The organism is Rothia sp. LK2492 (assembly GCF_040946345.1).
In the GTDB taxonomy this organism is placed as follows: Bacteria; Actinomycetota; Actinomycetes; order Actinomycetales; family Micrococcaceae; genus Rothia; species Rothia endophytica.
In genome coordinates, this window is record NZ_JAYWLX010000001.1 from 342,687 (window position 1) to 400,357 (window position 57,671).

Consider the following 57,671-nt stretch of genomic DNA (forward strand, 5'->3'; position numbering starts at 1 on the left):
GAGGCGCATACGCTCTTGCTCAGCGATATCAGTGACTCGGGCATCTCGGCATTGCTGACTGGGCTCAAGGCACATCAGCGTCTGGTTTTTGTGCAACACGGTATTTTGCGGCGCGATCACTGGCGCTGGCTTAACCCCCGGCGTATCGACCTGATGATTACCACCCTGCCGGAGGAAACAGAGGCTCTGATTGGCGACGGCTCCCAGTACACGTTGACCGGTGTGGAGGTGGTGCAGACCGGTCTGCCGCGGCATGATGCGCTCTTAGAGCTGGCGTCTACAGAGAAAAGGCGGGATAGGGTTTTGCTGGCGCCCACCTGGCAGCCGCACCTGCTGGCCGCCAGCCGGCAGGAATTTGCTCAGTGGATTGATACTTGGCTGGGCTCGTTTGCGCAGGTTTCAGGTCAGGGGAGCCTGAGGGGGTTACAGCCGGTCTTTTTTGTGCACCCTAATATGGAATCTCGCCTGGGTGAATTGGGGATTGAGCTACCCTGCGAGACGGTTTTTGGCGCTGACCTTCCAGCCGCGCTGGTGCGCTCGGTGGCGGTAGTGAGTGATGTGTCCTCAATAGCTGATGAGGCCCTCGCGGTGGGTGTGCCGGTGATTTTGCGTCTTGACGCTGATGCACCGGCAGCCCGGCGCCTTACCTCTCTGTTGGAGCACCCAGGCGTGGACGTGGTGGCCCCTGGCGATGAGGTTGCACTACTGGACGCTCTCACCCGTGCCCATGAAGCAGGGCGCCGCGCCCCGGCGATGGAACCGGGAGCGCGGCAGAGGTTGCTAAAAGCACTGACAAATACTCAAGAGACACGAAAAGCTTTAGAATGATTTATCATCACCGAATGTTATGAGGAGTTCGCTAACTATGGAAGCATCCCGTGGCGCTTCTCGAAGCATCAGACTGAAAGAATTTAGCCCCGGTCTCGTGCGGCCCACCCGCCCAGAAGACGCTTACTTAGCAGGAACGGATGGTTCTCTAGATCAGTACGATACGGTTCTGCGAGCCGATAATAATGGGTTTCTAATCACCGGCAATTTTCTTAGTGGGCAAAGAAAAAAAATTATAATTTTGGGTGACAGTTTTGTAGAGTCTTACTGGGCGCCTGGCGAGCAGGACCGGTGGGTCTCCGTTGTTGAGCGCTACCTTGATACCAACTGCGAAAACAAGTTTGAAGTTCTTAATGGTGGCTATTCAGGTGCAACAAGCCTACACCTAGCGCTGAGCATCCCCTCCAAGCACAGAGCCTTTTTTGCTGAAACCGCCGGAGTAATTCTATTTGTACCTAATAATGACTCCGTTGTTTCCGGCTTAGAACATACTTACTGGACCAAAGATGAATATTGGAGTCCCCTGACACCATTTGATCACTCTGGGAACCTTCCTTCATCATCTTTTCCGGCAGACCTGGATGCGCGAGCTAATTGGTCTTTAATGCTGAACTATCTCAAAACTTACGGAATTCCAACTCTGGTTGTTTCTACTCCTTACCGAACCGGTCATTGGGGAGAAGATAAGTTTATTAGTGATTCATTTCCAGATGAAGAATCATTTGAAGGTTGGAAGACAAGTCGGAGTAAAGCTCAGCATATAGCCTTTGAAGTGGCAAAAGAATACGGTGTTCGGACCATGCATACAGCTCTCTTTGACTGGCCTGAGCGGGGAACATCGCCCTATTTCTACGACCAGCTCCACCTTAATACGCAAGGACAGCATTTCTTTGGAGAGAGATTTGCACGAGCCCTGCTGGATATGCGCTTTTGGGAGGAAGAACCGACTCCACTCACCTCTCCACTCAAATAATTATCGACCCTTAAATATAAAATAAGTAATTAAAATTAAGGCGCAGGTTTTTAAGCCTGCGCCTTAGTTTTGATACCTTCTATTTATTTAGAGTCATCAAGTTTGAGAATTTCAGCCAGTAGTCTCTGAGAACTATTTTTATCCTGGTGTCCGAAGAACTCATCAACTCGTTGAGCATATTTGGTTTCAAGAGCGCAATCTTCTGCGATGCTCTCAATGAGTGAGTCAACGAGAGAGTCCAGAGTCTGAACTACAGGGCCAAACCCATCCCTCTCAAATGAGAAATAGCCCTTGCCCCACAGGTGCCACTGGTAAAATGACTCTTTATCAAACTGTGCATAGATGACGGGCTTTCGCAGGTAGGCAAAGTCGAATGCTACAGAAGAATAATCAGTAACCATCAGCGCAGCCTCTGCGAAGGCCTTGTTGTAATTATGAGGTGGAGTAGAAATAGTGAAGTTTTCAGTCCCTTCGAAGTCTTCAATCTGGCGGCTAAACCCTGGGTGAATTAGGAATTCAGCGGTATAACCATACTGCTTCAATGCACGATTCAGTCTAGGGTCAGCAATTAGAGACTGATAGAACTGGAAGAACTCGCTACTCATGAATTCTTCGTTGTAGGGAACTGTAAGAGTCTTGGGGTCGACTTCATCCACAAGACCATGCCGCCAGGTAGGGGCCACGATAATTTTTTTACTTTTGCGGTCAATCAGCTTGTCATGTCGGGGGAAGCCGGTAAGAACGACCGTTTTTTCATCGTAGCCATATTTACCATGAATGATTGATTCCTGTTCGCGGAATGCACTAGTTACGAAAAGCCGGATGTCCTTGGAGAAGCTGTGCAGCCAACTAGAGATATCGTGTAAAGTAACACCATGCTGGAGGAAAACAAAGTCAAAGCGGTATAGATCTCGGAAAATATTTTGATCAGTGCTGAAAGCATTAATGACGTAATCGTTAGCTTGTGAAGAAATAATTTTATCAGCTCTCAAGAAGAGACCCTTAAATTTACGGCTTCCCGGTTCTACTACCTTTCCTATGCTGGATAAACGTTGATAGTCTTTTGATTTTTTAGAAAGCACGAAATAGGGGACTACATTTTCGGGCTGATTATTTAGGAGGTACTGGAAAAATGCCTCACCATTATCACCCGCGGAATTGGGTCTATCAGAAATAAGCCAAATTCTGCGATTGCCCTGTAAAGCGCGCCGTATTCTGGCGTTTGTGCGAAGCCAAACTGCCCCCAGCCTTGTCATGGTTGAAGGTTTGCGAGTTTCGCTAAAAATAGTATGTCTAATAAACGATAGCTCTCGTCGCTGCCGCTCCTTGAAAGTATTTTCCTTGACCGCGAGATAAGTATTTCGGACGTTTTGCAGAATGATGTCGCCTGTTTCCACATATGACGATGTGCCCTCGGGTATTCGTGACGTATCTTTTAAGAGGAATACGCCCTTGATGAATGACCCGTTGGGGCGGAGCACAGCTGGGCGGATTCTATCCCCTGGCCCAACCTCTAACTCCACCTTGTAAACGTTCCGGTCAAAAACAGTGTCACCCAAAAAACGAATCTGAGCGCGGGGAACATCATGCAAAGTTACTTCAACAAATTTACTATTAACAAAATACCCATATTTGATGCCCTTGAACCTGAGACCGAAGAAATAGCCTTCAAGGGTTAATTTCCCATCGTTGTACTTCGCGAGATTGATGGTAGAAATTCTTGAGCCATTGTAGTATCTAGCAATCCTGATTCCTCGGTACTCGAATCCGCCCTTTGAGTACAGTGAGTTCTGTAGCGGATCTTCACCATGCTTCATCTTGAGCAGGTAGGTCTTATGTTCGCTGAATACGTTACGCAGGTCCATAATGACCTGGTCATCGATGTTTTTCAGCAAATCAACAAACAGATTTATATACTCTTTTTGTTCTTCAGGAGTAAAGAGGTGCTGCTCTTCCTGCTTAACGCGCCATTGCAGGTCATAGGCTACAACGTACTGCACGTACCGCGGCACAACACCATCAACAGCGAGCGTTTGCATCAAATGGGAGTCAACGTTGAGCAGGGTATCGAAATACCAATCCGGGTCTAGGATTGACCGCTGAATAGCAGACGATTTATTGCCGCGTTTTCTATATAGTAAGTTTGTTTCAGTGACGACACCATACTTTCTTTTGCGCATGATGAGGTCAGTAAGAAACAGCTTGTCCTCGGCATATTTACGTCCTGCGGCAAAACGAAGACCGGTATCAATCAAGGTCTGCCGAACCATAAAGGCACCGGTGACGTGTAAGAGGATAGCAGTATATTCCTCGGTAACATCAAGTACTCGGGTCCCTTCCTCGTACTTAAAGTTCAGTGGGTGATTACCGGTAGCGCTATCGAAAAATTGAAGCGGAGCAGCCATGACATCCACTTCGTTTTCATGCTCCAACCAAAAATTATAGATTTCACGCAAGAAGTTGGGTTCATATACGTCATCAGAGTCAATAAATCCGACAAGGGTACCGCGCGCCTCTTCAATCCCTCGGTTTCTCGCAACTGAAACACCTTGGTTTTCTTGCAAAATATATCGAATTAAATTGGGATATTTGTTGGCATATTCTAGACAGACGACTTCGGAATTATCAGGGCTGCCATCATTGACGATAATAACTTCTGTTTGACGCAAAAGGTCAGCGTCTTGCCCCAGGATGCTGTCGAGCGTTTCAGCTAGGTACTCTTCAGTCTTATAGACCGGCATAACAATCGAGAAGAATACCCCACTAGGGGCTCCTTGTGTCGCCTCGGTATCGCCGAGCAATGCATCCGTCATTTCAATTTCTCCATCCCAGAGGCACTGTGTAATGTGTGTGTTTTTCGGCGTAAAACTTGCCGTCGGTGTCGTGTAATGGGCACATTACTGTCATATAAATACTACCAGCGCCATACCTAGCCCCTAGGGCTATTTCTGTGTGATGTAGCAAGCGTTAGACATACCGTTATTTCTCAGTATTTCCAGATTTCAAGACGATTTCATCAACTTTTATCTAGGCCAGTCAGATAAAAAGTAGCCACTCTCAACGTGCAATAATTATGCTTAAGTTTGAGCATTTACCAATCAGTTAGGACCCTATGCCCTCCCCCACCATAGCTTTTGTCGGTCTTGGCTATATTGGCCTGCCTACCGCCGTCGTCTTGGCTAATCATGGCCTCAAAGTAACTGGTATCGATATCAATGCAGTTAATGTTGAGCGTATTAACCGCGGTGAGGTTACCATTGTGGAACCCGGGCTCGAAGAGCAACTGCAAAAAGCCATTCATTCGGGCAACCTAAAGGCAACCACAGAGATGGTACATGCTGACGTGTACATTCTCGCTGTGCCGACTCCCTTCAAAGATAACTATGAAGGCGATTTGTCCTACATCATGGCAGCGGCTGAGAGTATTGCCCCGCAACTATTAGGCGGTGAGTTGGTTATTCTCGAATCCACTTCGCCGCCCAAGACCACTGAGAAGATGGCAGCGCACATTCTTGCTTTACGCCCTGATCTTGTTGCTGATGGTGCTGAGAATCCTGAGAGCAAGCCAGTTCTGTATTTCGCTCACTGCCCTGAGCGCATTTTGCCAGGCTATGCGATGGAAGAACTAATTACCAACGACCGTATTATTGGTGGCCAGACTCCTCGGGCAACTGAAATCGCAACTGAGGTTTATGGTAGCTTCTGCACCGGTGAGCTGCTACCTACCGATGATGTTACAGCTGAGATGGCTAAACTGACCGAGAATTCCTTCCGCGATGTGAACATCGCCTTCGCCAATGAGCTTTCCCTCATCGCCGCTAACCTGGGAGTGGATGTCTGGGAGCTCATCGAGTTAGCTAACCACCACCCACGCGTCAATATTCTGCAACCCGGCCCCGGCGTGGGCGGGCACTGCATCGCCGTAGACCCCTGGTTTATCGTGGCAGCAGACCGTCAGAACTCGCAGCTCATCCGCACAGCCCGCGAGGTTAACGACCGTAAACCTAACTGGGTTATCCAGCAGGTGAAGGACGCCCTCGCGCAGCAGCCAGGGGCAAATATTGCCGCTCTTGGCTTAGCTTTTAAACCCAACATTGATGATTTACGTGAGTCCCCCGCCCTGGATATCACCGCCCAATTAGCAACCGACCTACCCCAGACCAGAGTGCTGGCAGTGGAACCGCATATTAGTGCCCTGCCCCCGCGTCTAGCAGACCTGCCCAATGTCCAGCTCACCGACCGGGACGCCGCCCTAGACCAAGCTGATATTGTGCTTCTGCTGGTTGACCACGATGCTTTCAAAGACGTAGCCGCCACCGCGCTGACCGGTAAACAGGTCATCGACACCAAGGGACTGTGGCGCTAAGAGTTAGTAGCGTTAAAAGTAAACGCAACTAAACCGAGAAATCTGGCAGACGCTTACCCAACCCAAAGAAGGCTTCAAGGGCCGCAATGGTGCGTCCACTGGCTACACCGTCCCCATAGGGGTTAACCGCGTTAGACATAGACCGGTAGAGTTCGGGAATATCCAGCAATCCAGAAACCTCTGCCACAACGCGCTCAGTATCGGTGCCCACCAGCCGAACCGTACCCGCATCTACGGCCTCCGGGCGCTCGGTATTCTTGCGCAATACCAGGACCGGCTTACCCAAACTCGGAGCCTCTTCCTGCAAGCCTCCCGAATCGGTGAGCACCAAGTAGGACGCCGCTAAAAGTTGGGTGAACTCCACATAGGGTAACGGCTCGGTCACCACCACGTTCTCTAAGCCCTCAAGGTGAGGCAGAACCGCTTCACGCATGGCCGGGTTCTTGTGTGCGGGGAAGATAAAAATGCAGTCGCTATACTTCTTGGCGAGGGCACCAAGAGCGCGGCCAATATTCTGCATAGCATCGCCCAGGTTCTCGCGGCGGTGAGTGGTCACCAGCACCAGACGCTGCCCAGAAGCAATAGCCTGCTCAACGCGTTCATCGGGCAAATCAGTCTGCCAGCCCACCACTGAGAGCAGAGCATCAATGACTGAATTGCCGGTTACTGCTATATCTTTTTCAGAGAATCCCTCCCGCAGAAGGTTCTTCTTGGAACCCTCGGTGGGTGCCAGGTGCAGTGAAGCAACCTGACTAATCAGACGACGGTTACCCTCTTCAGGGAAGGGAGAGTGAATATTGCCAGACCTCAAGCCCGCTTCAAGGTGCACCACGGGAATTTGCAGGTTGAAAGCAGCCAAAGCCGCATAGAGAGCCGACGATGTATCGCCCTGCACTAGCACTGCTGCAGGCTGCTCTGCGGCGAGGATGTCACCCAGGCCCGCAAAAATTTTGACGGCAATATCATTGAGGCTCTGCCCCTGCGCCATAATGCCCAAATCGTGGCGGGGGCTGATGCCAAAGATATTGTTCACCTGATCCAACATTTCTCTGTGCTGGCCGGTCGAGACAGTGACGCTCTCAAAATGAGGGGACCGTTCAAGAGCATTGATAATGGGAGCCACCTTGATAGCCTCCGGGCGGGTGCCGTAGACGGTCATAATTTTCATGCTCATGGGCCTACTCCTCACTGTCCTGCACGTAGCCCTGCGCTCCCAACGCTTTCGCGTCAGCCAGCAGCTGGGCAGCTTTAGCCTCATCGCCCTGGGCTAGGTTGTGGGCAAACCAACGGTACTTGCGGGCTACTTCGCGGGCGTCCCCGTCCATGACAAACTCACCAAAGTCCAGCCAGATAGCTCGGTTGCAGAGATCCTCAATGGTCTGCGCAGCGTGGCTCACCAGGAACACCGTGCCAGCATCATCCAGCACCTCCTGCATCGCCTGGGCAGAACGCTCAGCATAGGCAGCATCGCCGGTTGAAAGCGCCTCATCAATCAGCATGATGCGGGGCTTAGCGGCCAGTGAGATAGCGAACCGCAGGCGGGCTCCCATACCGGAGGAATAGGTACGCATGGGGCGATCAATCGCCTCACCAATACCCGCAAGTTCAATGACCTTACGTTCAGCCTCCGCCAACTGGTGCTTTTTCAGCCCCATAGCCAGGCAACCCAGAGCAATATTCTGGCGGCCAGTCAGCTCCTGGTTAAGAGCTGCGCCCACGCCCACCAGCGAAGGCCGCGCAGACGCGTAAACAGTACCGGTGGTGGAGGATTCCAGACCGGCAATCACGCGCAACAGGGAGCTCTTACCCGAACCGTTGCGCCCCACCAGACCAATAAATTCGCCCTCATGGGCAGTGAAAGAAAGGGGCTGAACCGCATGAACTACCTTGCGCACGCGGCGCCCCCTCAAACCACGCTGAGTGTAAACGGGGTAGTCCACCGACACCTGGTTAACCAAAATGTTAGGTTGTTGGCTAAGCGGGTCAATACCGGGGTTACCTGGTGCCACCCGCGGAATAACCGTTCTCTTAGTTGAGCTCACGGCCAAAGACCTCCTCAGCACGCCAGAAAATGAAGAAACCTACTACAGCCGCGCCCACAGCCCAAGCGGCAGCAGTCAGCCAAGTTTCAAGGTTGCCAAAACTGCCCCTCATGAGCACTTCACGATAGAGGTCAATAAAAATGTAGAAAGGGTTAGCCTGAATAATCTGGGTGACCAGTGGGTGCTCAACAAAACGCTCAATAGGAAAGATAACCCCAGAAGCATAGAGCAGAACGCGGGTCACAAAGCTCAGGAGCTGCTGAATATCAGGCACCACATACGCATACCGAGCAATCACTAGTGCCAAGCCCGTTAAGAACAGAGCATTCAAAGCGAAAACCGGCACAAAAGCCAGCCAGGAGACTGTGGGGAACACGTGCGGCGGTAACACAGCTATACCCACTAGCATGACGGCCACAATGGCGCCCATCTGCATAGTCTGCCGCGCCATCATCGAAATCGGCAGCGCCATACGCGGGAAAGAGAAGGCTCGCATCATGGGCTTACCCTGAATCATGACCGACGCCGCGCCGTTGAGAACCCCAGACATATACTGGAACATCAAAATACCGATGATCAGATAGGCAAGGAAGTTATCCATGCCCCGAGATACTTGCAGCACCAGCCCAAACAAAACTCCGTAGAAAGCAATGTCAAGAACCGGCTTAGCCAAGAGCCAGAGAGAGCCTAGTCGGTGGTTACTGTTCTGGGTGCGCACCTTGGTATGTGAATCAAACCAGATGTATTGGCGGCGGTCCCACACGTTTTTGAGGTAACGCCAGGCACCCACGCGCACCCCCACCGGTGCAAGGCGTCCCGAATGCACGTGGGGCACCACGTCAGTGAGTTCGCCGCTGACCCCTTCACGGGCATAATAAATTTTTTCAGCCATAGTTGCTCAGGGTCTTTCGGTACAGGGCTAAGAGAGTTTCGGCGTTGTGTGACCACAGGCGGGTGCGGGCAAAACGGCGGCCCTGCGCCACCGCCTCAGCACAAGCCTCTGGGTCAGCCAGAAATTCAGTGAGAGCCCGCGCCATATCTTCAGGGTTTCCAGTTTCAAACAGTTTACCTGCCCCCGGTGCCACAGCGTTATGTACTAACTCAGCTAGGGGTGGGATATCGCTCATCACCACAGGGCGCCCCACTGCCATTGCCTCGATAGGCTTAAGAGGGGTGACCGAACGGCACACCCGGTCATTCGTGCGTGGAACGGCAAAAACATCCAAGCTCTGATGGGCAAGGAGGGCATCTTCTGGTGACAACCTGCCGGTAAAGACCGTTGCTTTACCCAAGTTGAGCTCCGCAGCCAGACGCTCTAGGGAGGCTCTAGCCGTGCCATCCCCCGCAATCAGCACTCGGATGTCCGCCCCCGCTGCCCGCAACAGAGCAACTGCACGCAGCAGGGTATCAAGCCCCTCATAGTGCACCACAGATGTGACGCTACCTACCCACTGCCCCTTGGCGTCCAGCCCTAGCTGCTGCCGTGCCTGCTGAGAAGCAAGGTTCTGCTCAAAGAGCTGTTCAGATACCGCGTTAGGAGCCAGCGCAATCTTTTCTGCCGGCACACCGCGTTCAACCAAAAGATCTTTCATAGTCTGAGACAGGGTCACCACGGCATCGGCTTCCATGCAAAACTGTGTTTCTCTGGCTCTTAGGAGCGAGAAGCGCTCACTGGCTTCTGCCTGCTGGCGGGCGGCCTCAGTTTTCTTGCCCGACACCCAGGTTTCCTCCATTACCCCGCGCACCTCGTACACCCAAGGCACCCCTAAGCTACGCGCCACCGCCTGCGCCACCAGGGCGTTCTGGTAGTTAGTGGTAGTGTGCACCAGGTCAATCTGCTGACCCTCAACCTCTCTAAGAATTGCAGCAACGCTCTGCTGCAAGCGCTGGGGCAAGGTGGCTCCCAGGCGCCAGGGCAAAAGGCGGCGGTAGATAATCTTATCTACCTGGGTTGTTCCCTTTGCCAGCAGACCACCCACCATCACCGGGTAGCCCACCCTGGTGACCGCAGTAATTTTCACCCCGGCATCTACCAGCGCACTCAGTAATCGGTGCGAGCGCAGTGTGTACCCTGATTGGGTGGCGGGCAGTGAGTTAGTTAGCAAATGTAATACCGCTAACTCGTCTGTGTTGGACGCCGGTGAGGGCACCTTCGGTGCTGATGAAGTGAGAGAGAAGGTGCGGTTAAGGGCAGTGGCTTCACCGCATAAACGCCGGGCGTAGGCTCTAGTGCCGGGGCTCTGTTGCGCGGTGGCTATCGCCTGGCTGACAGCCCCGGCGTCCCAGGCGGCGCGTGCACGCACGGTGGCTGGTAGAGATGCATCCTGGTAATCAATGAGCCCGTAGCCTACTGCCACTTCAGCGGCTATACGACGTTGGAGGGAGCCAAGAAAATTCTGGTCCGGTTCTCCCAGCAGGCGCACAGCAGTTTCTGGTAGTTGCGCCGCGCCCATAATCTGTTGCCCCAGCGCCCTGGTTCCGGCGCCAGGTAGCCGGCTGAGCACCCGGCCAGCCATTGTGCCTGCCCGGTGCGGTAGTTTACGGGTGACCTGTAGAGCAAGGAGGGCAGGGTCATCAATAGCATGACGGGCCGCGACCTGGGCAACCAGCACAAGGTTACGAGCCAGACCCGCTGCCCGCCCCACTTTTTTCTGTATCTCAGGCATGCTTGGCCCTCCCCTGCCGCCCACGGTCTACTGCGCGCTCCAGCTTGGCAAGGTAGCGGCGTGAAAGTGCAGTGTAATTGTATTTTTCATGGAGTAAGGAACGACCTGTCGTATCCACAACTAACTCGTCCCTATTGTGAATCAGATTTTCTAAAGTATCAGCCAATGCACCGCAATCTTCTGGGGGCACCAAAGTGCTAACCCCCGAGTCATTCAAGATGTCAGCTGCTTCGCCGGCCACTAGACCGATGATTCTGCGTTGGAGAGAAAGCAACTCAAAGATTTTGGAGGGTACGGTGTGCCGGAAAGGTTTGGTGTCTTTCAGCGAGACAATTTCGACATCGGCCCACTGATAGGTTTTCTGTAAGTCAGCACGAGATACGGGGGGTTGAAAATCAACGTCCAGTGAGCGGCGGGCAGCCTCCGCTTGAAGTACCGGCAGGTCTGCTCCGCTGCCTACTATGCGAAGCTTCACCTGTTCTCTATATCCACGCTGGTACAGCTCGTCGACAGCGTTAAGCAGTACGCTCAGACCCTGGCTGCGCCCCACGGTGCCCAGGTACTGAACCCGCAAGATGCCATCGCCGCGGTCGGTGTGCTCAAGCTCCATAAAGCTCGCTGTTTCAGCGCCGTTAGAGATCACTTCAACGTGCTTGATGCCTCGCTCTCTCAAGGTGGTGGCAAAGCCTTCGGTGGTGGTAATACAGGTAGCAGCCTGTTTCTGCAGTGCGGTGACGCTTATAAAAACTGCGGCTTTTAGCAGGTGCCGAGGCAAAGACTGGCGCGCTACCTGGGTGCTCATGTCACCGGTCACTACATCGGGCCAGGCATCTCTAAACTCCGCTACCAATGGGCGGTCGATTACCCTGCTAGCGGCGCTACCTGCCAGTAAGGACGGCAGACCCGGCACGGTTGCCACAATGACGTCCGGGCGCCACCCGCCAATCGCGGCTGACAGCGTCCATGCCAAGGAACAGGTAGCAACTACTAGCTGATCGAGCAACCGCACAGTCCCCGAAAAACCATGTGCCAGGTAGGGGGTGCGCACCACGGTCTCTCCTAGAGCACCGGGGGCGGGTTTGAAAAAACTGTACTGGCCGCGCCACTGGGCGGCAGCTTGCCTGTCTGGGTAATGCGGGGGAGGGCACACCACGCGCACCTCATGACCGGCGGATGTCCAATGCTTCACAAAAGCGGACCAGCGGCGCTGAGGTGCCCCTATTTCGGGTTCATAATAGTGCGTAAGAAGGAGTATTTTCATGGTGCGGTGTGCTGAGGTGTGGGCTGTTTGGCTTAGTCACCCATCTTTAAAGCCTACTAGCCAACGCCCTTGTCACCTAACATTCCTGCCCTCACCTTTTAACGCAAATACCCCCGGGTCACCTAGAGGCTGGAATTATAACCGGTGGTCCCAGGGGGTATCTTCTAAAAATAGACCAGCTAGGAGCCCATGTAAGCTCGCTGCTTAAGCCACTGACCGTAGACCTGCATCTGACGAATGTAGGCACTACTGGGGCGTAGCCACATCAAGACGAGAGGAGCAATCGCGAGGAGTGATGCGAGCAGGCCCACCAGCATGGTCCAGTGGAAGAAGAGGAAGAAGGTGAAGACGCCCAACAGACCCAGCACCTTGAAAGCTGCGTAAACGGTCAGAACGATGCGTGCCCAGTTATGGCCCTTCACCAGGAAGATTGCCAGGATGATCAGAGCAGCGGAGAACAGTACGGTGCTACCGAGGGAAGTTACCAGTTCAAAGGTGCTGAGCTCCGTAGGTGCGTTAGCCAGTTCCGCTTCGAAGGTGGCTCTATCTTCTTCAGGGATAGCACTGCCGAACATGCCCAGAACGCCGTCCATCGAGGACTGCAAAAGCTCTTTCCAGTACACGAGGCCCAGCACGGTGCTCACAATATTGAGCAGCACAATGGCGTAAATGCTGTTCGCTGCCATTTTAATGGTGCCGGGGACAGCCGGCTTTTCCATGTGCTGAGGGAGCCCCTGGCCATAGACCTGTGCGTAGTTCTCGTAGGCACCCCCGCTGTGAGTGGACGAGTAGCTGGGCGGTTGCTGCTGGTTGGGGTAGGTGCCGTAATTGTTCTCGCTCATAGCTTTGCTTTCTCGATTAGCTGGTGGAGTGGGACATGTTCCTTTTAATCTAGCAGGAGAGAAGATGTTTGCACCTTGCCTCTTACCTTAGTTCGCTTCAAAAATGCCGCGAGAGCGATCTTTTTTGACGTCTGAGGCAGGGAAGATTCGCCCGCTCATAGAGATATACACGCCTGGTTCTAGAAGGTTGAGGGCAGTCACCGCCGCCCCCAGGTTGAAGGAGGCATCCGAGGTGCGCATCGCGGCAGGCTGCATGGCGCCGGTGAGCACCACGACCTTTTGCCCCAGCGCTGCATGGGCTTGAAGGTAACGTGCTGTTTCAGGCATAGTGTCGGTGCCGTGGGTAATGATAATACGGTCGTTGTGCACGGCGTCCAGTGCCTTGACCAGTTCTGCCCGGTCAGCATCGGTCATATCTAAGCTATCGAGTTTCAGGACGCTCTGGATTTCAAATGTGGTATCGGTACGCACAAAGCTGAGCAACTCCGGGGCGGCAGGCTCACCAATTTCTAGCTCGCCGGCAACGGAGTAGACCTTGTCGAAGGTCCCCCCGGTGGTCAACAAGGTAACGGTGGAGGCATTGTTGATGGTCATAATAATCCTCTTTTGTTCTCAGATTTTTTAGCGCTGGGATTTTATTCTAGGGCGTTAGTAGTGAGGTAGGGCTCTAGCTGATTTTTTGGGCTAGCTCCCCGGCTGCTCGGCGAATGCGGTCTAGTGTTCGCGCCTCATCCAAGGTGCCCGGGGTGGTGTAGACCCCGGTAGCACAGGTATCTGCACCCAGGTAGCTGAAGAGCGGACGCAGGGCGTAGTCCAGGGCGAGCATGTGGCGGTGGCTGCCACCCGTAGCAGCCATGAGCAGGGGTTTTCCCTTGATGTCATCTGGTTCCACTAGATCCCAGAAGAGCTTGAAGAGCCCGGAATAGCTCGCCTTAAAAATGGGGGTTACGGTGATAATCGCGTCAGCTGCGCGCAACTGCTCAAAGAGGGCTACCAGGGTGCCGGGGGCGTCCCCTTCCAGATAGTCAGCGATGTCATGGGTGTACTGCCCCAGGTGATGGGTGGAGTATTTGGTGGAGGTCCCCGCCGGTAGCGCATCCTTCACGCTCTGCTGCAGCTTCTCAGCGAGGAGTGCCGAGGCGGAGTGTCGTGCCGCCCCGGCTGTTACCACCACAATGTTAAGAGTTGTCATGGTTCTATTATGCGGCTCTAGCGGTACATGCGCTCAACCGCACTAGACCATCGCTGTGCAAAGAGTGCCCGCTTGAGCTTTTGCGTGGGAGTCATCAGTCTCGGGTCAGCGGCATGCACTTCAACCAGCTCAAATTTTTTCACCTGGCAAAGCGTAGCCTCACAGGTGAACTGCGGGGCTTGCGATCAGGGAGGTAGCATGGAGGCACGTACCCGAGAGAAAGTAGCATGATGACCACCTCGCTAGAAGCACTTACCCTTCGTTTCCCCATCGTGGGGGCACAGTGGCTAGCCGCTCACCTTGCGGCACCCAACCTGATTATTTTGGACGCTTCTGTGGGTGAGTTCTCTGGCGCTACCACGGGTGTTCCCGGCGCTCGCCGCTTTGATATTGACGGGCCTATGAGCGCAGATGATGGGGTGCACACGATGCTACCGGCGGACGTCTTTGAACAGCGGGTACGTGCACTGGGAGTTAACCGAGACTCAGCCATCGTAATCTACGACCGGCAGGGGCTCTTTTCTGCAGCCCGCGGCTGGTTCATGTTCGTGGCGATGGGCCACGATAACGTGGCAATTCTGGACGGCGGGCTACCGGCTTGGCTCGAAGCTGGCTTCAACGAGCTCCCGCTTAACCGCGGGCCTTTCACCACCGGCTCTTTTGTGGCTGAGGATCGGGAACTGTTTGTGGACGCCCTGACCACCAAAGCCCTCGCCCAGCACCAGAGTGCGCAGGTGATTGACGTGCGCAGCGCTGGCCGCTTTGCAGGGGTTGAGCCCGAACCCAGGGATGGTTTGCGGGCAGGGCACATCCCCGGTTCGGTTAATCTACCTTTCACATCTCTACTGGACGATCAGGGTGCATTTGTTGCCCCAGAGCAGCTGCGTCAGGCAGTAGACGCCGCTGCCGATGGCAGACAGACCCTGGTCTTTAGCTGCGGTTCAGGTGTTACTGCCTGCATTGGGGCACTTGCGGCTTATGTCTCTGGTTACACCGAAATCGCTGTTTATGACGGCTCCTGGGCGGAGTGGGGTGCAGCTGACCCGGCAGGCGTCCGCCCGGTCGAGCAAAAGCGCTAGATAGGCACAGTTACGCTGGTCGAAGAGTAGCAGAGCGTTCAAAGGAATAGACCGTGCCGTTAACGGTGACAAAACGCGCTGTAATGACTTTTAAGCTGATACATTTGTTGTTCACAGTTGTTGTGAAGTAAGGCAGGGCGCTGGGGAACCACAGCTTTTTGTCGGTGTCATATTGCCATGTTCCACTGAACGTAGTGGTGTAGGCAATATAGCCGTTTCTGACGGGGGCAGTGGAGTCATAGGCGAGGGTTGACCATTGACTGCTGGTCCTGTCTCTTTGAAAGGTAAGTTGACCAACGGTGTCGGAGATATACTGGGTCACTTTGGTTGCGCTAATGGTTGCTGAAGCTGGTGCGTTTGAAACCCATAGCCCGCGATCGGGATAATTACCTTGACCATTGATGGTGTAGGTCATTGACCACACACCGGACCGCCTATCTCGGGAGCAACTGATTGTATTTAACAGCCAACCATCGAGGGCGGGTTTGGAAGCTGCGTAGGCGGGTATAGTTGCTGTTGCTAGGACGGCGGGAGCGGCCCAAGCCGCCCCTTTGACGATGCTACGGCGGGGTTGTTGTGACATGTTATCCTCTGCGAGTGAGTGAGTGAGTGAGTGATCGATATAATTATCTTTTTAGCATCAAATTATACCACATCTACCCCCGGGGGCAACAGAGCAGTAGCGCAGTTTTCCTCCTCGCTATCACACGTATCCTCATCTTATTTCTCATAATCGCCTTTATTGAATGCATGCAAAGAACTATTTGCGGCACAGGCCTCATGCAACTTCTCGCGTAAAGATATTTCCACCAAAAAAGCCCCTCACCTGTTGTACCAAGTGAGGGGCTTTTGCTGTGCGCCCTGTGGGGCTCGAACCCACGACCCACGGATTAAAAGTCCGATGCTCTACCAACTGAGCTAAAGGCGCATCCACTGAGCAAAACTCAGCAGACACTACTATACACTCAACCTTTGCTGGGCACAAAAAAGGCTACCCTTGCACCCTCCGCGCCGATGTTGCAGTCGAGCTAAACTAAACGCTATGGAATCTCAGGCAAGGTATCACCGGCCGGTGAAGTTCTCCCCCGACCAATTCGACCATTACCCCGGTGGCACCAGCCCCGAGGAAACAACGCGCGCCGCACACACCTCTGCGCGGCTCATTCTTGACCGCGGACGCGCCAGCACAGACCCTTCTGTCACTAAACGCCTGGTGCGCTTCACTGACGAGTTCGGCCTCGAAACGGTTGCGCAGCTTTGGGCACAAGCAGCGCCTATCACCCTGCCTGGCTCCCTCTGGCGTATTTACGCCCTGCGCGGCGTCATCAGAAAGAACCCCGCACTCATCAGCCACTACTACCAACGGGGTATGCACTCCAACTACGCAGCCTACGTGCTCGCCGGCGTCGCCTCACCACCTAACGCAGAAGAAATCTGCACCACCGTGGACGCCATTCTTGCCGGGGCCTTCACCGGCGAGTTCGATATAGCGCTCGAACGGTTTGCGGCCTTCTGCCGAGTACTCTCCCTGGGCCAGGACGATGTTGCACTGGGCCTGCGCCACGGACAGCTTAAGATGCAGGCGGATGCCCCAGACGAAACCCTCCAGCGGTTCAGTCCCTCCGAAGAGGTTTGCTCTGAGGCTGCCACTCGTGCCACCCGGCTCAGAGCAGGAGCTAAGAGACTGTTAAACACAGCCATAGAGCTAGAAACTTCTGCCGCTAAGTGGCGAGCCAGCACCCTTGACTAGAGACGGAGAAAAACTTTTCACTAAAAGTTGACAGACGAGACGAAGAAGAGAAGGATTGTTAACAGATGCCAGGCTGATAATAGGTAGCCCCGGGCTCCAAATATTTAGCCGCTTCGAGCGGCCTGTCGCCGAGAGGCGCTCCCAGCCTGGCATCGCTAAACTTCATAAAATATCCGGGTTTCCAGCTCTAATATCAGCACTGAGTGGGAGCCCGGTTTTTTGTACCCTGAAGTGCCAGGGCACCCACCGAACCATCCGTTAACTTTGCGGCTGTACCATGTTAGATAATTCACCAACCATCGTTAACACACAGGAGACTGGCAGCCCATGCTTCAGCGCATGTTTCCCCAAGAAAACAGCTCCCTTAAAGCGCTTGCAGGCCTAGCAGATCAGGTGGCGGAATCAGCAGCTATTCTCTCTGAAATGGTTGGTTCCCCAGAAGAACGTTACCCAGAGCTCCTAGAACGCATGCTCAATCATGAGTCAACAACCGTAGACACACTCTTCACCACCATGACCGCAGTGCGCAGCTCCTTCTCTACCCCTATTCCGCGCGAAGATATCTATACCCTCGCTGTTGAGCTGAATAACGCCGTCGAGAAGTTAGCCTCGGCAGCTAACATCATGCACCTGTACACCATCGTCCGTTTCTCGCCCAAGGCCGCCACCTTACTTGACCTTATTCAGCGTCAGGCGGTACTCACCAGCGCCATCATCCCGCGTCTCAGCGAGCTGCAGAGTTTCGATGACTACTGGATTAACCTATTGCGGCTCACCAAGCAGGCGGTGCGCATCGCAGAGGAGTACGACGCCGACGCCCTGGGGCGCTATAAGCACACCCGCTACTTACAGACCACGGTCTTTATTCATAAACTGGTCGAAGCCTCCGAGGCAATGAAATCCGTTGCCACAGAAATTGGGCGTATCATCGTGCAGGAATCCTAGCGTGACCGCAACCCTCTTTGGCCTTTGCTGCCTTGCCCTCGTGGGTTTCACCTTTATCACCGGGTTTCACGACGCACCGAACGGGACGGCTATCCCGGTCAAAACCAGAGCTCTCACCCCCCGCATCGCTCTGCGCTCTAGCGCCTTTTTCAACGTTATGGGTTTCCTCATTGCAGGCATCCTTTTGATGCCGGTGACCACTCGTTGGCTCACCGTGCCCCATAACAATATCGGTCTCAGTATGGCGCTCATCAGCCTGCTGACCGTGTGCATCTGGGGCATGGTGACCTGGTGGTATCGTATGCCTTCTTCCTCAACCCATGCCCTGCTCGGCGGTCTAGCTGGAGTGGCCTGGGCCGCGCAGGCAGTAGGGCTGGGCAAGTTCAACCCCTTCAACGAACCACTCGTCCTTTTTGCGGTCATCCCCCTGGTGATCGCACCCCTCCTTCTTTTTGTGTTTTCCTGGGCGGCCGTCTTCCCCTTCTTCGGCCTGATACACCGCGTTTACCCCTCCACGGTCAACCAGGCATCCCGGAACATCCTCTCACTATCCAACTCCCTGATTTCCCTGGTGCACGGCATCCAGACAGGCCAGCGTGCAGTCATTATTTTTACTGTTATGCTGCTAAGTGCCGAGTACAGCATGCAGGGATCCACACAGATAATTGCAACTATCTTTCTCGCACTGATTTTAGGCCTGGGCACGGCATGTGGAAGCTCGCGCATCGGCTACACCTTCGCCCACCAAATGGTACGTATAGATCCCTTTCGCGGAGCGGTTGCACAAAGCTCCGCAGCCCTAGCCCTGGTGCTCCTGCAGTTCCTCTTAGGCACCCCCGTTTCGTCCTCTCACCTCACCGCTTCAGCGGCTCTAGGTTCTGGCGTCAACCAGCGCTTTGCCTCGGTGCGGCACAAAATCGTGCTGCGCATTATTCTCACCTGGATCATCACCATACCGGCAAGTTTTGGTATCTCAGCCATCCTCTTTTTGGCGTTCTCACCCCTGCTCTCTGTCTAGCCCACTGCTCCTTGGCTGAGCTGGACGCTCTGTGCCAAAGGGAATTTGCCAGCAGGGTTTATAAGAGTGCCCGCTCACACAAAAGGCACCGCCCGCTTACCGTGCTTTTCTCATCTCAGCTTGAGAAAGCAAGGCAGCGGGCGGTGTGCCTGCTACCCCTACGCCTGTTCTTTTCAGGGTGGGGAAACTATGGGGGTGAGCTGGCTCTTAGCCGAAGCGGCCTGAGACGTAGTCCTCGGTGGATTTCTCACTGGGGTTATTGAAAATCTCCTGGGTGGGAGCATATTCAATAAGCTTGCCGGGCTTACCGGTACCAGCAATGTTGAAGAAGGCGGTCTTGTCAGAAACGCGAGCAGCTTGCTGCATATTGTGGGTCACGATCACCACAGTGTATTCCTCTTTGAGCTCATTGATGAGATCTTCGACCGCCAGGGTTGAGATGGGGTCAAGAGCCGAGCAGGGCTCATCCATAAGAATCACGTCGGGCTTCACCGCGATGGAACGGGCGATGCACAGGCGCTGCTGCTGGCCACCGGAAAGACCTGAGCCTGGCTTATCTAGGCGGTCCTTAACTTCGTTCCAGAGATTAGCCCCACGCAGGGAGCTTTCGACCAGTTCGTCAGCATCAGTCTTGGAGATTTTGCGGTTGTTCAGCTTCACGCCCGCCAGTACGTTTTCACGGATGGACATGGTGGGGAAGGGATTGGGACGCTGGAAGACCATACCGATCTGCGAGCGCACCACTACCGGATCTACGCCCTTGCCGTAGAGGTCGTCGCCGTCTAGCAGCACCTTGCCCTCTACGCGGGCACCAGAGATAACCTCGTGCATGCGGTTCAGGGTGCGCAGGAAGGTGGATTTGCCGCAACCGGAGGGGCCGATGAAGGCGGTGACCGAGCGGGGCTCAATAGCTATGTTTACATCTTCCACGGCCAGGAAGTCGCCGTAGTATACGTTGAGGTTTTCGACGTCGATACGCTTTGACACTGTTGGTTTCCTTGTCTAAAAAGTCTGTGGGCGGCGCTGTTAGCGGCCGGTTTTTGGGGCGAAGATCTTGGCGATAGCGCGGGCAATGAGGTTGAGCACCATCACGATTAGAATCAGGATAAGAGCGGCAGCCCAGGCGCGGGTCTCAGAGACGGCGGCAGCGGTGGGGCTGGTGGGCGTCATGATCTGGTAGTAGATGTAGGTGGGCAGGGTTGCCATCCAGCCGCTAAAGGCGTTCCAGTTGATGGAGGTAACGAAGCCTGCGGTCACCAGAATGGGAGCAGTTTCACCGATGACGCGTGCGATGGCTAGGGTGACACCTGATGCGATACCCGAGATGGCGGTGGGGATAACCACCTTGGTGATGGTGCGCCACTTGCGCACGCCCAGGGCGTAGGACGCTTCGCGAAGCTCGTTGGGTACGATGCGCAGCATTTCTTCTGCGTTACGGACCACAGTGGGAATCATGAGCACAGATAGAGCTACTGCGGCGACCAGGCCCATACGGTTCATGGGGTTACCCGTGACTAGGGCGAAGAAGGAGGCTGCGAATAGACCCGCCACGATGGAGGGAATGCCGGTCATGACGTCCACAAAGAAGGTAATCGCTTTTGCTAGCCATTTGCCCTCGCCATATTCCACTAAGTAGATGGCGGTCAGCAGGCCGATGGGCACCGAGATGAGGGTTGCCAGCAGGGTGATTTCCAGGGTGCCGATGATTGCGTGATAGATACCGCCGAGCACGTTGCCTTCGCCACTGGCTGCAGCATTATCGTGGACACCGGTGACGCCCTTCATGCTGGTCATCAGGAAGTTACCCGATAGACCGGGCACACCGCGAGCTAGCACTGTGTAGAGCACCGATACTAGGGGGATGAGGGCAATCAGGAAAGTTCCGTACACCAGGTAACGGGCTAGGGCATCGGAACCATTACGTCGGCCTTCAATGGCACCAACAATCAGGGGGCCGGCAACAATGAAGATGATGCCGGAGAAAAGGGCGAAGGTGGCAATCGAGAACCCTGTAAGAGCGGAGGCAGCCGCACCTAGTATCAGTGATACCGCGAGGATCGCCAGGGGAAGCCACTTAGGTGCTTGCCCGCTGGTCAGGCGTGAGGTGTGAGCAGGAGTAGCGGTCATTAGTTGGCTCCTGAGAATTCTTTGTAACGAGACACGATAAGGCGGGCTATCACGTTGACGATGAGGGTAATTACGAAGAGAACCAGGCCAGCGGCGATAAGCTCGCTCATACGCAGACCGTAAGCTTCGGGGAAATTGAGAGCAATTTCAGAAGCAAAGGTTTGGTTACCGCTGGTAATCAGTGAAGCGGTCAGAGGGCCTGATGCCAGCACCAGAGTTACCGCCATGGTCTCGCCTAGCGCACGGCCCAGAGCCAGCATCACGGCTGAGATAATACCGCCGCGGGCGAAGGGGAAGACCGTCATACGGATCATTTCCCAACGGGTGGCACCCAAACCTAGAGCTGCTTCTTCTTGCAGCTTAGGAGTCTGAATGAAAATTTCGCGGCACATGGAGGTGATAATGGGCAGGATCATAATGCCGAGAACAATGCCGGCGGTGAGAATGGTCTTGCCGGTCTGTGAGGCGGGGCCTTCAAAGATAGGCAGGAAGCCTAGGTAGGTGGCAAGCCAGTCATAGAAAGGCACAATTTTAGGGGCCAGGACGGAGGCGCCCCAGGCACCAAAAATGACGGAGGGGATGGCTGCCAGCAGGTCAATGACGTAACCGATACCTTTGGAAAGCCTGGCAGGGGCATAGTGAGAGATAAAAAGTGCCACACCAATGCCGATGGGTGTTGCCAGGAGAAGGGCTATTGTCGAGGCAATCAGGGTGCCGATAGTCAGCGGCAGGATGTATGTGAAAAAGCTACCGGAGGTCAGGTCTTCTGAATCTGCTGTGAAAACTGGTAGGGCCTGAGCTACCAGGAAGATAGCCACGGCAGCGAGCACCACCAGGATAAGGATGCCCGCGGCCAGAGAGATGCCGGAGAAAATTTTGTCGGCTGCCGGATTACCAACATCCGGTAGGTCTTTTGTCGGAGTGCGCTTATTGCCGGAAGGCTTAAGAGCGTCTGCTGAGATTGACATGGTGAGTGTTTCTGCCTTTGAACGTTAGGCAAGAGAAGGTGCGACCGGCCCAATGTGCCGGCCGCACCGCTTCCTTGCATCAGGATCTCTTACTGGGTTACTTCAATGGCGTCGATAGCGGTCTTGGCATCTGAGCTCAAGGTAGCGGTCAGAGGAGCTGAACCGGCAGCGTCTGCTGCTGCCTGCTGACCTTCGCTGCTGACGACGTAGCTTTCGTAGGCCTTCACCAGATCAACGTTGTCCTGGCTTAAGTAGCCGGAGCACACGATGTGGTAGGAAACCAGAACAACCGGGTAGGCGCTGGAGTCCTCGGGGGTGCGGTTGACCGTGATCGCCATGTCGTTCTCGTTCATACCGCCGGTGCGCTCTGAAAGCTCAACGGCCTTAGCTGCTGCATCTGCTGAAAGCTCAACGTAGTCATCGCCTACCTTGACGCTGACCTTGCCCAGGTCACCGATAGCTGAGGCGTCTGCATAAGTGATAGCACCCTCGGTGGATGAGGTGGTGGAGACAACGCCGCTGGTGCCCTTGTTGGATTCACCGGCGTACTGTGAAGGCCAGTTGCCATCTGCTTCAACATCCCAAGCGCCGTTGGAGGCAGCCTCAAGGTATTCGGTGAAGTTCTCGGTAGTACCCGAGTCATCTGAACGGTGAACCACGGTGATCTTGGTGTCAGGCAGGTCCACGCCATCGTTCTGAGAGGCAATAGCTTCATCATTCCAGGTGGTGATTTCACCCTTGAAAATCTTAGCGATGGTCTCAGCATCCAGGTTGAGTGAATCAATGCCGGGCAGGTTGAAGGCAACGGCTACCGGGGAAATGTAAACGGGGATGTTGATTGCACCTTCGGGGCCACAGACCTCCTTGGACTGCTCCCACTCTTCAGTCTTGAGTGCACGGTCTGAACCAGCGAACTGAGCGCCACCAGCCAGCAGAGCTTCACGGCCAGCGCCGGAGCCATCGGGTGAGTACTGCACCTGGCCACCGAGATCTGAGAACCCTGATTCCCAAGCGGTGATCGCTGCCTGCTGCGAGGAGGCGCCAACGCCGGTCAGCGGGGTGGAGGGCAAAGATGAGTCGCCAGAACCGCTGTTGGAGCCACCATCTGCGGTGCCGGTTGCGTTATCTGAACCACAAGCAGTCAGTGCGAGTGCGCCAACAAATGTGAGAGAACCCAAACGGGTAAGTGACTTAGCCTTCAAATGTATGTCCTTTTCATAGGTCCTGTATGCCCACCGGAGAGGTGGTGGACGGCGCAGGAAACCGTGGTCTAACTCATCTGACTTTAGGGAACCCAGGTATTAAAAGGGCTAGAAACAAGTGAACGAGCGGTGAACACTAGACGGCTGATTGATAAGAGAAATCCACCCGCAGCCCCGTCATGAGGAAGCTACCCCCCTCCGGGCCGGCCTCACTTACCTAACCCGGCTAAACTGGTAGATATGGGTTATGGGCAGAACGTGAAGAAAATACAAACCGGTGCACGCACACGCGTACGCGAAGGTGTCAGGCGTATGCAGGACGGTTTCTTCCAGTCTCTGCAAATCGTAGTCTCTGGCATCGGCGCCTACCTCTTTGCCGAGAAGGTGCTAGGTCACACAGAACCCATCTTCGCTGCCACCGCAGCTATCGTCTCCCTGGGCTACATCACCGGCGCAACCCATGCCCGCCGCATCCTCGAAGTTTCTTTAGGCGTGACCTTAGGTATCCTCATGGGCGACCTCATGATGCTGGTTCTGGGGCGCGGTATTTGGCAAGCCGGGGTGGTGATGTTCCTCTCCATCATGCTGGCACGCTTCCTCGATAACGGCATTCTTTTTACCATCCAGATGGGCCTGCAATCGGCTCTGGTAGTTTTACTACCACCCAATGCAGATGGTGTCTTCTCACGCAGTCTGGACGGTATCATCGGCGGCCTCTTTGCTTTCTTGCTCATGTTCCTCTTCCCCAAGGACCCCCGACGCACACCGCGAGAGAACGCCAGCACCCTCATGGAATCTTTCGCTAAGGTCTTTAGCGATGCCGCCCTTGCCATGGAACATTATGACGGCACGGAAGCCTGGCACGCGCTCTCTAGCGCCCGCCGCTTACAGCCCCTCTACAACGTCTGCGAGCGGGACATCATCACCTCAAAGGGTATGGCAAAACTTGCGTGGACGGGGCGTAACCACATGCAGGAGCTTGACCGCTACCAGCAGACCCTCACCAAGATTGACTACGCAATCCGCAATACCCGCGTACTTATCCGGCGCATGGCGTCCACCATCAACAACGTACACATCTCCTCTGAAGCTGCCCAGTCCCTGGCCGATGCCCTGCGTACCGTGAGCACCGCTATTGACGCTCTGGGGCGGGGAATGTCTCAGCCCGAAGCCGATGTGCGCCGAGCCAGCCGCGCAGAAGCACGCCGCGAGCTGTCCCTGCTCGCAAGCCGCCTGGAGCCCCACATCATGGGGGTTCGCTCCCTTGAAGCTGAGGCGCTGGTGCTGATGCTCCGCCCCCTGGTGGTTGACTTACTTGAAGCTTCGGGGCTGACCCACGACGAGGCGGCCGCCATGCTGGTGCCCCTGGACGACTCCATTACCGAGCATGCCCCCAAGACTAGCGCTATCCCCACCCAGCAGCCTGATCAGTCAGATAAGCACCGGGCTGATACCCGTCAACTGACTGCCGTTTTGCGCGCTAAAGATAAAAGCACAGCAACCTCAGAACTGCCCCAACAACAAATCAACCAAGCCTCAGCAGCTACGAGCAGAGCTGCTTATGCCGAGCGGGTAGAGAAACAACGACAGCTCAACACCGCCCAGCTGACCATCATCGAAGAGGAGTTCAGCTCCAAAAAAAGGTAGGTGTCTAGCTGCCTGCTCCGGGGAAAAGCAGGGCAAGAGCATCAGCTAGCGAAGCGACCTCACGTACTGAGACACCAGCAGGTACCTCACCCACCCCGGCAGGCGAGGCTGGCACGATCACGTGGGTGAAGCCTAACCTGCCCACCTCGGCAATGCGCTGGCGAATGCCGGGCACCGCCCGCACCTCACCGGCTAGACCTACCTCACCAAAAACGGCTAGCTTACGGGGCAGGGGTTTATCTTGAGCTGCTGAAGCAAGTGCGATCACGCAGGCAAGATCGGCGGAAGGCTCAGAAATTTTAGCGCCGCCCACCGTTGAGATATAGCAGTCCAGTTTGCCCACGTTGAAGCCTGCTCGCTTCTGCAACACTGCCAGCAACATAGAAATTCGCGCGCCGTCCAACCCACTGGTGGCACGGCGCGGCTGCGGAGTGGCGCTCTGATCCAGCAGTGCCTGCACCTCAGCTAGCAGGGGGCGGCGGCCCTCCATGGTCACGGTGACACATGTGCCCGCCACCGGGTGCGGGGTACGCGACACAAAAAGCCCAGACGGGTCCGTCACCGGGGCGATGCCGTCCTCATGCATATCAAAGCAACCCACCTCATCAGTGGGGCCAAAGCGGTTCTTAATGGCGCGCAGCATGCGGATCTGTGAGTGTTTATCACCCTCAAACTGGCAGACCACATCGACCAGGTGTTCCAAGAGGCGCGGGCCGGCGATAGTGCCCTCTTTGGTCACGTGACCCACCAATAGGGTGCACATATTGCGGCTCTTGGCCGCTGCAATAATGGACGCCGCGACCTCGCGCACCTGGGTGACACCGCCGGCGCTGCCCTCCACCTCGCTAGAAGCCAGAGTCTGCACGGAGTCCACCACCAGCAAGGAGGGGTTCACCTGCTCAATATGCGCTAGAGCTGTGCCCAAATCAGTTTCACTGGTCAAATAAAGGGTGTCAGCAACAGCACTGATACGGTCAGCCCTCAACTTCACCTGCGCCGCTGACTCTTCACCGGTCACATAAAGCACATTGTGGGGTTTAGCCGCTGCTCCTCCGGTAGCCCCTTGCCCACGGGCAAAAGTAGCCGCCACATCAAGCAGCAGGGTGGACTTACCGACGCCGGGCTCCCCCGCCATCAAAATCACCGCACCGGGCACCAGGCCACCGCCCAGCACACGGTCAAACTCCGGGTTGCAGGTACTCATATATTGCGCCACCCGCGAGTCCACCTCAGCAATGGGCCGAGCCGGGTTCTGCACGCTGGAAGCTACCGTGGTTTTAGCGGTAACGGCTCCCCCAACTTCTTCAACGGTGCCCCACTGCTGACACTCACCGCAGCGCCCCACCCACTTAGCGGTCGTCCACCCGCACTCGGTACAGCGAAAAGCGTTAGCGGAGCGGGAGCGAGAAGTCTTACGAGTAGCCATAAAACCAGCATAGAGCCGCGGGCTGACATTTTTAGCGGCGTCAGCTCACAGCGAGGCACACCGGCAGAAACCTACGTATAGAACACAGCTTTACATGAAGCGTTCTAGCAAGGAGCTTTCTGCCATGCGGGAAAGGGATTCGCGGATAACGCGGGCGCGCTGTTCGCCGATGCCCTCAACCGCACGGAGGTCATCCAGGCTGGCTGCCATCAGTGCTTGCAAGCCGTCGAAGTGGCAGACCAGGCGGTCGGCAACGGCACCGGGCATAGAGTGGATTCCGGCCAGTAGACGGTGCCCGTGGGGGTGCATGGGGGCTTCTAAGTGATCTTTGAAACCCACGGCCTGCGCGATGGCGTACAGGTCTACGATTTCTTTGTCGTCCAAGGCTTCAAGGGCTGCTATGGCACCGTGCAGGGTCTCAGCGGGGGTTTCTGCCGGCAGGTAGTCGCGCAAGACCACCCAGGAGGCGGGAAGGTCGTTGGCGATGAGTTCTTCAAGCTGTAGGGCTACTAGGCGGCCCACAGTGCCCAGTTCCACCACGTAGTGCCCGGCCTCAACGGAGATGCGTCGCACCATTTCCATGCGCTGGAGGGTGCTGACTACATCGCGCATGGTCACGCTAGCCTCTATCTCTAGGGACGAGAGGGATTGAAGCACCTGCTCCAGGCGTTCGGTGTAGCTATCCAGGGTACGAATTGCCTGGTTGGCTCGGCTCATCAGTGACTGTGTGTCTTCTACTGTGTAGCGGATGCCCTCGGCATAGACAGAGATGAGGGACATTGAGGCGCTGACCGCAATGACCGGGAAGCCGGTCTGCTTGGCTACACGTTCAGCGGTGCGGTGGCGGGTGCCAGATTCGTTGGTCTCAATACTGGGGTCAGGTAGAAGCTGAACGCCAGCCGCCAACAGGGTTGAGACGTCCTTATCGCAGACGATGGCGCCATCCATCTTGGCAAGCTCCCGCACGCGTGTAGCTGAAAAAGCGGTGTTAATAGCGAAGCCACCGGAGGACATCGCGGCAACCGTCTTGTCCGTGCCCAGCACAATCAGGGCGCCGGTGCGGCCACGCAGGATGCGCTCTAGCCCCTCGCGCAGCTCCGTCCCGGGAGCAATTTGGGCAAGGGTTTTCAGTAGAGAGTCACTATAAGCTGTCAGCACATGTTCAATGGTAGTCTACCCGGCAACTCCTCCCAGCCTACGATGCCCAGCAGCGCATATAAAAAGGGAGCGCCCCACAAGAGGGCACTCCCCATCTAAAGACTGCGTCGCCTTAGCCAGTAATGACGATGCGCACCGGCTGTGAGTTCACACCGTTAACGCTGGCAGTGGCCCAGTAATGCCCGGGCTGAACTTTAGCGCTAGTGCCGCAACCCAATACATTGAGTGAACGATCCCAGCTCAGCGAGGTGGTGTTGGTGGCGCCGGCTTCAACCTGAGCGTCCTCTGCGGGTGCAGCATGGCACTGGGCGTAGTTGAAGACCTGTGCGGGGCCAGAGGTAATGTTAATATCCACGTTAGCAACGCCGCCGGTGACCAGGCAGGGGTTATCCGAAGCGTTGGTGTAGACCACAGCAAGGGCAGGGTTCTGACCGGCAGCATAGCTGGTACGGTCAGCGGTAAGGCTTACCTGCAGGTCAGCCGGGGTGCAGGCAGCAACAACGGCGGGAGTTTCAGTGGGCTCAGGGGTAGCCTCTTCAGTAGGCTCCGCTGATTCAGTGGGTTCTGCCGACTCAGTGGGCTGCTGGGAGGCAGACTCAGTAGGCTCTGCACTCTCGGATTCATCAGAGCTAGCAGAGGGATCAGCACTCTCGCTATCTGATGGGCTGGCAGTTGCTGATTCGGTAGCGCGCTGGCTGAAATCGCTAAAAGCCTCGGCACTAGCTGAGGTTGACGAGGCAGCGGCCGTGGGCTCAGAGTCTCCACCTCGACCTACGAGCCAACTCACCAGGCTAATGCCCAGCAGAAGCACCAAGACTAGGACAAGAAGCGCAATGATGCGGCGGCGACGGTAAACCTCGGGCGAAGCTACGCCCCCATGTGAATCAACGTTTTCTGACATAAGACTAGAGTACCGGGTTTAGTACGGGTCAGAAAAATTTATGTACCGTATTAGCGGGTTTATGAGCAGGTGTTTTAGAGTGTTGAGGTGCCTTCTTCTCAGACTCCTGCCCTCCCCTCAGCCCGCGATATAGATTTGCTGCACGACCGTATTAACCAGTGGTACCTGCAGCATGCCCGTAACCTGCCCTGGCGCACCGGAGCTAACACCCCCTGGGAGGTGATGGTGAGCGAATTTATGCTGCAGCAAACCCCCGTCAAGCGGGTGCTGCCGGTCTGGGAAACCTGGCTGGAGCGCTGGCCTACGCCCGCTGACCTAGCGGCTGAGGAGCCGGGTGAAGCAGTGCGCGCCTGGGGCAGGCTAGGTTACCCCCGCCGCGCTCAGCGTCTGCATGCTGCTGCGGTTGCCGTCCTGGAGCGTCACGGCGGCAAGGTACCCGCCAGCTACGAAGAGTTACTGGCTCTGCCAGGGGTAGGCAGCTACACCGCCGCCGCTATCTCAGTTTTTGCTTTTGGACGCCGGGCCACGGTGATTGATACCAATATTCGGCGGGTGCACGCCCGGCTTATCTCAGGCAAGGCACTGCCGTCCAAGGCTCTCACCGCCGCTGAAACCCGGCTGGCTGAAGCACTGATGCCAGAAGATCTCGCAGAATCAAACCTGTGGAACGTCTCGGTTATGGAGCTGGGCGCCCTCATCTGCACCGCCAAGTCTCCCTCGTGTGAGCAGTGTCCGGTGCTTGACCGCTGTGCCTGGGTGGCCGCAGGTAAACCCGAAGCTGACTACCAACCCAAAGGTCAGGCATGGGCTGGCACTGACCGCCAATTGCGCGGTGCCATGCTGGCGGTGCTCCGTGCAGCTAGCGGCGGCGTTGACCGCAGTCTACTCACCACCGGCGGCAAACCTGATGTCGCCTACCCCGCGGAGTTAGCACCCGCCGTCCGCGCCCTCGCGGCACTCAACTCACCCTCGGAGCAAATTGACCGCTGCTATGCGGGGCTCCTGGCAGACGGGTTGGCACAAGAAAAAGCCGGGCAAGTTTCGCTCTAACCTACCCCTGCACGTCCTGTGAACTATAGTCCTAGCGGTACTGTGGATGGCATCTAGACTTATGTGGCCCAGGTCAGAGCGAGAACTGCCGTGTTTAGAGATCAATAATCATGCGGGTATTACCCAGGGTATTGGGCTTAACCCGCGCAAGATCTAGGAACTCGGCGACACCCTCGTCTCGGGAGCGAAGGAGCTCCATATAGGTTTCAGGGTCTAGCTGCTCCTGATTTTCCATGGTTCTAAAACCCTGGCGCCTGAAGAAGTCCACCTCAAAGGTCAAGCAGAAGACGCTGCTCACCATGAGCTTACGCGCCCGATCCAAGAGGGCGGCCACTAACTGGTGGCCCACTCCTAGCCCGCGGGCATCCGGTGCTGCAGCCAAAGTTCTAATCTCTGCGATGTTCTCCCACATCACGTGCAACGCCCCGCAACCCACCAATTCCGGCCCGGTGCCGCGGTCTACTTCTGCCACTAAGAACTCCTGGATGGCTTCAAAGTAGGTCACCGCTTCCTTGTCCAGCAGTATCCCTTCGAGCGCAAGGGGTCGCACTAACTCTTGAATAGCGGGGACGTCCTTTACGGTTGCGGCACGAACAAGCAGTTGGGTCATAGTCACAGTCTAGAGCAGAGATAATAAATCAGCCCCGCGGCCTAAGCCGCGGGGCTGATTTACATCATTACACACACATACACACAAGAATCTTCTTGTCCCTTTGAGCCATACACACTAAAACTCTCCAGGGGCTCTCTCGAACCGTATGACTTAAGTATGGCGCACTACCCTTGGGCTGTCGTTTAAAGAAGCTGGGCACTACCTGAGAGGTTGGTTAAGGTTTGATATCTTTCTTGGAGATGAAGCCCTGAATAGACTCTTCTCAGAGTCACTAATCAGCCAAGAAAGCTTCCCGAAAGCACTCAAAACGCTCCCTATACTCGGTCTCAGAGACCTTACCACTTAAAAGCCCCCTATTTTCTGCGGCCCTGAGAAATTCTGATGCTTTACCTTTGTCGTTTAGCACGTCCAGGCAACGACCTAGAGAGGCCCCTTTAAAATCTTCTTTTAACTGACCAGCAAGAAGACCTACTGAAGCTTTTTGGGTATCGTAGTCCCACTTTTCAAGGCAGTATTGGCCTTACTCTGAATCAAAAATTATTTCCTCCACTATCCTCACGCCGGCTTCTAGCAGTTTATGGAAATCTTCAGCATCTTTATCGAAATACATCTCGTGCCGAGTGTCCCATGCAATGATTTTTAACCCAAGCATGCAGTGGAGAGGTGGAATTTTAACGACAGCATCTGAGTCTAGCTCCCATAGCTCAGCTACCCGAAAAGACTCTAGGTGCCCGGTAACGTCCCAGCTCCTTTCACCAACCTTAAAAATCCCGTTTGGAGCAAGCTCACCCGAAGGGAAGAATATCGACGTCAATACCTCCCTCCATAACTCTGCACAGTACTGACTTATCCTGTGAGGAGCTTTGACCAGGGCCTACACCACTCTGCTTACCAATGCGCTCAAGCCGCTGAAGGAAGTCTCCTCGCGCAGCAGCCGCAACGCTGAAGTCGATATCCTGAGTGCTACGATAAGCACCTAGCTTAGCTTTCAGAAGGTAGTAGTCACGCACATAAGCCCCAATAAGCATGTGACTACCCTGCCCTAATACCTCATCTAATTTCTTAACACGCGGAGCAAGGTACGCGAAGACCTCCGCAGGAGGGTGCTCCTTAAAGTTCTTAAATTGATTAGCCATACGCGCCCATCCAATTCTGCGCAATTTCTATTTGCCTGGAATCTCCAGTCGCTAACGAATCAGCGTAAATAAGGAGGTCGGGTACTACACCATCTGGGGTCAAAACATGAGGCTCCCAGAAAATCTCACTTAACTCGGTATTTCCTTCTTCCGCGGTCTTCAACCGGTAGGCGGTAGTAATTTCTTTCCAAGGCGGTTGACCGTAAAACAGGGTAGTCATCGGTGCAATCATTCCGGTCTTCAGAGCAAGAGCGTTTTCACCTCCCATAATTGCACCGGGAACCCTGCCTTCGCTCACCTCGATACGCCATTCTTGGGGGTTAAGCCCCTGCACCCAACGTGATTTCAGAGACGGTTTGAGGGTTGATATATAGTGCTCAATCCACCGCCGTTGCAGATGGCGCTGGTGCCTCATCTTTCGATAGCGCCCATCAATCGCTAAATATCCTTCAGATTCCAGGGCTTTAAAGACAGTTGAGACAGTTCCAGTTGAGGTATGCGCTGTGGTCGCAATTTTCGCGACCGTCCAGTTAAGAGAATCCGGCTCTACCAAAAGCACAAACAAGACCTTTAGGCCGCTAATTGAGAAGGCCCTCCCAATTTCGGCTAATTTATTGTGCGCTGGCGTGGTCTCACCACCACTCTTTAAAGCCTTAAGAACCTGCTGTTTACCTTCAATACGCAAGTAGATCCCCTTCGCCCTAATAAAGAGATTCCCTGCCATATCAATAAAATTCAGGCCTGACGAAGCCCAGCGAGCATGCTCCAGGTCAGAAAGTACCCTGTTGATAATGAATAGTGCGTAGGGGTTTTGCTTCTTTACTTCAAGGGCATCTTCATACGAAAGACCAGAAAAAGGCACCATCACTGTCTCTGTAGCCCCATCCAGTAAGAGGGTTAAGATTTCCCCGCCTCCGCCACGAGAATTCCCTACGGAAACATGCCCTATATTTAGGTTGCGTAAATATACTACGAAAGCACTGATATTAGCAATTTTCTTCACTCGGACCATGAGTTCATAATAACTGAAGATAGTTACTCAGCTGAACATTTTTGACAAATAAAATTAATAAAAGTAAGGCCCTCAAACGAGCAAGCGTTTGAAGGCCCTACTGTTTTATGTATCAGGACTACTCCGAGTCAGCTTCGCGGGCGTCCTCAGCCTCAACCTGCTGCTCGGCAACCTTGTTGGCGATTTCAGCTTCGGGAACTGCGGGAACTTCCTCAGCCTCGTCCTGCTTGAAAGCCTTCTCAAAGCTGGCGCTATCCAGCTCACCCAGGGGCGCTGAAGAGAAGATGAACTTCTGCAACTCGCCTTCACCCTCGACATCCACAGTGATCTTCTCACCGGGCTTGATCTCACCGAAGAGAATCTTCTCTGACAGGGGATCTTCGAGGTTGCGCTGCATCTCACGGCGCAGCGGACGGGCACCCATCGAGGGGTCATAGCCCTTGGTCGCCATAAGAACCTTCGCCTTATCGGTCAGCTCAATGGACATGTCCTGCTCACGCAGACGCTCAGCCAGGCGGGCAACAAAGAGGTCAACAATCTGCAGAATTTCGGTCTCGGAGAGCTGCGGGAAGACGATGATATCATCCACACGGTTGAGGAACTCGGGGCGGAAGTGCTCCTTGAGCGACTCCATCACCCGGCCCTGCATGCGCTCGTAGGAGCCGGCGTCATCGCCCACCTGCTGGAAGCCGACAGGCACACGGCGCGCCATCTCACGTGAACCCAAGTTGGTGGTCATGATGATAACGGTGTTTTTGAAGTCCACCACGCGACCCTGAGAGTCGGTCAGACGACCGTCCTCAAGAATCTGCAGCAGTGAGTTGAAGAGGTCAGCGTGAGCCTTTTCAACCTCATCGAAGAGCACCACGGAGAAGGGCTTGCGGCGCACCTTCTCGGTCAGCTGGCCGCCCTCTTCGTAGCCCACGTACCCGGGAGGGGCACCGAAGAGACGAGAAACGGTGTGCTTCTCCTGGTATTCAGACATGTCCAAGGTGATGAGGGCATCTTCATCGCCGAAGAGGAACTCTGCCAGGGCCTTAGCCAGCTCGGTCTTACCGACACCGGTGGGGCCGGCGAAGATGAAGGAACCACCGGGACGCTTGGGGTCTTTCAGACCAGCGCGGGTGCGGCGGATGGAGCGGGAGAGCGCCTTAATAGCGTTCTCCTGACCGATGATGCGCTTGTGTAGCTCGTCTTCCATCTTGAGTAGGCGGTCGGTCTCTTCCTCGGTAATCTTGTAGACGGGCACACCGGTAGAGGCAGCCAGGACATCGGCGATAACTTCGGGGGTAACCTCACCGAAGGCGTCGCCGGCATTGCGCCAGGTCTTCTCGGCTTCGTCCTTCTCAGCAATCAGCTTCTGCTCTTTATCGCGCAGGTCTGCTGCCTTCTCAAACTCGTTAGCGGCGATAGCCTCTTCTTTTTCGCCCTTGATCTTTGCGATACGCTCTTCAAGCACCTTAATCTCGGGCGGAGCGGTCATGCGCTTGATGCGCAGGCGAGCACCGGCCTCATCAATCAGGTCAACTGCCTTATCGGGCAAGAAGCGGTCTGAGATGTAGCGGTGAGCCAGGTTAACGGCGGTCTCAATGGCCTCATCGGAGATAGTGACGCGGTGGTGCGCCTCGTACTTATCGCGCAGGCCCTTGAGAATTTCAACAGCCATTTCGGGAGCCGGTTCGTCCACCTGGATAGGCTGGAAACGGCGCTCAAGAGCCGGGTCTTTCTCAATGTGCTTGCGGTATTCATCGAGAGTGGTTGCACCGATGGTCTGCAGTTCACCGCGAGCCAGCATAGGCTTAAGAATAGAAGCAGCGTCGATAGCGCCTTCGGCGGCACCAGCACCCACCAGGGTGTGAATCTCGTCGATGAAGAGGATGATGTCACCGCGGTTGCGGATCTCCTTGAGTACCTTCTTCATGCGCTCTTCAAAGTCACCACGGTAGCGTGAACCTGCCACCATAGAACCCAAATCCAGGGTATAGAGGTGCTTGTCTTTGAGGGTTTCGGGGACGTCCCCAGCAACAATAGCTTGAGCCAGGCCCTCAGCGACAGCGGTCTTACCCACGCCGGGTTCGCCAATCAGCACGGGGTTGTTCTTGGTACGGCGGGAGAGCACCTGCATGACGCGCTCCATCTCCTTGAAGCGCCCAATAACGGGATCAAGCTTACCTTCGCGTGCAGCAGCGGTCAGGTTACGGCCGAACTGGTCCAGGATGGCTGAACCGGCGGGAGTGCCTTCGCGTGAGTTACCCGCCCCAACACCGGCGGCTTCCTTGTTGCCTTCAGAGCTGTTGCCAGGGTATCCCGAGATGAGATCCATAACGGTCTGGCGCACCTTAGCAGGCTCAGCACCCAGCTTCGACAGAATCTGGTTGGCGACGCCTTCATTGGCACGCACCATGCCCAGCAGAATGTGCTCGGTGCCAATGTAGCCGTGGTTGAGCTGAATAGCCTCACGCATGGACAGCTCGAGAATCTTCTTGGCGCGCGGAGTGAAGGGAATGTGCCCGCTGGATGCCTGGGGGCCAGAACCGATGATTTCCTGCACCTGCTCCCGGACAGCCGTCAGATTCACTCCCAGTGATTCCAGTGCGCGGGCAGCAATGCCTTCGCCTTCATGAATCAGACCGAGCAGAATGTGCTCAGTACCGATGTAATTGTGGTTGAGCATGCGTGCTTCTTCTTGAGCAAGCACGATTACTCGGCGAGCGCGGTCAGTAAACCGTTCAAACATTGAACACTCCTTGGAAACGTATTATTACCCCAAAGATTACGCGTCTTTGTAAGGGCGCGGGGGGCTGTTCGCCAGGGAATGAACTGCGTTCGCCAACAAAGTAAAATGAGCCGACTTTGAGGGAAAAAGGTAGATTTCACGCACCGGACGTTAGAGAGGGAAGATTATATTGGTCGAATGCCGGTGAACACCCAATGGTGGCAGCAGATTTATTTCAATCGCATATTTAAAACCAAAGCCTGGCGAATCTCTGAGTAACCCCCTGCTTCCACTATTTACCTATCGCCTCTAATTCCCAGGGGATACACTCATTAAAGCCCCCACTATAATGAGAAAGCTAATCCCTTGCTGACATATACAAAGGTGGGTATCCCCTTATCAGGGGATACCCACCTTTAGTATGAGACGTTAAACCCTACTTATCTTTTTTAGCAGCGTAGTAAGCGTCCTGAATTTCCTGGTGAATACGGCCACGGCTTGATACCTTGTAACCGTTCTCCTGTGCCCACTGACGAATTTCAGCGATTTCAGGGTTGCGCTTAGTAGTACCTACGGTGGTACGTGAACCGGCGGGACGGCCGGGCGCTCGATTGCCCTGTACACGGCGAGCCTTGGCAGCGAAGGGGCGGATTGCGTCGCGAAGACGAGCCGCATTAGCGCTGGACAGATCAATTTCAAATGATCCACCATCTAGTCCAAAGCGAACGGTTTCGTCTGCGGGGCCGCCATCAAGATCATCTTCAAGAATAATCTTTACTTTCTGAGCCACTACTATCTCCTCATATAAATAATCCAGTGATTAAGGCAAGGAACCCTTATGAACGCACAAGAACCGAAAACGGGATGATTCGGTAAAAGTTTAGAAACAAGTTAACAGGAGAACCTATATCATTCATTAATATACACCGAGAGAATAAAAATGGGAAATGAGGGAAAATTTTACCGGTAAATTATTTACTTTCTTTGCCGGCACCAAAAGGGTCTTTAGTGCCTTTATCTTTCTTGACCGCTTCATACCATGCCTCAGCGTCCTTTTGAATATCGCTTTTAGCCGCACGTTCTGTGCGGTCAGCTCGGCTAATCCACCGCAAGATGAAGTAGAGGCCCAAGCCCGCCCCAATAGAGGGAAGAAGCCCGATAAAGAATTCCATGGTGACTCTTTTCCTTAGTGTTTCGCTCCTACCAATCTACCGTGAACACAAAAATATCGCCCATCGGTTAGAGCCAATGGGCGATATTTATAGGTGCTTCTCAGCCTGACTTACTCGGCTTCAGGCTTCATCAGTGGGAAGAGAATGGTTTCACGGATACCCACACCGGTGAAGAGCATTACGAGACGGTCAATGCCCAGCCCCAGGCCGCCCATGGGGGGTGCTCCGTGTTCCAGAGCGCGTAGGAAGCCTTCGTCCAGCTGCATAGCTTCGTCATCGCCGCCGGCTGCCAGCTTGGACTGCTCAGTGAGGCGTTCACGCTGAATCACGGGGTCAATCAGCTCAGAGAAAGCGGTGCCGCGTTCCATGCCACCGATGATGAGGTCCCAGGCTTCAATCAAACCAGCTTCACTGCGGTGCTGGCGTGCCAAGGGCTGCGCGGAGGGCGGGTAGTCATAGACGAAGGTGGGGTTAATGAGAGTAGGTTCTACAATCTCACCAAAGAGCTCGACGACCAGTTTCTCAGCGTCCCACTTGGGATCAACGGCAACCTCGTGCTGTGCAGCAATTGCGCGCAGTTGATCGACCGTGGTCTCGGGGGTGATTTCCTGACCCACTACCTCTGACAGACCGGGGTAAACACCCAGCCACTTCCACTCACCGGTCAGGTCAATGGTGCCCGCCTCGGTTTCAATCTGGTGCACACCCACGGCATCAGCGCAGGACATGATGATTTCCTTCATGCGCTCAGCCATCACGAACTGGTCAGCATAGGCTTCGTAGCACTCCAGGGTGGTGAACTCAGGGCTGTGGGTTGAGTCCACACCCTCGTTACGGAAGACACGGCCAATCTCGTAGACGCGTTCCAGGCCACCCACCGCTGCACTCTTAAGGAAAAGCTCGGTGGCGATACGCAGCGTCATGGGCTGATCAAAGGCATTGAGGTGGGTGGTGAAAGGGCGGGCAGAAGCGCCACCGTGAATCAGCTGAAGGATAGGGGTTTCCAGCTCAGTGTAGCCGCGCTTATTCAGCACATCGCGCACGGTCTGGGTAATCTTGGCGCGCTTGAGCACAATCTGACGAGCCTCATCGCGCACCATCAAATCGAGGTAGCGCTGACGCACGCGGGTTTCATCGTTCAACTCAGAGTGAAGGTTAGGCATGGGGCGCAGTGCCTTGGAAGCCATCTGCCAGGAGTCCGCCATGATGGAGAGCTCACCGCGGCGAGAAGAAATCACCTCACCGTGAACAAAGACGTGGTCACCCAAGTCAACCAGGGCCTTCCAGTCAGCCAGCGCCTCTTCGCCCACACCGGCCAGAGAAATCATGGCTTGAATACGGGTTCCATTACCCTGCTGCAGAGAGGCAAAGCAGAGCTTGCCGGTATTGCGCACAAAGACCACACGGCCGGCGACACCCACCAGCTCACCGGTCGTCTGGTCTGCCTCCAGCTTGCCATCATACTTCTCGCGAATCTCGGTGATAGTGTGCGTTACCGGCACACCCACCGGGTAGGCCTCACGGCCAGATTCAAGCAGTTTGGCGCGCTTGTCCAGGCGAATCTGCATCTGCTCTGAGACATCGTTCTTTTCGTGCACAGTAGTGCCCTGTTCAGTCAATGGTTTACCCGTTCTGAGGTTGGTGCAAAGGTGGTCTAGTTAATGTCCATGTTATCGATGAGGCGGGTGTTACCCACGTAGGCTGCTACGAGTGCCAGGACACGCCCCTGGTCGTCAACGGGAGCTTGGAAGGTGGCAGGGTCAATCACTTCAAGGTAATCAAGACGCACGCCGGGGGTGCTGTTGATGGCCTCACGCGCTTCGTCCACGGCGGTATCGGTAAGGACGCCGGTGATGTACTTTTCGCGCAGGTGCGCCAGGGTGCGGGAGAGCACCAGGGCAGCTTCGCGGTCCTCAGGGGTGAGGTACTGGTTGCGAGAAGATAGCGCTAGCCCGTCATCCGCACGCACGATGGGTACAGGTTTGATGACCACATCGTGGTTGAAATCGGTGACCATGCGCTGCATCAGGGCCAGCTGCTGGGCGTCCTTCTGCCCAAAGTAGGCATTCAGGATAGCGCCCTCGGTCAGCGGCTTGAGAATATTGAAGAACTTGTTAACCACCGTCAACGAACCGTCAAAGTGCCCGGGGCGGGTTCTCCCCTCAAGGAGGTGACCCAGCTCGCCGGAGGACACCGTAATACGGGGCTGACCACCGGGGTACATTTCTTCAACCGTAGGGGCAAAGATAACATCCACTCCGGCTTCTGCTGCCAGCGCGGCGTCCGCCTCAAGGGTGCGGGGGTAGAGGTCGAAGTCTTCATTGGGACCGAATTGCAGGGGGTTCACAAAGATGGACAGCACCACCACGTCATTCTGCTCGCGGGCGCGGCGAATCAGGGTGGCATGCCCCTCATGCAGAGCACCCATGGTGGCGACGTAGCCAACGGTCAGCTGCTTTTTTGAGCCCATCTGGGCGCTTAGCTGGCTGGCTGCACTGGTGCGCGCTAGGAGCATCTCGTTACCAAGATCAGCGATGGTGTGTGTAATAGCGGGTTGGCTCATCACGACTGTGAGAGGTCCTTTCACTGGACGACAGGCTCTAGTTTACCGTCAAAGCTGCAAGCACACTATTGTACTGCTCATCGGTGAGCGCCCCGCGGCGGTGGGCACGTTCGGCGGTAGCGCGTGCCAAGGCCAGGTAAGCAGAACTGATGTCGCCCGCTTCTTCCTCTACCGCGAAGCCTGCCAGGGTTTGGGCGTGTGCAGCCACCGTGTGAGCGTCCCCGCGGGCCACGGGGCCAGTGAGCGCATTTTCTCCCGCTGATAAGGCGTTATCTAAGGATGCTCGCAGCAGAGGTTCAAGGTAACGAGCGGGATCTTCTACCCCGATAGACCGCAGAATCTGCAGGGACTGACCGGTGATAGTGACCAGGTGATTAGAAGCGTGAGCGAGGGCAGCGTGGTAGAGCGCCCGGTCTCCCTCAGCAATCTGGACCGGCTCACCACCCATCTCAACAGCTAGCGCCTGGGCAATGGGCAGGAAGGGAGCAGGGCCGGTGACACCAAAACTGGTGGTTTTGAGGCGGGTGAGGTCAAGGGACAGCCCGGTGAAGGTCATGGCCGGGTGGATAGCCAGACCGATAGCACCGCACTCTTTAGCGGGGGCCAGCACATCGGTACCGTGGCGTCCGCTGGTATGAAGAACAATCTGCCCCTGCTGCCAGGCTTTAGTTTCTGCCAAGCCTTTGACCAGGGAGGGCAGTGCGTCATCGGGCACTGCCAAAAGAACCACTTCACTGCGTTCAACAATCTCGGGGATAGCCAACACCGGGACGCCGGGCAGCAGCGCCTCAGCGCGGGTTTGGGAGGCTTCAGAAACAGCGTGCACCCCCACGATAGCGTGACCGGCTGCACGCAATGCGGCCCCTAGAACTGCTCCCACTTTCCCGGCGCTAATAATGCCTATACCCAGACGGGCAGGTTTCAGGGGATTCACGGGCGGCCTTTCGGTGGCAGGTGCAGATGCCCCACCATTCTACGCGCAGGCGGCAGGCTAGCGGGCAGAGCGCAGGTGCTGCACGGTTCGCGCTACCAGCAACGCTGCGGGTACTAGTAGCGGAGCAGCACCACCAAGCATGAAGGAAGCCGTTATACCCACCAAAAGTCCCACGGTTTTTGCGGCAGCGATAATGGGTTCAAGGGGTACGGTCAGCCCCTCAATGGTGGTGACGGTGAGGTCGTAGTTGAACTGGGTGGGCGGGTTTACCTCGCCCAGTGCTATCGCAAGCCCAAAGAGCAGTCCGCCCAAAGCTAGCTGCAGAGGTAGCTGAAAAACCAGTGCCATGGTCAGCACGTAGACAGCTGTAGCAACACCTGATCCTGACGCGAACCCCAGCAGGGTGCGAAAGTAGGGAGCCCCCAGCCACTGGCGCAGAGCCTGGTGGGAGGCCCACTCACGGGTCAGCCAGCGGTAGAAAGAGGCCACAGCCCATGTGCCCAGTGCGATAGCAGCCCCCGCTCCGAGGGCACCGAACCCCACTCCCAGGAAGATAGCAAAAGGTAAGCTGACCAGGGCGGTGAGCATCAACGGTAAGAGGCTATCCGCCAAGGCCGCTAGCGAAAGTCGCACCGCCGAGGCTGAGCTCAACCGGCGGCGGGTACGGGAACTTTCCGAGCCATAGTAGCGGTAACCATCAGGCCCGCCCACATTGTGCAAAGCATAGAGCAGCGTTGAACTTCGGCCGTATGCCGCCGTTGCTGCGCGCCATTCCAGCGGGGTGCGCGCCGTTCGGAGGGCTAGGGCTAAAGAACCCACCATCGCCGCCAAGACCCAGCCGCCGCTAAGGAAAGGCACGAGGTTCAGCCTTACGCCAGCCCCTAAGCTAGTGGTGGTCAGCAACACCACAACCACCCCAAGGGTAAAAGCACCTGCCGCCCACAGCAAGAGGGGCAGCTTTCTGCCCAGCAGTTGGCAACCCAGTGCTCCCTGCATAAGAACCGCCCCGAAGAGCAGAGTTGCAAGGGCTGTTCCCACCAGCCAGGCAGCTGAAAAAGGAGCAAAGATTGTGGCGAGCAAAGTGGAGACCAGCCCCCAGGACGCCAGCACCGCCCAACTGTCGGTGCGTCGCCAAAGATTGCGTACTGGCAGGCGGCCGGTAAAACGCCAAAAGAGGTCAGAGGATGAATAAGCCACCGGCCCCAGAAGGTAGAGGATGCAGGCAAAGGCAGCACTGGAAATCAGTAGGGCACCGGCAAAGAAGGGGAGGGCCTGCTGATCGGTGAGGGTGAAGTAAAGGTAAGTACCGCGAACATTGCGAAGCCCGTAGGCCATAGTGGCTGCAATAGCGAAAAATACTGCCACGTAAAAGAAAGAATTGTAGACCTCTACGAAACGGTCCCCGCGGCTGCGGGCGACCGATAGGGCGCTCACGCCCGGCTCTCTTCTTGGTTCAGAGGGAAACGCAGATTGACGGTACCCGCTATTTCATTGAGCAGCGGGTCATGCGTAGCAATGCAGACCATATCGCCGATGTCCGTAACCCGCCGATCAACCCACTCGGTTATCCACTGCACCCCGGCTGAATCCAACCGTTTTTCGGGTTCGTCCAGAAAATAGTAGCGAGCTGGGCGTACCAGCAGGGATGCTAGGCGCGAGCGCTGCTCCTGCCCAGAGCTTAGGGTGTAGGGCTGCCGGTCGTAGGCCTGGGGCACGCCCAGCTCTTCAAGGGCCTCGCGGGGACTGTAGAGATTCTCGGGGTCAGTGCCCAGTGCCTCGTTAATTTCTGCGGCAGACCGCGCCATCATCTCAAGGTGTTGCCCCACGGTCACCCCCGGTAGCCATCCAATAGCGTCATTGATACCAAAGACCTGGGTGCGGAAGGGCAGGGAAGAGGACTTGACCGACGCTCCATTCAAAAGCATGTGTCCCTCGGTCAGCTCTTCTTGCTGCAGCAGACACTTCATGAGGGTCGATTTGCCCGAGCCATTGGGGCCGGTCAGGGTGTAGTAGGTGCCGGGATGCAACTGCACCGAGGCGTCCTCAAAAACCAGGTTCTCTTTAAAGGCCTTCTTGGCAGCAAGTAACTCAATCAAGGGCTGTCCTCCGCCCTGCCTGTGAGCGAACACCCGGGGCAGCCAATACCTGGTTGGCATGGACGCCCAGCTGGGCCTGGCGTACCAGCAGGGCACGCGCCGTTTCAGTGTCCACCAAACTCAGCTCGGTTCTGCCCACCATAGCACCGGCGGCAGTAACCGTTAGATCCGCGTAGCCGAAGCGTTTGCCCACAGGCCCCTGTTTCAGTTCAAGCTGCTGAATTTTCGCGTGCGGGGTAATGCTCAACCGCTTGGTGGTCATGCCCCCGCGCACCAGCAGCAGGGCGGGAGTCAGCGAAAAGGCGTTACGGCTGATGGCAAACCAGTCAATGCGGGAGCAGGCAGTAAGTTGCGCTGCTGTGAAACCGTGCCCGCTGCCCTTAGCGTCCAGACCAGCATGCAACTGCTCGGCAGAAGCTCCACCGCGCGTCTCATCGAGAACGACCAGAGGTAGGATGCGCAGCAGGTCAGCTCGCGTGCCGACCGGCAGTAACTCACCCGCAAACGCAGTATTTTCGCCTTCGCCCTGTCCAGCCAAAGCAACAGATACCTTGTACCAGCCGGTCAGGCGCCAGAGCAAGGGCTGGGTAACCTTGACCGACTGGATACGCCCCTCGGGCAGAGTCTTTGTAACGGTATCGGTGAGGCCAAAACGGGTCTTCAGACCATCAGGGCTAGTCACCAGCCTGAAGTTCCACCCGGTATTCAGACGCTTCCAGAGAGCAGAAACCAGACCAGCAAACACCGCCATATTGGAGGCAAACAGTGCACCCATACTTACATCTGCCCACACCATAAGGCCACCCATAGTAACCACCATGAGCATGATAATGATGACCCCTAAGGAGAGGAACATGGAACCCAGCAGCCTGCCTACCGGCACGTGCACAATCTGTTGCTCGCCCTCACCACGTACCCCTCTGAAATTCTCGGTGACGTGCTGAGCCAGGCGCTGACGCAGGTGGTGTTCCCCGGCCTGGACACCAGGTGCAGAGTCAGGGTGCCCAGGTTCTAGCTGGCTACCAGCCGCGCTAGGCTTCGAGCCTGATTTCAAGTCCCGCACTTGGACCAGCAGTTCATCGCGCAGCCTGCGTGCTTCTCGGTAGCTAAGATACTGCACCTGCAAAGCTGATCCAGCGCCGTCCGCTACATCGAACTTAAGTTCAGCAAGCCCCAGTATGCGGGCGACCAGGGGCCGGCTGACGTCAATGGACTGCACCCGGTCAAGGCGGGCCTTGCGCTCAGTCTTGAAGAGCATGCCGCTCTTGACGTAAACGTTGGAGGTATCCACCGCGAACCGGTAAAAAAACCAGGTCAGGAAAAAAGGAACCAGTAGCAGCAGAAAAACCAGCACCGCCGCTACCGGAAGCCAAAAACTCCCAAAGAGGTGCAACCATGCCAGCATGCCGGACTCAGGCGGGCGAACCGTCGCCAAATCCTGGAAGGTCAGGGAATCATCGCCCCTAAAGAAGTCTTCAACAGCGGGGCGCACAATCCCCAAAAGGAAGGCAACGATGATCAGCCAGGACCGGACCAGGGGTGAGAGCGGGTGCGCCCGGCGCCAGGTCAGAGTTTTTTCTTGCTCCTGATTGAGAGGTTCATCTGAGTGTGCTGTGTTTTCAGGTTTTGTAGCGCTCACCTACAGGCCCACCATCTTGGTATCAGATAGGTCGGTCAAAATTTCACGCAGCCGCTGAGCCTCTGCCCTATCAAGCCCGGGAAGGACCGTGCTGGCTCCGCCGGCCGTTTTGATGTCGAGATGGCTAAGACCCACCATGTTCTCAACAGGCCCGGAGCTCACGTCAATGAACTGGATACGGCCATAGGGTACCGCTCGCACTTTACGGAACATGATGCCCTTGCGGGTCAACAAGTGCTCAGCACGTTCGCTGTAGCCCAAGGCACGCACCTGGCGTCTGACAATAATGGTCAGCCAGATTTGCCACACCACCATCACCGCGGCCAAAGATACCGATAGCCACAGGGGCATATTCCACCAGCCCAGAACCTCAGTAAATAGCAGGGGAAGGCAGGCTAAAGCAATCATGATGAGCGACCAGATAGCCCGAGAAATCATACGCACTTTGAGGTACTTAGGGGACACCCGCTTCCATTCAATGTCGGCGGGGTCGATGAAATCCTTGCCCAGACCGTCTAGGTCAAGCGGAGGCAGAGTGGGGGTAAAAGCTGGGGAGCTAAAAGTCTCAGTCGCCTGGGCTTGCTGCCAAGGTGTTGCTACAGCGGGAGGACGTACAGCCTGCCCCTGGTCATTATCTTCGATCAGCCTGTTCTCAGTCATGGAAGCGCTCTCTACCTAGTAACTCATCAACCTCAGTGTTCATTGTTCCATAGGCATGTAATCTGGCGAAGAAAATAATCTGTCGAAGAAGGCTACTACTTACTTTCGCGGTTCGCTAGGGGCCCGGTCTGCGGCAGGCCCTCACCCAGACCCGTGCCGCCGCGGTCTTCATCATCACCGGGAGGGATTCTGCACATGTTTACTGCGATGAGGCCGGAAACCATCATAAAGAGCCCTGCCACCATGGAGATAGCTGATTCTGCGAGCGGCCAGGTAGAAGCGCGGCTGCTCATGAGGCCAAGTTGGAAGACCAGGATAGCCAGTTGCCAGCCCATAACCAGTGCGCCGGTCAAAGCCAGTGCCTGCGCAAAAACCACGATGCGGGCAGCTAGCAGGGCATTCATGTTGCCCGCCTGGCTGCGGGTTTCACGTTTGCTGAACTTACTGACCTGGCTAGCCAGATAAAGAACTGCGCCGCCAATCAGGAGAGCTGCCACCCAGATGAGGGCGGGCAGAGAAAGCTCCGGCCCCCCATTACGCACGCTCAGCGAATTAACGATGGCGCCGGTGGCGGCTCCACCGGCAAGGGCGAGCGCCAGTACGCGGGGCTTCAGGTTCACGCGCACACCACTGGGGCTGGGCGAAACTCCCTAATCCCTTCCGCGTCAGGGGCTACATCCGCTAGTTCACGTACAGAGGATCCCATGAGTTGGGCGGCTGGGTCCATACGGGCCCAGGGTTCAAGCACGAAAGCGCGCTCGGCGGCGCGGGGGTGGGGCAGGGTGAGGTCGGGATCGTCCATCTCGAGGGAGGCAATATCGATGATGTCGATGTCCAGAGTGCGAGGGCCCCAGCGTACCTCTCTGGTGCGGTGGTGCTTCTCTTCGATGCTCTGGCAATACTCCAGGAGCATGAAGGGCCGCATAGCTACCGCTATCTCAATGACCATATTGGTGTAATCCGGTTGACCGGCGGGGCCACCCACGGGTGCAGTAATTGCAATCGGTGAAACTCGGGTGATCTCAATCTTCTCGTGAGCAGCAAGATCAGCAACAGCCTGAGCCAGGGTATCTTCACTAGCACCCAGGTTTGACCCCAGCGCAAGAACAGCTTTAACGGGCATGATTCTCCCTAAAAATTGTGACCGCAACATCTGCGAAGGTGACTTCGATAGGAGCATTAGGCTTATGCACCGTTAGTTCCACAGCATCCAGCGGAAAACGCTCCAGCACCGTCTGCGCGATGTTCTCTGCCAGGGTTTCAATCAAATCTAAGGAATCACCGGTGACGATTTCGCGGATCACTTCAGCGACCTCAGCATAGTTGACGGTATGAGCGACATCGTCGGTAGAGGCAGCTTGGGCAAAATCGGTGAACATGGTGATATCGACGAAGAAGGGCTGCCCTGTTTGTTTTTCGGTATTAAGCACACCGTGATAGCCGACGCTACCCACGCCGGTCAGCGTGATACGGTCGGCACGCGAGTAGTCCCTGCGGGTGAAATCGCTAGATGATTCGTGAACGTGCATGGCCACCTTTCACCGGGGTCAGTGGGCACCATCGTTGGTGTCTTGCTCTAACAATTATCCACGGTGCTTAGGCTACTTGAGCTACTAGTAATTCGTGCTTTTAAACATGATGTATTCAAACTCTGCCGATTTTCTGCGGAAACTCCCAGCTTACTGAGTTCCATATCACTCATGAAGGAGGTTAAGGTCACAAACACTTTTTCTTTTGTGAAGCGTTTATTTCAGCGGTGAGAAGTATATTTCTTTAACCTATTCGGCGCCCTGTTGCCAGGCAGACCTCACCGTTAGAGCGTCCACGGTGGCACGCACGTTATGCACCCGCACCGCCCAAGCCCCGGCTTCCGCCGCCATCAGGCTGAGGGCGGCGCTGGCGACGTCGCGGTCAGCCGGCGCACGCTCAGCCACCTGATCCACGGGTTGACCCGCGGACGCCGCGTCGCTGGCCTGCACAGCAGCGGCGATAAAACGCTTGCGGGAGCCAGCCACCAGAACCTTATGCCCCTGGGCAACCAGGCCCTCAATACTCGCCAAAATTTGCCAGTTCTGGTCCCCGCGTTTTGCGAAACCGGGGCCCGGGTCAAGGATAATTTTTTGGGGTTCCACTCCCCCGGCCAGGAGGCGCTGCCGCAAGCCCAGCAGTTCAGCGGTCACCTCATCAGCAACCCGACCGTAAGTCGCCTGAGAATCCATGGTCTGGGAGGTGCCCCGAGCGTGCATGAGGATGTAAGGAACCTTTAACTCCGCTACCACTTCGGTCATATCATCCCGCAAACTCATACCGGCCACATCGTTAATGATGTGGGCACCGGCGGCCACAGCTGCCCGAGCTGTTTCTGGGTTGAGAGTATCGACACTCATCACAACCCCCTGCGCTGCCAGCGCTTCAATCACGGGTAGCACCCTGCGCTGCTCTTCAGACAGCGGGACGCGCACCGCACCGGGCCGCGTAGACTCGCCGCCTACATCGATGATGTCAGCCCCCTGCTCTACCAGATGCAAAGCGTGAGCTACAGCCGTCTCGGTCGTGGCGTGCAGGCCACCGTCAGAGAAAGAATCCGGGGTGACATTGAGGATGCCCATCACCAGAGTTCGGTCGGTAGGCAGAGCTTCAAACGTGCCGTGAGCGTGCGGTAAATTCATGTCTCCAGTTTAGGGGTGGCAGGTACCTGGTGAGAACCTACCTGGGTTTACAATGCTGTTTATGCCTTTATCAATGCGACAGTACAGGGCACTCAAAGGTCTTTTGAGTGCCTCTTTTATGCTGTTCTCATCCCTCTGCATGCACTTGCTTGCAGGAGGCAGCCTTCACACCCACCCGCTCCTCTAGATGCCGACCTGGGCACTGGCTATTCCCCTCTGCGCAGCGTTGGCGGCAATATTTCTGACATGCGAAAAGCCTTTGGCTGGCAGACCCCCAGCGTCACCAAGACCTTGGAAGCAGCCCCCGCGAGCAGCGATGCCCACGCCGACCACGGCGAGCATTCCAGCCACGGGCACTCACAGCAGGACAGGGCGTCCGCTGTCTCTTATGACGCTGTGCTAGCCCTTGCCTAGGAAGTCAATGTTGATTCGCAGCAGGTAATTATCAAGCCTGCGGCGGATCAGGGTGCCACCTGGATTGTGCAGGAGAACCAGCGCTCTTACCCCACGATGGTTGACTCGGTAGGCTTTTAGGGCGGTGCCACTTTGGGCTTGGGTGACTCTTGGGCTGAGTTTCTTGCTGTTGGGTCTGGCGTTGCCGGTCTTTGGTGTTTCCTTGCTGCTCATGCTGGGTTTGGACGCCGCACTCTACCAGCGTGAAAAGCGGGCCGGAGCTTCCATCGGCTAACCCTTCCGCCTGAACTCTTGCCCATCGTTTATCGATATGCCACACTAGAGCATATCGATAAACGATAGGCTTTTTGATTCAGAGAGGAATGTATGCCACCAGACCAAGAACACCAGATTAGGTGCAACCTTGACCGGCTTCTAGAAGAGCGAAACCTGAGCCTGGTTGAGCTCTCCCAGCAGGTGGGCGTATCGGTTGCCAATCTGTCGGTGCTCAAAAATAACCGGGCTCGCGCCGTCCGCTTTTCCACCCTCACCGCCCTCTGTCACGTCTTAGCCTGCAGTCCGGGCGACCTCTTCACCTATAACGACCAAGGAGCCTCCTGATGGGAAAACTCAAAAATTACCTGGGGCTGGACGCCGGCAATAAGAACCAGCCAGAAGAGCATAACTTCAGCGTCGCCTACATCTACACCGGTTTCGCTATCTTCATGATCCTTGGGCTTGCCCTCATGCAGTGGCCTGAGCAAGGAATCCCCTCACCCCTGCACCGTTTCAACCCTGAGCTCACCGGCGGCACCCACTGGGTGAGCGCAGAGAATCTCAGCCAGCTCACCGTAGTGGCTGCATGGGCTGGGTATGCCTGGAAGTTTCTGGTCTATCTAGCCACCGCGGTGCTGCTGCACCGGGTGGCTAAAGCCTTCTACCGGAAGGCTGACTTCACCGTTACAGCCCTGGCAACCCTGCGAGCTGTACCCATCGTCCTGCTGGCCGGAATGATTGGCTACTCAATTTTCGCTGAGGTAGTAGCTTTTGGCGTCAGCAGGGCCTACGCTCTGGGCTCCCTGCAGAAAGAGACAACTTTCTTCTCAGACCAGGGTGTGGTGACCATTCTCTTTATTGCGGCTCTCTTCTTCATCGAAGGTGCGCTGCGCCGGGGTCTGGCCCTGCAGGAGGACACCGACGCCACCATCTAACAGGTGCTCTTGGTGCTAAGGCACAACGAAAAGGGCCGGTTTGTTGCTACAAACCGGCCCTTTTCCAATATTCAAGGCTAAGAAGCGTTAATAAGGCTCATTGCCTCAGCCCGGGTCGCCGGGTCACGCAGGGCACCGCGTACTGCCGAAGTCACGGTCTTAGTGCCGGGCTTACGCACGCCGCGCATCGACATGCACATGTGCTCAGCCTGCATGACCACAATGGCACCTAAAGGAGCCAGATGCTCTTCAAGGGCCTCAACCACCTGGGTAGTCAGACGCTCCTGAACCTGAGGGCGCTTAGCGTAGAGATCCACCAGACGTGCCAGCTTAGATAGGCCGGTTACTTTTCCGTCGTCACCGGGAATGTAACCAATGTGCGCTGTTCCGTAGAAGGGCACCAGGTGATGCTCGCAGGTGGAGAAGAAGGGGATAGCCTTGACCAGCACCATCTCGGAATGGTCAATGTCAAAAGTTGTTCCCAGAATATCTCCGGCATCCATATGCAGACCGGCAAACATCTCGTCGTAGGCACGTGCCACGCGGGCAGGGGTATCTAGGAGACCATCCCGCTCGGGGTCTTCCCCAATTGCCAGCAAAATCTCGCGTACTGCGGCCTCGATACGAGGCTGATCCACCGCCATTAGCGCTGCCCTCCGAGCGGGTCCACATCGGGGGTGCCATCAGGACCAGCTGCGCCGGGGTGGGGTGTGCCATGGTCCATGGGATCAACCACCGGCTGCTGCACAATACCCTCAACGGGAGCACCCTCAGACTCTTCATTCTCACCCTGATTTGCCTCAGCACGTTCGCTGGGGGCTAGTACAGGGGGGATGTTGGTCTTCTCGCGGGTGTCCTTGGAGTACCAGTGCTCACGCTCAGGGCGCTTGCGTACGTTAGCAAAGATTTCTGCCAGATCCTTTTCTAGCAGGGTTTCCTTCTCCAGCAGAGTCATAGCAAGAGTATCCAGCACGTCACGGTTCTCAACCAGAATCTGGAAAGCCTCGTCGTGGGCACCCTCCAGCAGGGCCTGCACCTCGGCGTCCACAATGGCAGCCAGAGCGTCGGAATACTGGTTGCCACCGCCACCGCCGCCACCCAGGAAGGGATCAGCTTCTTTAGCGACCAGGCGAACCGAACCTACCTTGGCGCTCATGCCGTATTCGGTCACCATCTTACGCGCGGTGTCGGTTGCCTTCTGAATATCGTTGGACGCACCGGTAGAGGGGTCGTGGAAGACGACCTCTTCAGCCGCGCGGCCACCCATGGCGTAGGCCATCTGATCCAGCAGTTCGTGACGGGTGGTGGAGTATTTATCGTCCTGCGGCATGACCATGGTGTAACCCAGGGCGCGGCCACGGGGCAGAATCGTAATCTTAGTGACGGGTGCCGAGTTACGCAGGGCAGCAGCAACCAGGGCGTGGCCGCCCTCGTGGTAGGCGGTCACCTTACGATCGTGCTCGTTCATGATGCGGGAAGAACGCTGAGGGCCGGCCATGACGCGGTCAATCGCCTCATCAATGGCACGCTCATCAATGACATTACCGCCATCGCGGGCCGTCAGCAGGGCCGCTTCATTCATGACGTTAGCCAGGTCAGCACCGGTAAAACCGGGAGTACGCTTAGCTATTGTTCCCAGGTCAACACGGCGATCGATGGGCTTACCTGCGGCGTGCACCTCAAGGATGCGCTGGCGTCCTGCCATATCGGGGGCGTCCACGCCCACCTGGCGGTCAAAACGGCCGGGGCGTAGCAACGCGGGGTCGAGCACATCGGGGCGGTTGGTCGCCGCGATAACGATGATGTTAGAGGTGCCGTCGAAGCCATCCATCTCAACCAGCAGCTGGTTAAGGGTCTGCTCGCGTTCGTCATTACCGCCACCCATGCCGACGCCGCGCTGGCGGCCCACAGCATCGATTTCGTCCACGAAGATAATGGCAGCGGGGTTCTGCTTGGCTTCCTTGAAGAGGTCGCGCACGCGGGAGGCACCCACACCTACGAACATTTCAACGAAGTCAGAACCTGAAATGGAGAAGAAGGGCACGCCGGCTTCACCAGCAACGGCCTTAGCCAGCAGGGTTTTACCGGTGCCGGGAGGGCCGTACAGCAGAACACCCTTGGGAATCTTCGCGCCCAGACGGGTGAACTTCTCAGGCTCAGCCAGGAATTCGCGCACCTCTTCAAGCTCAGCCAGAGCCTCATCCACACCGGCAACATCGGCGAAACGCACGGTGGGGTTGTCCTTGTTGAACTTCTTAGCCTTTGACTTGGAGAAGTTCATGATCTGAGAGCTGCCACCGCCCATGCGAGACATCAAGAACCAGAAGAGAGCTACCAGAATGAGGAAGGGCAGCATGAAGGACAGCATGGAGGTAAACCAGTTGGTCTGCACCGGCTGATCCGTGAAGGATTCCAAGCCGGCATCGTCCATAGCCGCCACCACATCATCAGCGCGGGGCTCAACATAGTAGAAAGAAACGGACTTGCCCTGGTTTTCACCAGAACCATTCACGTAGTCATCCTTGAGCTCAAGATCCACGCGCTGATCGCCGTCGTAAATCTTGGCGCTGACCGCCTTATCGTCGTTCAGCAGCCCCAGGCCCACGTTGGTATCAACCTGGCGTGCTGATGAGAAGCTGTTAGCAAACAGCATGGGGACCGCAATGAGCACGGCAAGAAGAACCCAGAACCAGGGCCCTGAAATCAGCTTGCCAAAGAACCCCTTCTTCTTGCCATCAGGGGTGTTATCCGTTTTTTGCGTCAATGCCGTGCCTTCCACATCTGACGGGGCTAGGCGAGCCCAACCACTTACATTTTCTATTGCCGCCGCGAACGGGGCCTAAGAACTTAAAGACCTATCTAATGTACCTAAGTTTCCTGAATTCTAACCGTGATGCTGGTTTGTTTCGCCTCTGGGCTAAAGGGCAAGCCGGGGCTGTCTCTCCCCTTACCCGCCCTAACCCGGCTTAGATACAGCAGCGCGCAGGTGCCCGGGGGCTACCTGCGCGCTCAATGCTCAAGGCAGTTTAGGAGTAAACGTGCGGTGCCAGGGTGACGATGCAGTCCAGGTTGCGGTAGCGCTCCGCGAAGTCAAGGCCATAGCCGACGACGAACTCGGGCTCGATATCCCAACCGACATACTTGACGTCAACATCGGTCTTCACGCTCTTCGGCTTGCGCAGCAGGGTGCAGATTTCCACGGATGCCGCGCCGCGGGACACCAAATTCTGCTGCAACCACTTGAGGGTCAGGCCTGAATCAATGATGTCCTCAACAATGAGCACATCGCGGCCGGTCAAATCGGTGTCGAGGTCCTTCAAGATACGAACTACGCCCGAGGACTTGGTGCCCGAGCCGTAAGAGGAAACAGCCATCCAGTCCATGGTGTAGTGGGCCTTAAGCGCACGGGAAAGGTCGGCCATCACCATGATCGCGCCCTTGAGTACGCCCACCAGCAGCACGTCCTTGCCCTTGTAATCCTTATCGATCTGAGCGGCAAGCTCCCTAATTTTGGCGTCAATCTCTTCTTTGCTGAAGAGAACGTGCTTGATGTCGTTCTGTACGTCGTTAGCGTCCACGTCTGTTGCTTTCTGGTTGTTTTAAGCTGATGGCACCGCCCCCGTTACCGGGCGGCGGCGCGTCCTACCTTTAAGTATGGTTACTTTGAGGTGCTGAGTAAAACGATAAGCCCGGTTTTTTTGAGGTTTATCTGTTTTCCCTGGTGTAAAAGGGTGGCCGAAGGGCGGCGGCGGTAGGCGCTGACATGGCCCGGTAATTGAATTGGGCCTGCAATGGAGTGTTCTTTCACAAACTCATTCAGAGCCCCTAAACGCTCGAACCCGGGGTTGAAACCACCGGCTTTTTTGACGGCGAGCGCCAGCACTCGGCCCCGCAGAGCTGGGTGAAGGTTCAGCAAGCTGGCGCGGTCTAGCAGTACCAGGTCAGCTGTTTCTGCTGCCGGGGGTAGATTTAATTTTTCCAGGCCACCCACCTCAGTAAGGCTAGTTTCTACCCGGGTGAGGGCTGCTTCTGCCTGCTGGTGCATATAGAGAGCGTCCGGCCCGGTGATGGCAGCGGTGCGTGCCAGCGAGAGGGCTACGTCCCCTCCCAGATGCTCCTCAAGATAGGGCAGGACGCTGTGGCGTACTTTGGCGCGCATGAGGGACTGGTCGGTATTGGTGGGGTCGTACCAGGGGTTCAGGTTCTCGGCGGCGCAGATTTCTTCAATCTCACTGCGGCGTACGCTCAAAAGAGGGCGCAGGTAGGTGACACCGTTTTCTTCTTTGAGGGCGGGCATGCCAGCGAGCGACCGAGTGCCTGAACCTCGCGCCAAACCCAGCAGAACGGTTTCTGCCTGGTCATCTAGGGTGTGCCCCAAAAGGACGGCGGCGGCCCCGGTTTCGCGGACTGCCTTTTCAAAAGCCCCGTAGCGTGCAAGGCGTGCCGCCATTTCTGGGCCCTCACTACTGGAATTAACCGTGACTTTCTCTACTAAAACCGGTGATAGCCCCATCTGCCGCAGAACGCGGGCGGTGTTCTCGGCAACTTCTCCCGATCCTTTTTGCAGCTGATGGTCTACCACGATGGCACCGGCGCGAAGATCACCGCGGCGGGCAAAGTGGGCAGTGAGCGAGGCGAGCGCCAGAGAATCAGGGCCGCCGCTGACCGCCACCAGCACCAGGGGTGCGGCGGTATTTTTTTGCTGGATACCGACGTCCTGCGCGCTCGCGTCTTGCCGGTTTCGGGTAGCCCGGCCTGCAGGGGCCACGGTACACGGGCCCAGGGCGTCATTAAGGGTGGAGGCCAACGCCCCGCGCGCTGCACCCACGGTGGGGTTAAGCCTGCCTTTGCGTGCCTCTTGCATTAGTTCTCCGGGGTGGTTTGTGCTGAGATAGTTTTTGCCGGGGCTGCACCGAGTACACGGTCAATCCACGCTTGAGGGCTGGTGATTTCTGTGGCAGCCGGCAGGTTCTCGGGGGATTCCCAGATGCGGTTGAAGTCGCCCATGCCCACCTGATCCACAATGTATTGAACAAACTTTTGCCCGTTTTTGTACTGCAACATTTTGGCGTCCATCCCCAAGAGTTTGCCCATAAAACGGGGGAAGAAGCCCTGGTTTTTGCCGCGACGCTCAAAGCGGCGACGGATGGTTTTGACGCTGGGCACGATGGAGCCGTCCACGGCGTCCATGACCACGTTGGCATGACCTTCGAGCAGGCTCATGATGGCGGTGACCCGGCCCATAAGCTCCTTGCCCTCAGGGCTGAGCAGGGCGGTAACGCCGGGGGCGGGGGTGCCTTCACCCAGCGCTTCGCGGTTCTTCATACCGCGCACCGCACCGGTGGCAGCAGAAGCAAGACGTTCGGGTAGGTTCTCAGTGACCTGCCCCAGTTCCCTGGCTAAATCGTGCATCGTGGCCAGCAGGTAATCCCGCAGCCAGGGGGCAGCGGCGAACTGCACCCGGTGGGTCTGCTCGTGCAGTGCCACCCAGAGGCGGAAATCCGCGGGGTCAAGATTGAGCTCTTTTTCGAGCTGAACCAGGTTAGGTGCCACGATCATAAGCCTGCCGCCGGACGCTCCGTGACCGGCGATCGCGGCGTAGGGGTCATACTGCCCCAGCACGCGGGTGGAGAGGAAGCCTAGCACCGCACCCAGTTCGGTGGCACCGCCCACCTCGGTGATGGCGTACTGGGTATCGGTCAGGTGCTCTAGCTTTCCACCCAGCACCTCTTCTGCCACAGGCCCCAGCATGACGTCAAAGGACTGGGCGTTGGCTTGCACCCAGGTGGCGCGGTCAACGATGAGAAGCTCGGAGTCGTGCAGGTTGTGGGCAGCTTCTAAGCCGGTGATTTCATAGACATGATCCACGGCGGCGGTAGCGGCGTAGCGCATATCCTCCACGGCGCTACGCTTGCGCTGGTCTTCTAGCCGAGGCCCGCCGGGGGTGATGAAGCTGGCAACCTTGTGGGCCAACCCAAAATTCAGAGGCACGGAGCGGGCACTGTCAGGACGCTGGGGAGCGGGTGAGGCATTCATAGACCCTCACTTTACCGGAGTGAACAAGACACCCTCGTGTTCTCTGTTTCCTTCTCTCTACCTGCTGAGCTGCCCACTATCATCTGTAGTCCCGGTAAGTAGAACCTACACATATACACCGCCCAAACTAATAACCGAGTAAGGAAAACAACCTATAGCTACCGATGTTTATTTCTTGGTCTCAACACAGAAAATACTCCGCGGAGCCCGCCTCTGCGCAAAGATAGTAGCCAGTTAACCAGACCCACTATTAGCCCCAGAGTCAGACCTGACAGTAAGAACCAGAACACGAAGGACTGCCAAGAAACAAAGATTTCCCGCTGGGCAACCCTATCCATAAAATCGAAGCTATCGTTCAAGAGAGGTAGCGGAATAACCAAGGCACCAACAATGGCGAGTACCAGTGCAATACGGTCTTGGCTCTCCAGCACAGCTTCTTGCTGATCTCGGGTTGCGATATTCATAATCGTCTCAGCGTGCTGCTTCATTGCACCGTACCGTTTATAAAATTCAATGGCTTTTTTGAATTCTCTCAAAACCTCCATGGTCTTACCGGTATTAGCAGAAGCATCATCCATCCAATAGCGCACGGAGTCAACTTCAATTTCACGGTAAAGCGCCATCACCTGATCTGAGGTTTTCCCTAAGTTGTTAGAGTGGGCAGCACCAGCCATAGCTTCCACTAGTCTGAGTTCGGACTGGCGGAGCATCTGGTCCTGCAACCTGCCCAAAAGTAAAGCATCCAGATATTCTGCTTCAAAGCTCGTCGCAAATTTTTGGGAACGCCAGCCACCATTGTCATCCACAGCTATAAAGGCAGCATAATAACGGGCAAAGTACCCATACCCTACCCGGTTAAAAGTAAGGAAACGGCTCTTCTGCTCCTGATCAAATCGCTCTTTATCTTCCACTGCTCTTTGGGGAGTGAGGTTGGTAGCATATTCGACCAACAGTGGCAGAAACGGCTCATAGTCTTCAAAACCGGCAGGGAGATCCTTCTTTATTTCTTCTACTTCCTGTGGGCTCTTTTGAAGAAAAATAGCGGTATAGGTATTTGCCTCGGTATCGTATTTGAGGCTCTTGGCTGTTGGAAAATCAATGTGTGAATTTACAAATTCTTTCTCAACTACTTCGTGTAGATCACGCCCGCGGACGCCTCGATAGTCACCTCCGCCAAATGCCGAGGCAAAACTGCGGATTACGTTTTTGACCTGTTCCTCGGTGTTTGCCTCAACTTCGCTTATGATGGCAAGCTGAGCAAGGGTCACACCGTCTATAACCCGATCAGCAATCAATAGTTCTATGCGTCTGATGGTGAAATGTGTTACCTCAGGAAACCTCAGCACATTACTGCCATCGGATGTATGTCGTTCCTTACCTTTTATATAGGGCATAACATCAATATCGCACTCGTGGTGATAGCGCACAGGAATCATAGTAAGGCTCTTGGAACCGCCCATGTCCCCGTACAAAAAAGGTGACATTGTGGAAGGAAAGTATTGAGCTCTCCATCGCCCGTCGGCGTAAAGCTGACTTCCATCCCTGCGGGTACCGCTGGGTACCGCCCAGGTTCCTTGAGACCAGGCACTACTTTTATGTATTTTTTCTGGACGTACTCGGACATCACAGATAAAAATTGCTGTTGCTTTAGGCATTGACGTTAGCATTCGCATCAAAGGTGTAATTCAGCACTACTCTTCTGCTCTTACGGAACTTTTGATGGCTGAACTCTAGTGAATACTGGCCCCAAGCAGGTCTCTGGAACATGTCTAGCCCAATACCAAGGTCGATAATCCAACCGTTATTACATTTAATAGACCTATCATGAGTGCCGGAGTCATACGTATAGATGAACTTAATTCCAAGTGGCTCAACTTGGTTTTTAATTTCTTCAAACATCTCCTCTTGTTCCTGAGTAAACCCACCAGATTCGTCTGAACCTGAGCGCAAGGCAAAAACAACTTCTTCGGCAGGATCTTTAACCGAATGAACAACGACCAGAAGATCAAGCAGGTTTCGCCCCTGGTATGCTCGGCGAATGTAGGCGTCCTCAAGCTGTATCATGGTGGCCCCTCGCAGATAGTCAGCAAATAGCCCCTGATAAGTGACGCCTGTTTGGTTTTCCCTTATTTCAACCCTTCCTTCTTGGGGGGGCGTATCTACCGGTCTGAGGGCCGTCTGCGCAACCCCGACGGTATCCAGCGTAACTGGTGTTTCTTCAAGGTTTTCTTGTTGAAGCGCGTTATCTCGCCAGTAGAGAGTTGGGTACTCAGCTTCCTCAAGAGTCTGTACACCGCGTTCCTGGTTACTGGTCTTGTTCAAGTACAAAAAACGGGGTTGCACCATCGTGGAGTCGATACGGCAGAGCTGGTCTTTGACTCGTTTTCTGCCCTCGATAGCAAAGATAAAAAGCTCTTCTGCTTGTTCCGGGGTGAACTCTTCGTGGGGGTAAATTAGCTTGAGCAGGCCTGAGAAAGTTTTATTGATACCGTCCCGGTCTCGTTTAGAGAGGCTCTTATCAAGGTCAAATAAATGAGCGGTACGAAGAGAGTAGTCGAGGTTGCGCATGTGCCGCAGACCTTCTGCCAGGTAATCCACAACAAAGCCAAAACCCTGGGTGAACATTTCGTTGCGCACCGTTTCAACTTCCCAACCAGGAATATAAGTGTGGAAACGGTCGATAAATGCTGAGTCGTGGTAGTTAGCAGGAAGCTCTGAGAAGAGATCTGAATGTTTCAGCATGTGGGGTACGTTATGAGCGGTGTTCCCAACGAAAGCAAAAGAAGCCTCAGCACTTTGCACATCGTTCCCTCGAGAGAAGCTTTTATTTGCCATGTAGTTCTTCATGATGTCTACAAGTTCACGTTGAGGGCGCTTAGTTCGGCCGGCAAACTCATCAAAAGCTACAACGTCCCAGTAGCCTACTAGCCCTATTCTGCCGGTTGTATTGTTGATGAAAAGTTTGGGCACCGTGACATCACCACCAGAAATGACAATGCCGTGGGGTGAGAATTCCGAGTAGACGTGGGTTTTACCTGTACCTTTTGGCCCAAGTTCAATGAGGTTATAGTTTCTTTCAACGAATGGAATCAGGCGAGTTAGCTGAAAGAGTTTCTGGCGATGGCCGAAGAACTCAGGATTGAGGCCGATGGATTGCATCAGTACATCGATCCACTCCTCGGAGCTGAAGGCCTCGCGATGTTTTTTATACTGGTCGAAGTCAAACCCTGAGTGCTGGACGGGCTTGAGACTTTCGAGTTGCCAGGGGCTGGTACCTGGCTCGGGTGTGCCGTGGTAACTCACGCGAGGAAGGCACCAAACTCCAGTCGTCAGCAATTTGGGGTTTGCTCGTACTGTTGCTGAGTCAATCACAACTTCTG

The 57,671-nt window shown here is 55.7% G+C and carries 55 protein-coding genes and 1 tRNA gene (2 of these 56 cut by a window edge); 13 read left to right on the top strand and 43 right to left on the bottom strand.

Translation table 11 applies throughout. The features are described from left to right. Positions 1-828, top strand: the 3' end of a protein-coding gene (locus VVR27_RS01600) for a glycosyltransferase (protein ID WP_368546768.1). It extends 1,677 nt beyond the left edge of the window; only the last 828 of its 2,505 coding nucleotides appear in the window; its start codon lies beyond the left edge, outside the window; the stop codon is at positions 826-828. Between the two features lie 37 nt (positions 829-865). Then, positions 866-1,801 (top strand): SGNH/GDSL hydrolase family protein, encoded by a 936-nt coding sequence (locus VVR27_RS01605; protein ID WP_368546769.1) that lies wholly within the window; start codon positions 866-868, stop codon positions 1,799-1,801. Positions 1,802-1,884: 83 nt separating this feature from the next. Here the strand turns inward: VVR27_RS01605 and VVR27_RS01610 are convergent, their stop codons facing one another. Next, entirely contained in the window at positions 1,885-4,614 is a 2,730-nt protein-coding gene (locus tag VVR27_RS01610; RefSeq protein WP_368546770.1) for a CDP-glycerol glycerophosphotransferase family protein, read from the bottom strand. Between the two features lie 299 nt (positions 4,615-4,913). Here VVR27_RS01610 and wecC point away from each other — a divergent pair, with 299 nt between their 5' ends. Next, complete coding sequence (wecC, locus tag VVR27_RS01615) at positions 4,914-6,167, top strand: UDP-N-acetyl-D-mannosamine dehydrogenase (protein ID WP_368546771.1); 1,254 nt, start codon at positions 4,914-4,916, stop codon at positions 6,165-6,167. Between the two features lie 28 nt (positions 6,168-6,195). On the opposite strand, the gene wecB is transcribed toward wecC, so the two are convergent. From wecB to VVR27_RS01655, 8 genes are all read right to left on the bottom strand, one after another. Beyond that, positions 6,196-7,341 carry a non-hydrolyzing UDP-N-acetylglucosamine 2-epimerase gene (wecB, locus tag VVR27_RS01620; RefSeq protein ID WP_368546772.1) on the bottom strand — a complete coding sequence of 382 codons (1,146 nt, stop codon included), beginning with the start codon at positions 7,339-7,341 and terminating at the stop codon, positions 6,196-6,198. Positions 7,342-7,345: 4 nt separating this feature from the next. Then, a complete protein-coding gene (locus VVR27_RS01625; protein ID WP_368546773.1) occupies positions 7,346-8,209 on the bottom strand; it encodes an ABC transporter ATP-binding protein in 864 nt (287 codons plus the stop codon). Continuing rightward, positions 8,196-9,101: an ABC transporter permease gene (locus VVR27_RS01630; RefSeq protein WP_368546774.1), complete on the bottom strand. Its 906-nt coding sequence runs from the start codon at positions 9,099-9,101 to the stop codon at positions 8,196-8,198. The genes VVR27_RS01625 and VVR27_RS01630 overlap by 14 nt, the downstream gene beginning before the upstream one ends. Further along, positions 9,094-10,875: a glycosyltransferase family 4 protein gene (locus VVR27_RS01635; protein WP_368546775.1), complete on the bottom strand. Its 1,782-nt coding sequence runs from the start codon at positions 10,873-10,875 to the stop codon at positions 9,094-9,096. Before VVR27_RS01635 ends, VVR27_RS01630 begins: the two co-directional genes overlap by 8 nt. Beyond that, a complete protein-coding gene (locus tag VVR27_RS01640) occupies positions 10,868-12,136 on the bottom strand; it encodes a glycosyltransferase family 4 protein (RefSeq protein WP_368546776.1) in 1,269 nt (422 codons plus the stop codon). Before VVR27_RS01640 ends, VVR27_RS01635 begins: the two co-directional genes overlap by 8 nt. Before the next feature lie 179 nt (positions 12,137-12,315). Continuing rightward, positions 12,316-12,978, bottom strand: coding sequence for a hypothetical protein (locus tag VVR27_RS01645; RefSeq protein WP_368546777.1), 663 nt, complete (start codon positions 12,976-12,978; stop codon positions 12,316-12,318). A gap of 87 nt (positions 12,979-13,065) precedes the next feature. Beyond that, positions 13,066-13,572 (bottom strand): asparaginase domain-containing protein, encoded by a 507-nt coding sequence (locus VVR27_RS01650; protein WP_368546778.1) that lies wholly within the window; start codon positions 13,570-13,572, stop codon positions 13,066-13,068. Positions 13,573-13,645: 73 nt separating this feature from the next. Then, a complete protein-coding gene (locus tag VVR27_RS01655) occupies positions 13,646-14,170 on the bottom strand; it encodes an NAD(P)H-dependent oxidoreductase (protein ID WP_346923717.1) in 525 nt (174 codons plus the stop codon). Between the two features lie 227 nt (positions 14,171-14,397). On the opposite strand from VVR27_RS01655, the gene VVR27_RS01660 reads away from it, so the two are divergent. Further along, a complete protein-coding gene (locus tag VVR27_RS01660) occupies positions 14,398-15,249 on the top strand; it encodes a sulfurtransferase (protein WP_368546779.1) in 852 nt (283 codons plus the stop codon). A 10-nt stretch (positions 15,250-15,259) separates the two neighbouring features. Here VVR27_RS01660 and VVR27_RS01665 read toward each other — a convergent pair whose 3' ends face one another. Next, complete coding sequence (locus VVR27_RS01665) at positions 15,260-15,664, bottom strand: hypothetical protein (RefSeq protein ID WP_368546780.1); 405 nt, start codon at positions 15,662-15,664, stop codon at positions 15,260-15,262. Positions 15,665-16,104: 440 nt separating this feature from the next. Continuing rightward, positions 16,105-16,177: transfer RNA gene (locus tag VVR27_RS01670), tRNA-Lys, on the bottom strand. A gap of 114 nt (positions 16,178-16,291) precedes the next feature. Between VVR27_RS01670 and VVR27_RS01675 the strand changes: the two genes are divergently transcribed. From VVR27_RS01675 to VVR27_RS01685, 3 genes are all read left to right on the top strand, one after another. Continuing rightward, complete coding sequence (locus tag VVR27_RS01675; RefSeq protein WP_368546781.1) at positions 16,292-16,999, top strand: hypothetical protein; 708 nt, start codon at positions 16,292-16,294, stop codon at positions 16,997-16,999. A 327-nt stretch (positions 17,000-17,326) separates the two neighbouring features. Next, positions 17,327-17,944, top strand: a complete 618-nt coding sequence (locus VVR27_RS01680; protein WP_368546782.1) for a DUF47 domain-containing protein — start codon at positions 17,327-17,329, stop codon at positions 17,942-17,944. A gap of 1 nt (position 17,945) precedes the next feature. Further along, positions 17,946-18,962, top strand: coding sequence for an inorganic phosphate transporter (locus tag VVR27_RS01685; RefSeq protein WP_346872574.1), 1,017 nt, complete (start codon positions 17,946-17,948; stop codon positions 18,960-18,962). A gap of 207 nt (positions 18,963-19,169) precedes the next feature. Here the strand turns inward: VVR27_RS01685 and pstB are convergent, their stop codons facing one another. From pstB to VVR27_RS01705, 4 genes are all read right to left on the bottom strand, one after another. Further along, the gene (pstB, locus tag VVR27_RS01690; RefSeq protein ID WP_368546783.1) at positions 19,170-19,949 is read right to left on the bottom strand and encodes a phosphate ABC transporter ATP-binding protein PstB; all 780 of its coding nucleotides are present in this window, start codon (positions 19,947-19,949) and stop codon (positions 19,170-19,172) included. 39 nt (positions 19,950-19,988) lie between these two features. Continuing rightward, positions 19,989-21,089 (bottom strand): phosphate ABC transporter permease PstA, encoded by a 1,101-nt coding sequence (gene pstA, locus VVR27_RS01695; RefSeq protein WP_368546784.1) that lies wholly within the window; start codon positions 21,087-21,089, stop codon positions 19,989-19,991. After that, positions 21,089-22,057 carry a phosphate ABC transporter permease subunit PstC gene (pstC, locus tag VVR27_RS01700; RefSeq protein WP_346872577.1) on the bottom strand — a complete coding sequence of 323 codons (969 nt, stop codon included), beginning with the start codon at positions 22,055-22,057 and terminating at the stop codon, positions 21,089-21,091. The genes pstA and pstC overlap by 1 nt, the downstream gene beginning before the upstream one ends. 89 nt (positions 22,058-22,146) lie before the next feature. Beyond that, complete coding sequence (locus tag VVR27_RS01705; protein ID WP_368546785.1) at positions 22,147-23,259, bottom strand: phosphate ABC transporter substrate-binding protein PstS; 1,113 nt, start codon at positions 23,257-23,259, stop codon at positions 22,147-22,149. A gap of 240 nt (positions 23,260-23,499) precedes the next feature. On the opposite strand from VVR27_RS01705, the gene VVR27_RS01710 reads away from it, so the two are divergent. Further along, a complete protein-coding gene (locus VVR27_RS01710; RefSeq protein WP_368546786.1) occupies positions 23,500-24,906 on the top strand; it encodes an aromatic acid exporter family protein in 1,407 nt (468 codons plus the stop codon). 4 nt (positions 24,907-24,910) lie between these two features. Here the strand turns inward: VVR27_RS01710 and radA are convergent, their stop codons facing one another. The 3 genes from radA to VVR27_RS01725 all read right to left on the bottom strand — a co-directional run bounded on the left by radA (position 24,911) and on the right by VVR27_RS01725 (position 28,391). Further along, positions 24,911-26,332 carry a DNA repair protein RadA gene (radA, locus tag VVR27_RS01715; RefSeq protein WP_368546787.1) on the bottom strand — a complete coding sequence of 474 codons (1,422 nt, stop codon included), beginning with the start codon at positions 26,330-26,332 and terminating at the stop codon, positions 24,911-24,913. 90 nt (positions 26,333-26,422) lie between these two features. Continuing rightward, on the bottom strand, positions 26,423-27,490 hold the full coding sequence (gene disA / locus VVR27_RS01720; protein WP_368546788.1) for a DNA integrity scanning diadenylate cyclase DisA: 1,068 nt from the start codon (positions 27,488-27,490) through the stop codon (positions 26,423-26,425). Positions 27,491-27,602: 112 nt separating this feature from the next. Further along, the gene (locus VVR27_RS01725) at positions 27,603-28,391 is read right to left on the bottom strand and encodes a hypothetical protein (RefSeq protein ID WP_368546789.1); all 789 of its coding nucleotides are present in this window, start codon (positions 28,389-28,391) and stop codon (positions 27,603-27,605) included. 87 nt (positions 28,392-28,478) lie between these two features. Between VVR27_RS01725 and VVR27_RS01730 the strand changes: the two genes are divergently transcribed. Next, positions 28,479-29,441, top strand: a complete 963-nt coding sequence (locus VVR27_RS01730) for an A/G-specific adenine glycosylase (protein ID WP_368546790.1) — start codon at positions 28,479-28,481, stop codon at positions 29,439-29,441. A gap of 94 nt (positions 29,442-29,535) precedes the next feature. Here the strand turns inward: VVR27_RS01730 and VVR27_RS01735 are convergent, their stop codons facing one another. The 18 genes from VVR27_RS01735 to folP form a co-directional block, all read right to left on the bottom strand. Further along, a complete protein-coding gene (locus VVR27_RS01735) occupies positions 29,536-30,051 on the bottom strand; it encodes an amino-acid N-acetyltransferase (protein ID WP_368546791.1) in 516 nt (171 codons plus the stop codon). 523 nt (positions 30,052-30,574) lie between these two features. After that, positions 30,575-30,868 (bottom strand): hypothetical protein, encoded by a 294-nt coding sequence (locus VVR27_RS01740; RefSeq protein WP_368546792.1) that lies wholly within the window; start codon positions 30,866-30,868, stop codon positions 30,575-30,577. Continuing rightward, complete coding sequence (locus tag VVR27_RS01745) at positions 30,840-31,082, bottom strand: hypothetical protein (RefSeq protein ID WP_368546793.1); 243 nt, start codon at positions 31,080-31,082, stop codon at positions 30,840-30,842. Before VVR27_RS01745 ends, VVR27_RS01740 begins: the two co-directional genes overlap by 29 nt. A gap of 100 nt (positions 31,083-31,182) precedes the next feature. After that, positions 31,183-32,193, bottom strand: a complete 1,011-nt coding sequence (locus VVR27_RS01750; protein ID WP_368546794.1) for a type IV toxin-antitoxin system AbiEi family antitoxin — start codon at positions 32,191-32,193, stop codon at positions 31,183-31,185. A gap of 127 nt (positions 32,194-32,320) precedes the next feature. Continuing rightward, on the bottom strand, positions 32,321-34,939 hold the full coding sequence (locus VVR27_RS01755; RefSeq protein WP_368546795.1) for an ATP-dependent Clp protease ATP-binding subunit: 2,619 nt from the start codon (positions 34,937-34,939) through the stop codon (positions 32,321-32,323). 415 nt (positions 34,940-35,354) lie between these two features. After that, positions 35,355-35,708 (bottom strand): Lsr2 family protein, encoded by a 354-nt coding sequence (locus VVR27_RS01760; protein ID WP_345443608.1) that lies wholly within the window; start codon positions 35,706-35,708, stop codon positions 35,355-35,357. Positions 35,709-35,889: 181 nt separating this feature from the next. Then, on the bottom strand, positions 35,890-36,090 hold the full coding sequence (locus VVR27_RS01765; RefSeq protein ID WP_345443605.1) for a hypothetical protein: 201 nt from the start codon (positions 36,088-36,090) through the stop codon (positions 35,890-35,892). 110 nt (positions 36,091-36,200) lie between these two features. Beyond that, the gene (gene lysS, locus VVR27_RS01770; protein ID WP_345445721.1) at positions 36,201-37,658 is read right to left on the bottom strand and encodes a lysine--tRNA ligase; all 1,458 of its coding nucleotides are present in this window, start codon (positions 37,656-37,658) and stop codon (positions 36,201-36,203) included. An 86-nt stretch (positions 37,659-37,744) separates the two neighbouring features. Next, positions 37,745-38,653 (bottom strand): pantoate--beta-alanine ligase, encoded by a 909-nt coding sequence (gene panC / locus VVR27_RS01775; RefSeq protein ID WP_409349918.1) that lies wholly within the window; start codon positions 38,651-38,653, stop codon positions 37,745-37,747. A 37-nt stretch (positions 38,654-38,690) separates the two neighbouring features. Then, complete coding sequence (locus VVR27_RS01780) at positions 38,691-39,587, bottom strand: Rossmann-like and DUF2520 domain-containing protein (RefSeq protein ID WP_368546796.1); 897 nt, start codon at positions 39,585-39,587, stop codon at positions 38,691-38,693. Positions 39,588-39,644: 57 nt separating this feature from the next. Then, positions 39,645-41,021: a hypothetical protein gene (locus VVR27_RS01785; protein WP_368546797.1), complete on the bottom strand. Its 1,377-nt coding sequence runs from the start codon at positions 41,019-41,021 to the stop codon at positions 39,645-39,647. Further along, positions 41,018-41,683 carry an ATP-binding cassette domain-containing protein gene (locus VVR27_RS01790; protein ID WP_368546798.1) on the bottom strand — a complete coding sequence of 222 codons (666 nt, stop codon included), beginning with the start codon at positions 41,681-41,683 and terminating at the stop codon, positions 41,018-41,020. Before VVR27_RS01790 ends, VVR27_RS01785 begins: the two co-directional genes overlap by 4 nt. Beyond that, positions 41,676-43,322 (bottom strand): PH domain-containing protein, encoded by a 1,647-nt coding sequence (locus tag VVR27_RS01795; RefSeq protein WP_368546799.1) that lies wholly within the window; start codon positions 43,320-43,322, stop codon positions 41,676-41,678. The genes VVR27_RS01790 and VVR27_RS01795 overlap by 8 nt, the downstream gene beginning before the upstream one ends. Beyond that, entirely contained in the window at positions 43,323-43,982 is a 660-nt protein-coding gene (locus VVR27_RS01800) for a PH domain-containing protein (protein ID WP_368546800.1), read from the bottom strand. A gap of 95 nt (positions 43,983-44,077) precedes the next feature. Further along, the gene (locus tag VVR27_RS01805; protein ID WP_368546801.1) at positions 44,078-44,602 is read right to left on the bottom strand and encodes a DUF3180 domain-containing protein; all 525 of its coding nucleotides are present in this window, start codon (positions 44,600-44,602) and stop codon (positions 44,078-44,080) included. After that, the gene (gene folK / locus VVR27_RS01810) at positions 44,599-45,105 is read right to left on the bottom strand and encodes a 2-amino-4-hydroxy-6-hydroxymethyldihydropteridine diphosphokinase (RefSeq protein WP_346872593.1); all 507 of its coding nucleotides are present in this window, start codon (positions 45,103-45,105) and stop codon (positions 44,599-44,601) included. The genes VVR27_RS01805 and folK overlap by 4 nt, the downstream gene beginning before the upstream one ends. Further along, positions 45,095-45,511, bottom strand: coding sequence for a dihydroneopterin aldolase (folB, locus tag VVR27_RS01815; RefSeq protein ID WP_251379503.1), 417 nt, complete (start codon positions 45,509-45,511; stop codon positions 45,095-45,097). Before folB ends, folK begins: the two co-directional genes overlap by 11 nt. A 249-nt stretch (positions 45,512-45,760) precedes the next feature. After that, positions 45,761-46,651, bottom strand: coding sequence for a dihydropteroate synthase (gene folP, locus VVR27_RS01820; RefSeq protein ID WP_368546802.1), 891 nt, complete (start codon positions 46,649-46,651; stop codon positions 45,761-45,763). Between the two features lie 246 nt (positions 46,652-46,897). Between folP and VVR27_RS01825 the strand changes: the two genes are divergently transcribed. The 4 genes from VVR27_RS01825 (at position 46,898) to VVR27_RS01840 (ending at position 48,255) form a co-directional block, all read left to right on the top strand. Continuing rightward, positions 46,898-47,065, top strand: a complete 168-nt coding sequence (locus VVR27_RS01825; RefSeq protein WP_368546803.1) for a hypothetical protein — start codon at positions 46,898-46,900, stop codon at positions 47,063-47,065. Between the two features lie 142 nt (positions 47,066-47,207). Continuing rightward, positions 47,208-47,339, top strand: coding sequence for a hypothetical protein (locus tag VVR27_RS01830; RefSeq protein WP_368546804.1), 132 nt, complete (start codon positions 47,208-47,210; stop codon positions 47,337-47,339). Between the two features lie 92 nt (positions 47,340-47,431). Then, on the top strand, positions 47,432-47,665 hold the full coding sequence (locus VVR27_RS01835) for a helix-turn-helix domain-containing protein (RefSeq protein ID WP_368546805.1): 234 nt from the start codon (positions 47,432-47,434) through the stop codon (positions 47,663-47,665). Continuing rightward, positions 47,665-48,255 (top strand): hypothetical protein, encoded by a 591-nt coding sequence (locus VVR27_RS01840; protein ID WP_368546806.1) that lies wholly within the window; start codon positions 47,665-47,667, stop codon positions 48,253-48,255. Before VVR27_RS01835 ends, VVR27_RS01840 begins: the two co-directional genes overlap by 1 nt. A gap of 77 nt (positions 48,256-48,332) precedes the next feature. Here VVR27_RS01840 and folE read toward each other — a convergent pair whose 3' ends face one another. The 7 genes from folE to brxL all read right to left on the bottom strand — a co-directional run. Continuing rightward, complete coding sequence (folE, locus tag VVR27_RS01845; RefSeq protein ID WP_368546807.1) at positions 48,333-48,899, bottom strand: GTP cyclohydrolase I FolE; 567 nt, start codon at positions 48,897-48,899, stop codon at positions 48,333-48,335. Continuing rightward, positions 48,899-51,019, bottom strand: a complete 2,121-nt coding sequence (gene ftsH / locus VVR27_RS01850; protein WP_368546808.1) for an ATP-dependent zinc metalloprotease FtsH — start codon at positions 51,017-51,019, stop codon at positions 48,899-48,901. The genes folE and ftsH overlap by 1 nt, the downstream gene beginning before the upstream one ends. Positions 51,020-51,281: 262 nt before the next feature. Further along, positions 51,282-51,833, bottom strand: coding sequence for a hypoxanthine phosphoribosyltransferase (gene hpt, locus VVR27_RS01855; protein ID WP_368546809.1), 552 nt, complete (start codon positions 51,831-51,833; stop codon positions 51,282-51,284). A gap of 80 nt (positions 51,834-51,913) precedes the next feature. After that, the gene (gene tilS / locus VVR27_RS01860; RefSeq protein ID WP_368546810.1) at positions 51,914-53,119 is read right to left on the bottom strand and encodes a tRNA lysidine(34) synthetase TilS; all 1,206 of its coding nucleotides are present in this window, start codon (positions 53,117-53,119) and stop codon (positions 51,914-51,916) included. Next, positions 53,119-54,291, bottom strand: coding sequence for a zinc-dependent metalloprotease (locus tag VVR27_RS01865; protein WP_368546811.1), 1,173 nt, complete (start codon positions 54,289-54,291; stop codon positions 53,119-53,121). The genes tilS and VVR27_RS01865 overlap by 1 nt, the downstream gene beginning before the upstream one ends. Positions 54,292-54,449: 158 nt before the next feature. Continuing rightward, the gene (locus VVR27_RS01870; protein WP_368546812.1) at positions 54,450-55,946 is read right to left on the bottom strand and encodes a hypothetical protein; all 1,497 of its coding nucleotides are present in this window, start codon (positions 55,944-55,946) and stop codon (positions 54,450-54,452) included. After that, positions 55,939-57,671 carry the 3' portion of a BREX system Lon protease-like protein BrxL gene (gene brxL / locus VVR27_RS01875; RefSeq protein ID WP_368546813.1) on the bottom strand. Its footprint extends 343 nt past the window's final position, so only the last 1,733 of its 2,076 coding nucleotides appear in the window; its start codon lies off the right edge, out of view; its stop codon occupies positions 55,939-55,941. Before brxL ends, VVR27_RS01870 begins: the two co-directional genes overlap by 8 nt.

Bases quoted from the DNA above. Each gene is read 5' to 3' on its own strand.
- tilS (WP_368546810.1), bottom strand. From the start codon at position 53,119: ATGCAAGAGGCACGCAAAGGCAGGCTTAACCCCACCGTGGGTGCAGCG.
- VVR27_RS01655 (WP_346923717.1), bottom strand. From the start codon at position 14,170: ATGACAACTCTTAACATTGTGGTGGTAACAGCCGGGGCGGCACGACAC.
- VVR27_RS01645 (WP_368546777.1), bottom strand. From the start codon at position 12,978: ATGAGCGAGAACAATTACGGCACCTACCCCAACCAGCAGCAACCGCCC.
- VVR27_RS01680 (WP_368546782.1), top strand. From the start codon at position 17,327: ATGCTTCAGCGCATGTTTCCCCAAGAAAACAGCTCCCTTAAAGCGCTT.
- wecB (WP_368546772.1), bottom strand. From the start codon at position 7,341: ATGAGCATGAAAATTATGACCGTCTACGGCACCCGCCCGGAGGCTATC.
- VVR27_RS01665 (WP_368546780.1), bottom strand. From the start codon at position 15,664: ATGACCTACACCATCAATGGTCAAGGTAATTATCCCGATCGCGGGCTA.
- VVR27_RS01640 (WP_368546776.1), bottom strand. From the start codon at position 12,136: ATGAAAATACTCCTTCTTACGCACTATTATGAACCCGAAATAGGGGCA.
- VVR27_RS01675 (WP_368546781.1), top strand. From the start codon at position 16,292: ATGGAATCTCAGGCAAGGTATCACCGGCCGGTGAAGTTCTCCCCCGAC.
- VVR27_RS01735 (WP_368546791.1), bottom strand. From the start codon at position 30,051: ATGACCCAACTGCTTGTTCGTGCCGCAACCGTAAAGGACGTCCCCGCT.
- VVR27_RS01840 (WP_368546806.1), top strand. From the start codon at position 47,665: ATGGGAAAACTCAAAAATTACCTGGGGCTGGACGCCGGCAATAAGAAC.
- VVR27_RS01825 (WP_368546803.1), top strand. From the start codon at position 46,898: ATGCGAAAAGCCTTTGGCTGGCAGACCCCCAGCGTCACCAAGACCTTG.
- VVR27_RS01765 (WP_345443605.1), bottom strand. From the start codon at position 36,090: ATGGAATTCTTTATCGGGCTTCTTCCCTCTATTGGGGCGGGCTTGGGC.
- VVR27_RS01755 (WP_368546795.1), bottom strand. From the start codon at position 34,939: ATGTTTGAACGGTTTACTGACCGCGCTCGCCGAGTAATCGTGCTTGCT.
- folK (WP_346872593.1), bottom strand. From the start codon at position 45,105: ATGCCCGTTAAAGCTGTTCTTGCGCTGGGGTCAAACCTGGGTGCTAGT.
- VVR27_RS01660 (WP_368546779.1), top strand. From the start codon at position 14,398: ATGATGACCACCTCGCTAGAAGCACTTACCCTTCGTTTCCCCATCGTG.
- VVR27_RS01745 (WP_368546793.1), bottom strand. From the start codon at position 31,082: ATGCTTATTGGGGCTTATGTGCGTGACTACTACCTTCTGAAAGCTAAG.
- VVR27_RS01635 (WP_368546775.1), bottom strand. From the start codon at position 10,875: ATGCCTGAGATACAGAAAAAAGTGGGGCGGGCAGCGGGTCTGGCTCGT.
- VVR27_RS01835 (WP_368546805.1), top strand. From the start codon at position 47,432: ATGCCACCAGACCAAGAACACCAGATTAGGTGCAACCTTGACCGGCTT.
- VVR27_RS01725 (WP_368546789.1), bottom strand. From the start codon at position 28,391: ATGTCAGAAAACGTTGATTCACATGGGGGCGTAGCTTCGCCCGAGGTT.
- VVR27_RS01865 (WP_368546811.1), bottom strand. From the start codon at position 54,291: ATGAATGCCTCACCCGCTCCCCAGCGTCCTGACAGTGCCCGCTCCGTG.
- folP (WP_368546802.1), bottom strand. From the start codon at position 46,651: ATGAATTTACCGCACGCTCACGGCACGTTTGAAGCTCTGCCTACCGAC.
- folB (WP_251379503.1), bottom strand. From the start codon at position 45,511: ATGCACGTTCACGAATCATCTAGCGATTTCACCCGCAGGGACTACTCG.
- VVR27_RS01870 (WP_368546812.1), bottom strand. From the start codon at position 55,946: ATGCCTAAAGCAACAGCAATTTTTATCTGTGATGTCCGAGTACGTCCA.
- pstC (WP_346872577.1), bottom strand. From the start codon at position 22,057: ATGTCAATCTCAGCAGACGCTCTTAAGCCTTCCGGCAATAAGCGCACT.
- VVR27_RS01710 (WP_368546786.1), top strand. From the start codon at position 23,500: ATGGGTTATGGGCAGAACGTGAAGAAAATACAAACCGGTGCACGCACA.
- pstA (WP_368546784.1), bottom strand. From the start codon at position 21,089: ATGACCGCTACTCCTGCTCACACCTCACGCCTGACCAGCGGGCAAGCA.
- VVR27_RS01650 (WP_368546778.1), bottom strand. From the start codon at position 13,572: ATGACCATCAACAATGCCTCCACCGTTACCTTGTTGACCACCGGGGGG.
- wecC (WP_368546771.1), top strand. From the start codon at position 4,914: ATGCCCTCCCCCACCATAGCTTTTGTCGGTCTTGGCTATATTGGCCTG.
- lysS (WP_345445721.1), bottom strand. From the start codon at position 37,658: ATGCAGATTCGCCTGGACAAGCGCGCCAAACTGCTTGAATCTGGCCGT.
- VVR27_RS01610 (WP_368546770.1), bottom strand. From the start codon at position 4,614: ATGACGGATGCATTGCTCGGCGATACCGAGGCGACACAAGGAGCCCCT.
- radA (WP_368546787.1), bottom strand. From the start codon at position 26,332: ATGGCTACTCGTAAGACTTCTCGCTCCCGCTCCGCTAACGCTTTTCGC.
- VVR27_RS01605 (WP_368546769.1), top strand. From the start codon at position 866: ATGGAAGCATCCCGTGGCGCTTCTCGAAGCATCAGACTGAAAGAATTT.
- VVR27_RS01630 (WP_368546774.1), bottom strand. From the start codon at position 9,101: ATGGCTGAAAAAATTTATTATGCCCGTGAAGGGGTCAGCGGCGAACTC.
- folE (WP_368546807.1), bottom strand. From the start codon at position 48,899: ATGGCGGTGGATCAGCCTCGTATCGAGGCCGCAGTACGCGAGATTTTG.
- panC (WP_409349918.1), bottom strand. From the start codon at position 38,653: ATGAGCCAACCCGCTATTACACACACCATCGCTGATCTTGGTAACGAG.
- VVR27_RS01800 (WP_368546800.1), bottom strand. From the start codon at position 43,982: ATGACTGAGAACAGGCTGATCGAAGATAATGACCAGGGGCAGGCTGTA.